Below are 57,671 nucleotides of genomic sequence, written 5' to 3'. Positions count from 1 at the left end.
CATACTACTATTTCTTTTACAGGTAATTTTCCTTTAATGTCTTTGGGCAAATTTTCTGAATAATAAAAACTATAGTCACTGAAGTCCTTAACATCTTTTGTTGTGAAGGTATAGAAATAGCCGCCTTTATTTGCCTTCCTTACGTACCAGTTAAGTACATTTGGCTCGTTATGGTTTGCATGCTTTATTATTGAGTTGTAAACGTCCATTTTAATGACATCTGGAAGGGGAATCTCTTTCTTACAAGAAATTAAAGATAAGCAAAATAGAATAACTGTGATTCTTCTCATAAGCCTTTAATAACGCCATGATACTGATATAGTTTTAATTTTGTGATAATTTATCTATTTTTGTAATATTAAAACTACAGATTAAGAAGTGTTTTTTTTAAAAAAAAATATTGGAATTATTCACCTGGCAGTTTAGGATTATCGAATTAATTTGACTATTGTCAATGTAAATAGCAGCTTCATACATTAGAAAAAAATGTGTACATTGAGATGTAATTCTTTTAAGATCCAGAATGTCTAAATAAATAAGATACTTTGATATAATGTTACATCTTGAAAATATCAAGGGAAAATTCAAAAAGGATAAGGCGTTAAGTGCAGAATTTCCAATAAGGCTCCTTATCATCAAGGAAGCTTCAGGTTTGTTGTGTATGAATTCTGGCGATTACGTACTTTCACCCGGTCGCGTATTTTTCATTCCCGAAGAAGGTATCATTCGTTTGGAGGCTGAAATTACGTCTGCCTACTGGCTTAGTTTTAGCAGCCTTTTGTATTCGGAATTTTTGTTGCAACACAGAGATGCTCAATCCAGGAATCTGTTTATGTCTCTATCTTTCAAAGATTTGACGAATGCTCAGGCCCAAAAGGCATTTACTTTATTAGAACAACTAAAAAGAGAAATTCTTGCAAAACGCGATGTTTCTTACCTTGCTCAATATCTTTCTTTAATTCTTGGCTTTTCAGCTGTTTTGAATGCAGAATTAATGGATTTAACAGTTGATGAATTACAGCAGGTTTTAAGATTTAAGGCTATTTTAGAACAATATTTTAAGACGGAAAGGTCTACCGAATTTTATGCTGCCGGCATGGGAATGAGTTCAAGAAAATTAAATGCTTTCCTTAAAAAGGCATTTAAAAAAAATCTGCCTGAACTGTTATATGCAAGACTCATGCGCGAAGCCGAAGAACTGCTGATTCACACAGATTACTCTATGGCCGTAATTGCAGAAATACTTGGTTTTGAACAGGCAAATTCATTTGCTAGTAATTTCAAAAAAACAAAAGGGATATCTGCAGTTGAATTCAGGCGAATAAATTAATGCTATTTTGGCTTTGAAATAAAACTTAGAAAAGATTGGAACTGTGCTTTATGCTTTTGCTTGTCCAGCCTGAAATAAAATGCACCTCTTCGCGAGCCTGACTTATCTTTTTCAGCTAGTTTAATTAATAAGCCGCTGGCTGTAATTTTTCTAATAAAATTTCTGTTGTCTATCGGTAAATCATAAACCTGTTCATACAGGTTTTGAAGCTGCGGAATTGTGAATTTCTTGGGTAACAATTCAAATAACACTGGATGAAGGGCAGCTTGATATCTTATCTTATCCATCGCTGCCTTTACCATCATGGTATGATCGAAAATTAATTCGGGTACTTCTTTTAGCTTAAACCATTCCGCATGGTACTGATCATTTATTTGTTTGCTGTACTTATTGATATCGATTAAAGCAAAATAGACCACTGAAATGGTCCTTTCAATAGGATCTCTATCGGGTTGCCCATAAGCATGTAATTGTTCGAGATATACATCATGAAGTCCTGTCAATTCAAGTAAGATTCGTTTAGCGGCACCATCCAAATCTTCATCTGGTCCGATAAAACCGCCCATCAAACTCCATTGATCTTTGACGGGCTCTATGGCTCTTTTTATAACTAAAAGTTTCAGGTGCTCGCCGTCGTAACCAAAAATAATACAGTCTACGGCAACTAGAACCGGATTTTGATTAAAATATTTTACCATTTTAGAAGAACGTTTTTTAAATTTGGTTCGTTGAAGTCTTCGATAAAGCCTAGGATATTTGAATATTCATTAAATTCTTCCTGATCATGGGTCGTTAAAAGTACAATACATTTCATTCCGGCATTAAAAGCACATTCAACACCTTTTGGTGCATCTTCAAAAACTATGCAATCTGCCGGCCTAATACCAAGCTTTTCCGCGGATTTCAGGAAAGTTTCTGCATCCGGCTTGCTCATCTGTACGTCGTCTGCACTAACAATAGCATCAAAATAACATCGAATTTTTAATCCGTCTACAACAAAATCTATATTGGAACTTATCGCTGCCGAACCTATAGCCATTAAAATGCCTTGTTTTTTAGCTGTTTCCAAAAAATTACCGAGTCCTTCTATTAGTGCGAGTTTTGGAAAGTAAGTTTCCCTGTAACGTTTTTCTTTATCGAATGACAGTTTTTTTATTTCATCCGCTGTAAAATAACCTTTACCGAATATGCGTTCTAAAACTTCATGATTTTTGCCATACATTTCTTTTTTAACATAATCATAAGATAAGTTTTTGTTTAAATCCTTATTGATGATTTGATGCCATGCATCAGTGTGGTATTCCATGTCATTTATCATGGTGCCATTTAAGTCAAAAATAAATGCTTTGGGCCTAAAATCTGAAATTTGCATATCGCTGGCTAAAATATGTGATTTTTTGGAATGTTGTAAGACTCTTTATCAAGTATAATTAAATAACCACAATATTCGTTTTAATAACGTTAATTATTTCTTAATTTAGCTTCAACCAAATTAAATCTTTTTATGAAAAAACAATGTCTTTCTGCAATATCCTTAACTACATTATGTATATCTGCTTTTTTATTTTCCTGTAATCCAGCCGCAGAAAAAAATTCGTCGGACGTAGTCAAAACAGATTCGTCAAGTTATACAGCTACAATAGAAGGTAAGTCAGTTTTACTTTATACTTTAAAAAACAAACAGGGGGCTTCAGTTTCTATAACAAATTATGGGGGAAGAGTGGTATCCCTTTTAGTGCCTGACAAAAATAATAAGTTAACTGATGTCGTTTTGGGTTATGACAGTGTTGGCGCTTACCGTAAAAAAGGAGAGCCTTTTTTTGGTGCGCTAATCGGCCGTTATGGAAACAGGATTGCAAAGGGTAAATTTGAACTTGAGGGCAAGGAATATCAACTCCAATTGAATGACGGGGTAAATACATTGCACGGAGGTAACGATGGCTTCTTTTCTAAAGTGTGGGATGCAAAGCAAACCGATGCACAGCATTTGGAATTAATGTATACTTCAAAAGATGGTGAGGCTGGCTATCCGGGAAAACTCGATGTTAAAGTGATTTATACATTAACGGATGATAATGCTTTGAAAATTGACTATATGGCAACAACAGATAAAGTAACGGTTGTTAACCTAACCAATCATGCTTATTTCAATTTAAATGGGGAAGGAAATTCAACAATCCTTGATCATGAACTGTATATTGATGCAAATGCTTACACTCCGGTTGATTCAACACTGATCCCCACTGGTAAATTGCAGCCAGTTGCTGGTACGGCTTTTGATTTTACCACAGCAAAAACAATTGGAAAAAACATTGAAGATAAAGATCAGCAGTTAACTTATGGAAAAGGTTACGACCACAATTTCGCTTTGAATGAACATGATGATAATAAGGTAATTGCGAAAGTTAAAAGTACGGTAACGGGAATTATCATGGAAATTTACACCAGCGAACCAGGACTTCAATTTTATAGTGGTAATTTTTTAACAGGTAAAGATAAAGATGGAAAAGGGGGTAAATCTTATCCACATCGTTCGGCAATTTGTTTAGAAACACAACATTTTCCAGATGCGCCTAACCACACGAATTTTGCTTCCACAGTGCTAAAGCCGGGTGATGTTTACAAAACGACAACAACTTATAAATTCTTAAAGTAAAATCTTGTTTTCTAATTTATAAAATGAAGAAGCAGTATTCAGGAAAATATTTTCTTTTTCCTGAATACTGAACTTTGATGCATATTTATTGACCAAATTAAACCAAACGGGATAAGGCCTGCTTAGTAAAACTACTGGCCAATCGCTACCATACATAATTCGATTCGTTCCGAAATGCTCAAATATTACATCGAAGCAATTAAAAATCTCTACTTCTTTCCAGTTTTTCCAATCTGCTTCCACTAAAAGCGCGGAAAGTTTGCAATATACATTTGGGTTTTGGGAGAGGATTTTAATGTTTTTACGCCATGTTTTTAAATCCTGACTTTTAACATCGGGCTTGCCACAATGATCTAAAACATAGAGTTGGTCGGCTACTTTATCTACAAGTTTAATGATGTCAGGAAGCTGATTGTGATAGCATAAAAGGTCGTAAGTGTAATTGTATTTTTTTAAAGCTTTTATGCCTTCGGATAAGTCTTTAGAGAGGATAAAATCTGACTTTTCTGCCTGAAGCACATGGCGCCAGCCTTTTATCTTTTTAAATGCCGACCAATATTTTAAACGTTCCTCTAAATTCTCGCTTTTCAAATCGACCCAGCCAACAATGCCTTTTATAATTTCATTTTGCTCGGACAGGCTTAACAAGAAGTCATTTTCCGATTCAGACTGATTAGCCTGAACAGCGACACAACCAGTAATCTGTAAATCATTATACGGTCTAATAAGATTTTTGGGGGTAAAATCCTTACGAATGGCATTCATGTGTTCCGTAATCCATGAATCTCTTACAGGGTCAAAATTCCAAAAATGTACGTGCGCATCAATCATAAGTACGTATTTAGAGTTTAAAAATATTTTCCATTAACATCCACTTCTCGTCTGGTTTTGCACCCGGTAATGCTTTTTGGTAGTTCCACATCAGTTTTTCCCACTCCTGAACCTTTTCGTTTTCCAAATCTGATTGTGCTTTTGCTTCAAAGGAAAAGAAATCATCCACGTCCATGATCATGAATAAACGCGTACCTAAAAGATAGATTTCTAATTCTTTTACGCCGGCAGATGTGATGCTTTCTTTAATTTCGGGCCAAACAGATTCATGGAACTTTTTGTAAGTTTTAATCAGTTTTTCATCATCAATTAAATCAAGCGTAAAGCAATGCCTTTTCATTTTAATTTCCGCTATAATCCTTAACCACCTGTTTGCTGCTCCCTAAGCCATCAATTCCTAATTCAACAACATCTCCTGCTTTTAAATACCAAGGTTCAGGCTTTTGACCTAAACCAACACCTGCCGGCGTTCCGGTAGTAATTACATCGCCAGGTAAAAGTGTCATAAACTGACTGATGTATGAAACCATGAAAGGCACGTTAAAAATCAGGTTTGAAGTATTGCCATCTTGCAATGTCTTGCCGTTAACCGTTAACCAAAGGCGCAAGTTATGCACATCGCTGATTTCATCAGGTGTTGCAATAAATGGCCCTATTGGCGCAAAAGTATCGCAGCTTTTTCCCTTAACCCATTGTCCGTTTCTTTCTATTTGAAATGCACGCTCGCTGTAATCATTGTGCAAAACATATCCGGCGACATGCTGCAAAGCTTTTTCTTCGCTTACATAACTCGCTTTTTTGCCGATAACAATTGCAAGTTCCACCTCCCAGTCGGTTTTCTTACTATTTTTAGGAATAATTAAATCATCATTCGGACCAACAATCGCCGAAGTAGCTTTGAAAAATAAAATGGGTTCCACAGGAATTGGTGCGTTGGTTTCAGCAGCATGATCCTTATAATTTAATCCTACACAAACTATTTTCGATGGACGGGCAAGCGCAGCACCTAAACGTACATTTTTATCCACTTCAGGAAGATTTGCAGTTTTAATATCAGAAGCTAACGTTTCAATTGCATTGCCTGCAAAAAATGCCTCGTTATAATCGGTAACCAGTGAAGAAACATCATAATATTTATCATTTATGATAACTCCTGGTTTTTCAAAACCTGCCTCGCCGAATCGTATTAATTTCATTTTAAATTTTTTATCGTTTTTATATTTAGTTGTTTAATGTTGTAAAACCACCGTCGATAGGGTAGTCGCAACCTGTTATAAATGAAGCTTCATCGCTGCATAAATATAAAGCAAGGGCACCAACTTCTTCTGGTTTTGCCATTCTGCCTATTGGTTGCGTTTTTGAAAGTTTCTCGAACATTTCAGGAATATTGTCAGGATAGTTTTTTTGCAAAAATCCATCAACAAAAGGTGTGTGAACCCTTGCAGGAGAAATTGAGTTGCACCTGATATTTTCACCAATATAATCTTTCGCAACGCTCATGGTCATTGCTTTTACTGCCCCTTTTGCAGCGCTATAGACAAAGCGGTCTGGCAATCCGATTAATGATGCAATTGAAGCCATGTTAATGATAACGCCGCCACCTGATAACCTTAACTTAGGGATGGCAGAATATAAACAATTATAAACCCCTTTCACGTTAACACGCATCACCCGGTCGAAATCTGATTCTTCTGTGGTGTCTGCCTTACCAATATGGGCAATGCCTGCGTTGTTAACTAAAATATCTATTTTTCCAATCATGTCAAATACCTTTTTAACGGCGTCATGATCAGATACATCACATGCGTAGCTATAACCTTTGCCACCCGATGTCTCAATTTCAGTTAAAGTATTATCGGCCTGTTCAGTCCCTAATTCAATTACATGAACTTCAGCGCCTTGTTTTGCAAGAATGGTTGCAATTGCTTTACCAATCCCGCTTCCGCCACCTGTAACTACTGCTCGTTTGTTTTGTAGTGAAAACATATTTTATATTTTGCCTTAAAGTAAATATTATTTATAAATGTGTACATATTTTATTGATGAAATATCTGGTTAGGCTGGTTTGCTAATCACTTATTGATGGATTCGTTTACAAATAAAATGTTTATTGTTGAATAAACATTTTAACTTTTTATCAAAATAGTAGCTGATATTGTCATTGGCTGTTTAGAGCCTGTATACGGCTTTACCTTGCAGAAATTTTACAAAATCAACCTGCGATATTACTTATATTTGAATAATATTTTTATATTTAAATAATACTTTAACCAAATGTAATTCACAACCTTTACTAAAAGGTTTGTTCTAGAGCCAATTAAATGAAAAGCTATCTGATTTTTATTTTCTGTACTTTAATTTTTCCATTTGTCTCAGTTGCGTCGATGAGCGGAATTAAAGATGAAAAAACTGTTATTGTTTCTGCTGTTACTAACCCGCGTGTAGGTTTTGGAACGGAGAAGGTTTTGAAAGCCTTAAAAAAGCTTGGCCTTCAGGCTTCATTAAAAAAAATGAATCCAAAGCTACCATTCACTGCTAAAAAGGGTTCGATAATAATTGGTCAGCTTCAGGATAATTCTATTGCGAAAAGCCTTCCGGAGTCTGTTAAAAAACAAGTTCAAAATTCAGGTAAAGAAGGATTTGTGATTTCTTACACAAATGATAAACTTTTTGTTATCGGCTTTGATGCCTCCGGCACTTTGTATGCTTGCTTGGAATTAATTGAACAAATAAAAGCAAAAGGAAAAATTCCTGATAAAATCGAATTAGCTGACCGTCCGGAAATGGTCATGAGGGGAACTTGCATAGGTTTACAAAAAACCGATTATTTGCCTGGTCATGATGTTTATGAATATCCCTATACACCAGAAAGTTTTCCATGGCTGTATGATAAACAACTTTGGATCAAATACCTGGATATGATGGTTGAGAACCGTTTCAATTCTCTTTACTTGTGGAATGGGCACCCATTCTCATCGCTGATTAAATTGAAAGATTATCCTTATGCGGTTGAGGTTGATGATGCCACTTTTAAAAAGAATGAAGAGATTTTTAGGTTTTTGACTGCTGAAGCAGATAAAAGGGGAATTTGGGTGATACAAATGTTTTACAATATCATCATTCCAAAACCTTTCGCAGATAAACACGGACTGAAAACCCAGGACAGAAACCGCCCAATTATCCCCATAATAGCTGATTATACACGAAAATCGATAGCTGCCTTTGTAGAAAAATATCCAAACGTTGGTTTGATGGTTGCACTTGGTGAAGCTATGGAAGGCGTTGGACAAGATGATATAGAATGGTTTACGAAAACAATTATCCCGGGTGTTAAAGATGGCTTAAAAGCTGCAGGCATAAAAAATGAACCGCCAATTGTTTTGCGGGCTCACGATACGGATGCGCCTGCAGTTATGAAAGCTGCGTTACCACTTTATAAAAATCTATACACTGAGAATAAATTTAATGGCGAGGCACTCACAACTTATGAACCGCGTGGCGCATGGGCCGAACTGAATAGAAAACTGGCTACAATAGGTACGGTTAACATTTCTAACGTGCATATCCTGGCAAACCTCGAACCTTTTCGGTATGGTTCGGCAGATTTTATTCAAAAATCGGTGCAGGCGATGAATAAAATTTACGGTGCAAAAGGCCTGCATTTATATCCGCAGGCGAGTTATTGGGACTGGCCTTATACGGCTGACAAAACTAGAAACCGTGAATTGCAAATCGACAGGGACTGGATTTGGTACAAAGAATGGGCGCGTTATTCCTGGAATAGCCAACGTGACAGGGCAGGTGAAATTAATTATTGGGGGAACGAATTGGCCAGCAAGTATGGAACTGACTTGTCAGCAGGAAAAGCAATTTTAAACGCTTACGAGGAATCAGGAGAAATTGCACCAAAGCTTTTGCGTAGGTATGGAATTACAGATGGTAACAGGCAAACGCTTACTTTAGGTATGCTAATGACACAACTGATTAATCCGTTTCGTTATGGCTTGTTTACCTTGATGTATGAATCCGAAGCTCCGGAAGGAGAAATGATAATCGATTACGCTGAAAAGGAGTGGAAAAAACAAGGCCACATCGGTGAAACGCCTCTGCAAATTGCAAAAGAGGTTATCGACCATGGAAAAAAAGCAATTGCATCAATTAATGAGGCTTCAGCATCGGTAAAGAAAGATACTGCAGAATTTAGAAGGTTAAAAAACGACATGTATTGCTACGATGCATTGGCGAATTCTTACGCAGAAAAGGTAAAAGCGGCACTTTGGATTTTAAGATTTAAATACTCCAACGATGTTTCTGATTTGGAAAAGGCCCTGCCTTTTTTGCAAAAAAGTCTGGATTACTACAGTAAGCTAACCAAATTAACAGAAAACGAATACCTGTACGCCAACAGTATGCAAACCAAGCAGCGTAAAATTCCGATGCGTGGTGTTGATAAAACATTTATCCACTGGAAAGAAATGATGCCAGTGTTTACGAATGAACTTAATCATTTTAAGCATAGCATAGACTCGTTGAAATCCATCAAAAAAACCACTATCGAAAAGGTTATTCCTTATAAAAATGCCGATGTAAAAATATTATCTACTGCTATAGAAAGCTACATTGTCGATAAAAACGTTCGGGTATTTGTTGATACCACCTCTCAGATTAAAGAAGTAGCTGAGCAATTAATCGGCTTGAAAGGACTAAAGTTATCAAGAGAGAAGCAAATTAAAAATGGAACGGAAATCAAGTTCAGTACGAAAATTCCTGTTAAACTTTTGGTTGGCTATTTTAATCAAAAAGATAATAAAACGTTACTGCCTCCGCAATTGGAGATAGATGCCAGCGCAAATAACTACGGTCAATCTGAAATAAAAATTTCGAATGCATTGGTTGTAAATGGTTTTGCTCCGGTAAATATCCATGCTTATTCATTCGCCGAAGGATCGCACACGCTAACATTGGGAAAGGGCGCCTGTTTGGTATTGGGATTTATTGATGATAAGCAGGAATTGAGAATTTTTAATGCGGGATTAGATGGTCGTGGGAAAGATATTGATTGGTTATTTGAATAATGGTGAGTAAGAAAAAATTTATAACTGCAATTTGTTTGTTGGTTACTGCGACAGGCTTTGCACAGCAAAAACCGGTTCCGCTTAAAGCGAAACTGAAAAATTACGTTGAATATTTTAATTCAATAGACACTGAAGCGGTCAAAAATTTTGTTCCGAATGTGCAATCGTACCATTGGTTATCTGAGAATGTTCCATTACTTGACTGTCCGGATGAGGTAATTGAAAAAAACTATTATTACCGTTGGTGGTCGTTTCGTAAGCATCTGGTTAAAACTCCGGAGGGTTTTATTTTTACAGAATTTATCGAGCCCGTAAAACATGCCGGGAAATACAATTCCATTAGTTGTGCTTTAGGTCATCATATTTACGAAGGACGTTGGTTGAAAAATAACGAATACCTCAAAGAATACATTAACTTTTGGTTATACAAGGCTGATGTAGGTCAAACTAAACAACGTTTTCATCAGTTTAGCAGCTGGGTTGATGATGCCGTTTTGGCAAATTATATGGTAAAACCCGACGCAGGTTTTTTGAAAGATATTTTGCCGGCGCTTGATGCCGATTATGACAAATGGGAGAAAGAACGACGGCTGAAAAGCGGTTTGTTCTGGCAGCACGATGTTAAAGATGGAATGGAAGAATCAATTAGTGGTTCGAGAAAGGACCAGAACAGTCGGCCGACCATAAATAGTTATATGTACGGTAATGCCAAAGCGTTAGTGAGCATTTCAGATTTATTAAAAGAACAAGCTTTAAAAGTAAAGTATCAGCAAAAAGCCGCAGAACTAAAAAAACTGGTTCAGGATAGTCTGTGGAATTCAAAATCCTCTTTTTTTGAAACTAAACTTGCAAAAAAAGGCCTGGCAAATGTTCGCGAAGCAATTGGCTTTACACCATGGGATTTCAATCTGCCTGATGATAAAAGTATCTACGCTAAAGCCTGGGACCAATTGTTAGATACAGCAGGATTTAAAGCGCCCTGGGGATTAACTACAGCGGAGCGTAGAAACCCAACGTTTAGAACGCGTGGAACAGGCCACAGCTGCGAATGGGATGGCGCTTTATGGCCTTTTGCAAGTTCGCAAACACTTAAAGGTCTTTCAAACTTATTGGTAAATTACAAAAATCATGGTAAAATGACCGCAGGGGTTTTCTATGATGAACTTCACCAATATGCTTTATCGCATCAAAAAAACGGAAAACCATATATTGGTGAATATCAGGATGAAAAAAATGGCGTATGGCTGAAAGGTGATAACCCCAGAAGCAGCTTCTACAACCATTCAACTTTTTGCGATTTGGTTATCAGCGATCTAATCGGATTAAAGCCTAGAATGGATAATGTTTTGGAGGTTTTTCCGCTTATCCCGCCAGGAAAATGGGATTGGTTTACACTGGATAATGTTTCTTATCATGGCAAAACAATAACACTTATTTGGGATAAAACCGGCGATAAGTATAAAAAGGGCAAAGGATTTTTTATTTATGCTGATGGAAAAGAGATTTACAAAGGCAAGGATTTGAAGCCCTTAAAAGTTAAATTGAGATAAACTAAGATAAATTAATAGTTAATGAAGTATTCCATCAAGATTATAAAGGCATTAATTTTAGTCCTGGCGATTAGTTTCGGTTTAAGAACCAACGCCCAATCTTTTTATAACGTTTTAAAGTACGGCGCAAAAAATGATAGTAGCAAATTAGCCACAACAGCAATAAAAAATGCAATTGACGCGGCTTCAAAAGCTGGTGGCGGTACGGTTTATTTCCCTGCCGGAAAATATTTAACAGGTTCTATTCACTTAAAAAGTAACATTACTATTTTTATAGATGCAGGTGCCGAGCTTCATTTCAGTGATAATTTTGATGATTATTTGCCTATGGTCAAAAGCCGGTATGAGGGCGTCGATGTAACTTCATTTTCACCTCTTTTTTATGCTTATAAAGTAGAAAATATTTCAATAATCGGCCGGGGTTTAATAGATGGACACGGTAAAAAATGGTGGGATTTTGTTGAAGGTTATAAAGAAGGGCAGACTCGTTCTAAGTGGCAACATACTTTTGATGAGCTTAATAAAGATATTATTTTACCTGACGATGCAAAGCAGATGAAACGAGGTTTCCTTCGTCCGCCGTTTATACAACCCATGTTTTGTAAAAACATAATTATAGATGGAATAACAATTCGAAATTCACCTTTTTGGACCATCAACCCTGAGTTTTGCGAAAACGTGAAAATTCATGCAGTTACAATTAACAATCCTTACTCTCCGAATACAGATGGTATCAATCCGGAATCTTGCAAAAATGTACACATTTCAGACAGTCACATTAGCGTTGGTGACGATTGCATAACCATAAAATCTGGTAAGGATGCGCCGGGTAGAAAGATGGCTGTTCCGGCAGAAAACTACACCATTACCAATTGTACGATGTTGTCAGGGCATGGTGGTGTAGTTATTGGTAGCGAAATGTCTGGCGATGTTCGGAAAATCGCAATTTCTAATTGTGTATTCGATGGAACAGACCGCGGCATAAGAATCAAAACCGCCAGAGGACGTGGGGGTGTTGTGGAAGAAATCAGAGTCAGCAACATCGTTATGAAAAATATTGGTCAGCAAGCAATTGTTTTAGATATGCAGTACGCTAAAACTAATCCTGAGCCGGTTTCGGAACGTACTCCAAAGTTTAAAAACATTCATTTCAGTAATATTACTGGCCAGGTAAATCAGGCTGCTTATCTAAATGGCCTTGAAGAAATGCCGATAGAAAATGTTACTTTCAGTGATATCAATATGGAAGCCAAAACAGGCTTCAGTATCACGAATTCCAATAAAATTGAGTTTCATAATGTTCAGGTTAATACAGAAATCGGATCAGCTGTTTATGCCTCAAACGTAAATTATCTTACAATCGATAATGTCAAAACCTACACGCCAATCGCAAAATCTGCGGTAATTGACTTAAAAAATGTAAATGAAGTTTTTGTATACAATTCATTCCCTGTTGTCGGTACAACAACTTTTCTAAGGCTAAGCGGCGACAAAACTAAAGGCATTTCTATAGGGAATAATAATTTCAAAAATGCTCAGAATGGTGTTATTAAAGAGAAAGAAGTAAGTGGCGACGTTAACGTAATTTCTGGCGATAAAGGTCAGTAATCATTCATCGATGATATTATGATTGTTAGAAGTTTAAAATCTGGTTTACAAAAAGTAACATTACTCTTGGTAATGATGCTGGCCTCATTCTACGGTTTTGCACAAAATAATACAACGCTTTGGTACAACAAACCTGCAGAAAAGTGGACTGATGCGCTGCCAATCGGTAATGGCCGATTGGGTGCAATGATTTTTGGCGGCGTAGAAAATGACCACATTCAGTTCAATGAAGAAACACTCTGGACCGGGAAACCAAGAAATTACAATAAAAAAAGTGCTTCAGCTTATTTACCGAAAATAAGAAAATTGCTTTTTGAAGGAAAACAAAAAGAAGCCGAAGACTTAGCGCAAGCCCAATTTATGGGGCTTCAAAGTGAAGCAGGCTATAGGGCAAAGTGGGTCAATGAAATGCGTTCCGGTAAAGGAATCCAGGGAAATCCTGCGCTCGAAAATTATGATGATAAGAGCTGGAAAACCATTCAGGTTCCATCTTATGAAGGGTGGGAACTTGTTGGTTTAGCTAACCTCGATGGTGCGGTTTGGTTTAGAACTACTTTTAATGTGCCCAACGATTGGATTGGAAAAGATTTAGTATTGGATTTAAACCGAATTCGCGATCAGGATTTTACCTACATAAATGGAGCATTGGTTGGAAATACCGATAACCTTGAACCAAGAAAATATACCATTCCGGCTAAACTGATTAAAGCGGGAGAAAATACCATCGCCGTCCAGGTTCTAAATTATTACGATAAAGGTGGGATAGCCGGTTTTAAAGATACTAAAAGACATATTGGAATTTATCCGCAAGGCTCAACAATTGAAAATGGCGTTTCGTTAGTTAAGAAATGGAGGTACAAAGTTCAGAATGAAGACCCACCGGCAGTGCCAAAATATCAGGCAAGCTATCAGCCTTTTGGCGATATAAATCTGGCTTTTAATCATGGTAAAACACCAATAACAAATTATAGGCGTTCGCTTGACTTGGAAACAGCGATTGCCAAAACCAGTTATACATCAAACGGAATAAACTATCAACGGGAATATTTCGCCAGTCAACCAAATCAGGCAATTTTTATACATTTAACTACCAGTAAATCAGGTGCATTGAGTTTGGAAGCAGATCTATCAAGCGTTCACCGAAAAACGGTAGTTAAAACGTTAAGCAAAAATTCGATTGCGCTTAATGTTCAGGTAAAAGATGGGGTGCTAAAGGGTGAAAGTTGGTTAACTGTAGAGGTTAAAAATGGGTCGGTTAAAATAATAGACAATAAAATTAGAATAAGCGATGCAGATGAAATAACATTTTGCCTTACTGCGGCGACTAACTTCAGCAATGCAAATGATGTTTCAGGAAATCCCGGACTTAAGAATTCAGCTCATCAGCTGGCTGTTCAAAAAGATAATTTTGGAAATATTAAAGCAAAACATTTAAAAGAATACCAATCTTATTTTAATAAGTTCAGCGTCGATTTTGGTTCATCAGCTAATGAAAACTTGCCTACTGATGAAAGACTTGAAAAATTTGCCAACTCAAATGATGCTTCATTTGCAGGTCTTTATATGCAGTACGGCAGGTATTTGCTAATCTCCAGTTCCAGGCCAGGAACGCAGCCTGCAAATCTGCAGGGAATCTGGAACGATTTATTAACACCTCCTTGGGATAGTAAATACACGACCAATATTAATTTGGAAATGAATTACTGGCCCACAGAAATATTAAATTTATCAGCTTTAAATGAGCCCTTGTTCAGAAAAATTGAAGGTCTATCGCTTGCTGGCAAAGCGACTGCAAAGGAATATTACGGCGCCAGAGGTTGGGTTTTGCATCACAATACAGATTTATGGAATGGCACTGCACCAATAAATGCCTCAAATCATGGTATTTGGGTTTCAGGAGGAGGTTGGTTAAGTCAGCATTTATGGGAACACTATTTATTTACCAGCGATAAAAAATTTCTGGAAACCCAAGCTTTCCCATTGATGAAAGCTGCCGCCTTATTTTTTGAAGATTTCTTAGTAAAAGACCCTCAAACCGGTTGGCTGATAAGCACGCCATCTAATTCGCCGGAAAATGGGGGATTGGTTGCAGGGCCAACCATGGATCACCAGATTATCAGAACATTATTCAGAAATTGCATTGAAGCATCAAAAGTTTTAGGTACCGATGATGCTTTAAGAAAATCATTGGAAGAAAAAGTTGGGCAAATTGCACCTAATCAGATCGGCAAATTTGGACAATTGCAAGAGTGGCTTCAAGATAAGGACGATACTACGAATAAACACAGACACGTTTCGCACTTATGGGGTGTTTTTCCCGGAGATGATATTACCTGGAGTCAGGATAGAAAAATGATGGAAGCGGCAAAGCAGTCATTATTGTACCGTGGTGATGATGCAACAGGTTGGAGCCTTGCATGGAAGATTAATTTCTGGGCTCGATTCAAAGATGGCGACCATGCCATGAAATTGATTAAAATGCTGATAAAACCTGCGGGCAACGGTTCCGGTTCTTATGTAAATCTTTTCGATGCCCATCCGCCATTTCAAATTGATGGAAATTTTGGTGGCGCCGCAGGGATTGCCGAAATGATAGCTCAAAGTCATGAAGGCTATCTCGATATTTTGCCTGCTTTACCAGCTGCATTACCTTTCGGGGACGTGAAAGGGTTATGTGCAAGAGGTGGTTTTGAACTTAACATTAGATGGGAGAATGGTAAATTGAATGGGCTTACCATAATATCAAATTCAGGAGGCCGGTGTAAAATGGTGTATAAAAATCAAACGATTAGCTTCGATACAAGAGTTGGCGGCATTTATAAACTTAATGGAGATTTAAAAATGTTATGATGAGGTGTTTTCTTTTAATTTTTTGTTTTTTAGCGATTCGCGTACACGCACAAGTTTCCGTCAGAAAAGATATCCCCTTAAACTCCGATTGGGAAACTGTTGCAGATGAGAAAAACATCAGAGCATATGATGGATTCCAGGCCTCCAGTTATGAAATCAATGGTTGGAAAAGCGTAAACGTTCCGCATAATTGGGACCAGTATGAAGGTTATCAAAGAAAGCTACATGGCAATAAACATGGCTACGCCTGGTACCGTAAAATTTTTAAAAGCAATGAAATTAAACAAGGTAAGCGATTCTTCCTTTATTTCGAAGGTGTTGGTTCGTATGCAACCATTTGGCTTAATGGCAAGAAAGTAGGCTACCACGCTGGTGGAAGAACTACTTTTACTTTAGATATAACGCCGTTTATCAAGCTTAATAACCAGCGTAATATTTTAGCTGTGAGGGCGGACCACCCTGCAAATATTCAGGATTTACCATGGGTGGATGGCGGTTGTTCTACAGAACGAGGTTTTTCTGAAGGTTCTCAGCCGATGGGTATTTTTCGTCCCGTTCACTTAATCGTAACTAACGAAAGTAGAATTCAGCCGTTCGGAATCCATATCTGGAATGATGATAAAATCTCTGAGAAATCTGCCATTATAAACATCGAAAACACTTTAAAGAATTATAGCAACAAGCAAAAATCACTGGTGATTTTAAATCAGCTTTTAGATAATGACGGGAAGGTTGTAAAAGAAGTTAAACATTCAGAAAACCTTGCTCCGGGTAAGGAAATTACATTTTCTATGAAGACCGATGCAATCCAAAATCCTAAACTCTGGTCGTTAGAAAATCCATATCTCTACACTTTGAAAACAACCATTTTAGAAGATAGAAAAGTAATTGACGAAGTAAAAACCCCTTATGGAATTCGTTGGGTAAGTTGGCCGATTGGAGATAAGGCAAATCAAAAAGTATTTCTTTTGAATGGAAAGCCGGTTTTTATCAATGGAATTGCCGAATACGAACATTTGATTGGGCAAAGTCATGCTTTTAGCCCTGAACAAATAAAATCGCGTGTGACGCAAATAAAATCGGCGGGCTTTAATGCCTTTCGCGATGCGCATCAACCTCATAATTTACTGTATTCCGATTATTGGGATAAACTTGGTGTTTTATGCTGGACCCAAATGGCTGCACACATCTGGTACGATACACCTGAATTCAGAAAAAATTTCAAAACGCTTTTAACCGACTGGGTAAGGGAACGAAGAAATAGTCCGGCAGTAGTTTTGTGGGGATTAGAAAATGAGAGCACACTTCCCGAAGATTTCGCCAAAGAATGTACCGAATTGATAAGAAAATTAGATCCAACGGCGTCATCTCAACGAAAGGTAACCACTTGTAATGGTGGTAAAGGAACGGATTGGGATGTACCGCAAAACTGGACAGGAACCTATGGAGGCAATCCTTTAACCTATGGGGACGATTTGCAAAGACAACTTTTAATAGGAGAGTATGGCGCCTGGCGGACAATTGATTTACACAGCTTAAACGCAAGCGAAAAGGGATATACCGAAAACGGCATGGCGAGCCTTATGGAAACAAAAGTCAGGCTGGCCGATTCTGTAAAAGATAAAACAGCAGGTCATTTTTTTTGGCTTTATAGCTCGCATGATAATCCGGGTCGGGTTCAGGGTGGAGAAGGTCTTCGGGATTTAGATAGAATAGGCCCGGTGAATTACAAAGGGATGTTTACACCCTGGGAAGAGCCAACCGACATTTATTACCTGTTTAGGTCGAATTATGCACCAAAGCAAACCGATCCGATGGCTTACATCGTTTCGCACACCTGGCCAAATCGATGGTCGAAGCCGGGTGTAAAAGACAGCATAGTTGTGTATTCAAATTGTGATGAAGTGGAGTTGTTTAATGATGTTGATAATAAATCTTTAGGAAAAATAAGCCGTGGAAAAGTCGGTACGCATTTTCAGTGGAATAAACCTGATGTTCAATATAATCTACTTTACGCAGTTGGTTATGTTGATGGAAAAGCGGTGGCAAAAGATTACATCGTTTTAAACAGCCTGCCCAAATCGCCCAATTTTAGTAAGCTGGTTACGGATACTAAAATCTTAAAACCTGTCGAAAACTATAATTACCTGTATCGTTTAAATTGTGGCGGTTCAGAATATAAAGATGTGCACGGAAATCTCTGGTTAAAAGACCAGCAAGTTACTAAAAATACAAACTACGGCTCATCATCCTGGACGGCAGCCTTTCCAGGTATTCCAGATTTTTTTGCAAGTCAAAGAAGAACGTTTTCACCAATAAAAGGAACTCAAGATTGGAAACTTTTTCAAACTTTTAGATATGGGAGAGATCAGTTGACTTTCAGTTTCAATATTCCAGAAGATGGAGAATACCTTATTGAAATGTATTTCATAGAACCTTGGTTAGGTGTTGGTGGAGGAATTAATTCAGAGAAAATGCGTCTTTTTGATGTAGCCATTAATAATAAAACGGTATTAAAAGATTTAGACATCTGGAGAGAAGCCGGAACAAATTCACTGCTAAAAAAAACGGTTAAAGTTTTCGTTAAAGGAGGGAAGTTAACGGTGTCTTTTCCACAAGTCAAGGCGGGGCAAGCGCTTATCTCGGCTATTGCCGTAGCAAGTCTGAATAAAACAATTAAAGTTGCTCCAAAAGTTACTTCGCTTGTTGAACTTCTTTCTAACAATGATCATATTTTATCAAGTTGGCTGGATATCGGCGATAAACAGTACCTGAAAAATGAAGCTGAGTTTATGTATCTGCCAGCAAATTTATTTGGTGTAGAATGGATAAAAATGTCAGAGAAGCATTCTGATTTTCGTTTTAAAATGAATCAGCAAGCCGATGTTTTCGTCGGTTTAAAAAATGCCGATTCAATCGTATACTCAGGCTTTGAAGATACTAAGACCATCATCGAAAATAGTAACAGAGAGGTATTCAAAATATTCAGAAAACGTTTTTCGAAAGGTTCTGGCATTGAAATAAAAGGTGATGCTTCAGTTGTTGCCTTTGTTCCCCCAAGTAATTTAGAGCCAGCTTACGATCTAAAAACTCTGACCAGCTATAAGGCAGTCGACGCTGTTTTAAAAGGAAAGGAAATCGTAAAAGAAGATTTTATTGGCAAACAAAGGGTTGTTTTTAAATCTCCAGAGGGAGGAATTTTAGAGTTTTCAATGGGAGTTGGTGTGGCTGATACTTACTCGCTCACCATTAAATATCACAATCCTTTTAATGAATCTTTGAAAGCAAAGCTGGAATTTTTATCTGCAGATGGAACGGTTATGAAAATCGAAAAAGCCGAATTCGCACCTACAAAACAAGGCAAATGGAATTATTATAATACCAGCACCGGGAGCATGATAAATGCAGGAAGTTACAAGTTGCGCATTATAGCTACTGAAAGTAAAGGCCTTTATATCGACGCTTTGGATGTTCAATAGGATAATATGATACAATATATGGTCAAAATCTTATATTAATAGCTGTACTTAGTAAAGGATATTTGTTTTACCAAATTAATAAACGAGCCAACTGATAATGAGGGGTCTACCTATTTTCGATCTTGCTATAATCTTCATCTATCTTGTTGGAATGATATTGGTTGGGGTTTATTTTTCGCGAAAAAATAAAAATTCCGAGCAGTTTACAAAGGCTTCGGGCCTCATTCCCGGATGGGCAATAGGTTTATCAATTTATGCGACATTTCTAAGCAGCAATACCTTTTTAGGTGTGCCGGGTAAAGCTTTTGGTGGCAACTGGAATGCCTTTGTATTTAGTATTTCTATGCCGCTTGCAGCTTGGATTGCTTCGAAATATTTCGTTCCTTTCTATCGTAACACCGGAGAGATATCTGCATACACACATTTAGAAAACCGTTTTGGTGCCTGGGCAAGGCTTTATGCTGTAGTTTGTTTTTTACTTACTCAGCTCGCCAGAATGGGTTCAATATTCTTCGGAATTGCTTTAAGCCTGCAAGCCCTAACAGGTTATTCCATGCAAATGATTATGATAGTTATGGGCATTTGTATCATTTTTTACACTGTTTTAGGTGGGATAGAGGCGGTAATCTGGACAGAAGTTGTGCAGGCTGTTGTAAAGACTTTTGGCGCACTGCTCATTTTGTATCTCATTATCACAAACATGCCGGGCGGCGTTTCTAAAATCGTAGAAATTGGCAATTCAGCAAGTAAATTTAGCTTGGGCAGTTTCAGTCCCGATTTTGTTAATTCTTCGTTCTGGGTAGTTTTACTTTATGGCTTTTTTATCAATCTGAATAATTTCGGAATGGACCAAAATTATATTCAGCGTTACCATACGGCCTCATCGAGTAAGGAAGCATCAAAATCTATCTGGTTATGTGTATGGCTGTACATTCCGGCGTCCCTATTATTTTTTGTTATAGGATCTTGCTTGTATGCTTATTATGAAGTTAACCCGGATTTAGTTCAATCAATTAAACATCAGGTTGCTTTGGAAAGGTTGCCAATTCATTCATCGGCAGACGAGATTTTGAGAATGGAAAGTTCTTTGCAGCCGGCAGATTATGGCGATAAAATTATGCCTCATTTTATGGTTACCAAAATCCCAATTGGCTTGGTTGGTTTAATTGTTTCGGCAATTTTATCTGCGGCGATGAGTACCATAAGTTCTGGAATGAATGCCTCGGCAACCGTTTTTTCGGTTGATATTTACAAGCGCTACATCAAGCCTGGTGTCACCGAAAAGCAAAATCTTTCGCTTTTGCACTTTGCAACTGTTGGTTTTGGTTTACTAGGGATGATTGCAGGAATTGCAATGATTGGAGTTAAAAGCATTCTTGATGTATGGTGGGAGCTATCAGGGATTTTTGCTGCGGGTATGTTAGGCTTGTTTTTATTGGGCATTGTAAGCCGGAAAACCAAAAACCATGAGGCGATAATCGCTACGATGATTGGAATTGTAGTCATAATCTGGATGACATTGTCTTCATTGTTGCCAGCGCAATATGAATTGCTGAGGAATCCATTGCATAAAAATATGATAATCGTGGTTGGCACACTGACCATTTTTTTAATGGGTATCATCCTGACGAAAATTAAAAATAGAAAATTAAAATCTGTCGGCTAGCGCCACTTAACTAACAGCATTCAAAATATTAAAATAAAAAATTTCAATTTAGAATAATGGAAAACTCACAGAAAGGGTTCATCCCGGTAATGCTCACACCTTTTTTAGGCAACGGAAATATCGATTATACTGCACTCACTCAACTTACTGAAATCTATTTGCAGGCTGGATCCTCAGGGTTATTTGCGAATTGCCTCTCCAGCGAAATGTTTGAATTGACTGATAGAGAAAGGATTCAGGCCATAAAACATGTTATAAAAGTTGTTGATGGAGCTGTTCCGGTTGTGGCAACGGGAACTTTCGGCGGTCCAATTGTAAAGCAGGCAGATTTTGTTAAAGAAGTTAGTGATTTGGGTGTTGAAGCTGTAATTGCAATTACTGGATTACTGGCAGATGAAAATGAACCAGACGAAATTTTTGATGAGCGTGTTTTCGACTTGCTCAATCAAACAAATAAGATTCCAATAGGATTTTATGAATGCCCTGTTCCTTACAAACGCGTACTTAAACCTCAGCAATTGAGTAGTTTCGTCAATACAGGCAGGATAATTTATCACAAAGATACTTGTCTAGATTTATCACAAATTGAGGAAAAGTTGAAACTTACAAAAGGCCACAAGTTTGGCTTATATGATGCCTACATCGTTCATGCAGTAGCATCTCTAAAAGCAGGTTCTGCCGGATTATCCTGCATACAGGGGAATTATTTTCCTGAATTAATTGTTTGGCTTTGCGATCATTATGATGATTCCTCATTAACTGAAGAAGTTCAAATTGTTCAACAGTTTCTTATCGATAATATGGATGTGATGCACAACGTTTATCCGGTTGTGTCAAAATATTTTCTTCAAAAAAGAGGCTTGGATATTTCTACCTTTACCAGAAGGGATGTGGGTAGTTTTACGCCCGACGTGATAAAAGGTGTTGAAAAATTATTTGATGATTATACGGCATTAAGGAACGAATTAAATATAGAGGTTTATATTTAAAGTAATGGAAGTAAACCTCATACCAGAAAACATATGAGGTTTACAACAATTATTTAATTTAAATACTTCCTTTTATAATCTAAAGGAGTCATTCCGGTAACTTTCTTGAAGTGTCGGTAAAAGTTTGATACATTGTTAAATCCACAATCAAAACATATCATTTCGGTAGGCAATTTGTTTTCAATCAAAAACCGGCAAGCATGGCTAACCCTGATTTCAATAAGAAAATCATAGTAAGTTTTCTTTGTCATAAGTTTAAAATACCTGCAAAACGAAGTGACGCTCAAATTACTGAGTGAAGCAACCTCTTCGAGCGTAATATCTTTCTTGTAATTGCTTAGCGTGTAGGTGCAGATTTTATTGATTCGTAGTGTTTCCGATTCGTTAGATTGATAGAAAGTGTTTTTGCTGGTTACAATCGTTTCATATTCGTCTGTTTCAGCCAGGGTTTTTAAAATGGAAAGCAAAATTATAATCCTGTCGAGATTCGTCGCATCTACTGCAGATTTCATCAAATTAATTAGTTTTTCTTTAGCGACGCCTTTTATTACCATACCACTTTTAGCTTTTTCGAACAGTTTAGGAATAAGGTAGGCCTCAGGTAAATTAACCAGGTATTTTCCGAGGCAATCTGGTAAAAAATGGACAACCATCGCTTCAGTCTTTAAATCAGGATTTCCCTGGAAATACTCATCTTTACAACGCCAGGTATGCGGTAAATTTTCACCCAAAAGTACCATTTCATCGGGAACGAAATTGCTGATGTTATCTCCGATAAAACGAACACCTTCACCCTTTATGACATAGTGTAATTCCAACTCCGGATGGTAATGCCAGATGTTGCCGAAGTCTGGTTTTATATCATGACGAATACTGAAAGAGCTTTGAAGTGTAACAGGGACTTTATGAAAATGAGGTTTCATTAATTATCGGAATATTGGTTAGTGTTAAAAATACAATGTTTAGCACATCATAAGCATAAAGTACTAAAGTTAGCTTGTATTATGATAATATCCTATATTAATTTGATAAAAAGTTTCATTAAATACCAATATTGATTGCAGAGTTTTGTATATAGCCACTTAGGCGACGACCAAAATATAGACCAACAAATTTTTTTATACAAATAGTTTGTTTATTAATGAATTATAATGCCAGCTAAACAAAGCGAAATTCTATTAGTTTCCAGTGGCGATTTAAGGCTTTCGGCAAATCAAAATTGCTGGGCAGCCCAGGTGGAAATGGAAAGTAAATTGACAGATGCGATTGAACAATCCGGTTGGACTGTGAAACGTGCTCATCAATATAACTCAACAAAGAAACATGGTTTTATAGATTCGCAAAGAATGGGTATGGACATCTTTCGAAGTATTGATCCCAACAAGCCAATAATAGTAGCCGAAAGTGTTTGGCAGTACTCTCACCATGTTTTTGCAGGTTTAACAACTCATAAGGGTCCGATACTTACTGTTGCAAACTGGAGTGGGCAATGGCCAGGCTTAGTTGGTATGCTGAATTTGAACGGTTGCTTAACTAAAGCAGATATCAACTACAGCACACTTTGGAGCCTGGATTTTACAGATGATTTTTTTGCCAAAGGCTTGCGCGAATGGTTGGCAACCGGGAAGGTTAGCCATAATCAAGAACATGTTAAGCGCTATAGCAATTCTAACATTCCATCGGCTGATGAAAAAAAAGGTAAGGCGTTCGCATCTGCTTTAAAAGAACGCAAAGTGATAATGGGCGTTTTTGATGAAGGTTGCATGGGTATGTATAATGCCATTGTGCCCGATGAACTGTTGCATAAAACCGGATTTTTTAAAGAAAGACTAAGTCAGTCGGCACTTTATGCCGCGATGCTAGAGGTTACCAATGAAGAAGCCAATAGCGTTTTAGATTGGTTGCTTGCTAAAGGAATGACTTTTAACTGGGGTACTGATGAAGAAACCGAATTAACCCGGTCGCAAACTTTATTGCAATGCAAAATGTACATTGCAGCCTTGCGTATAGCCGATGAATTTAGCTGCGATACAATTGGAATTCAATACCAGCAAGGGTTAAAAGATTTGACCGTGGCCAGCGATTTGGTAGAAGGCTTATTAAATAATGGAGACCGTCCGCCGGCATTTTCGAAAAGTGGTAAAGAACTTTATCCAAAACGGGCACTTCCCCATTTTAATGAAGTGGATGAATGCGCCGGACTTGACTCTTTATTGACTTATGAGTTATGGAAAGAACTGGGAATGACCGGCGAAAATACATTACACGATATCCGCTGGGGCGAACATTATACAGGAGAAGGTATTGACGATTTTGTATGGCTTTTCTTAATTTCAGGTGCCGTGCCTGCAGCACATTTTATCGGTGGTTATGAGGGTGCGAGCAGCGACAGGCAGCCCCCTATGTATTTCAGGCTGGGCGGGGGTACCTTGAAAGGAATTAGTAAGCCCGGTTTTATCGTTTGGAGTCGTGTTTACGTTTCAAATAACGAGTTGCATTGCGACTTAGGAGTTGGTGAGGTGGTTGCTTTGCCCGCAGAAGAAACTCAAAGACGCTGGAATAATACAACTCCCGAATGGCCGATTATGCATGCTGTTTTGAAAGGGGTTAGCAGAGATCAACTTATGGCCAGGCACAAAGCAAATCACATACAGGTTGTTTATACAAATGACGAAGCAAGTGCCCACCAAGCCTGCAGAATTAAAGCGGCGGCCTTAGATGAACTTGGCTTAAAAGTTCATTTTTGTGGTGATGTACATCTTATTGATTAATAATTGAAATATATAAAGTGATGAAATTATCGATTCTGATTTTGTTTATAATGCTCTCAAATTTTGCCGGCACTTTTGGGCAAAACACTGTTTCTGAGGATGATAAAGCAAAGTATATTAAAACAATAACGGAGCGTGCAGATAAAATTGTTGCGACTTTATCTATAACAGACACTTCTAAATTGCAGAAAGTCAGGAATGTGATAAGAGATCAGTATAGTAATCTGAATGATATTTATGCTGGCCGTGACTCTAAGTTGAAAGACATCAAACAGAAAAATAAGGATGATAAAGCTGTCAGAGACACCGCTATTGCTAAAGAGAATCGAAGTACCGAAGCTGCTTTAACGAAGTTACACAAAAAATACCTGAGCAAACTTTCTAAATATTTAACGCCAGAGCAAATTGAGGGTGTAAAAAACGGTATGACTTACAACGTACTTCCAATAACATATAAGGCTTATCAGGAAGAAATTTTGACCCTAACTGAAGATCAAAAGAAACAAATTCTAATTTGGTTAACTGAGGCCAGGGAACACGCTATTGATGCAGAATCGTCAGATAAAAAACATGCATGGTTTGGTAAGTATAAGGGTCGTATTAACAACTACCTGTCGGCGGCCGGCTATGATTTGAAAAAAGAGGGCGTGGAATGGGAGAAAAGACGCAAAGAAAAAGCAAATTCGGAGAAGCCTGTAAACCATTAAATTAAAGGAATTATGTGTGCGGAAAAAAAATATAATTTTTTATTTAAGAATATTTCATTTATATATGAATTTTGTTTTATCTTGGATTAAAATTAATTGTCGAAAATCTGGCGCTGAGTTACACCCTGAAAGACTGATACTTATTGCTGATTAAATTTTGAAAATTATTACCCATAATTAATTTTAAAAGTATTTTACTTTTCTAACCAACATATAAACGTAACCAATAAATGAGCTGTTCGCATAACAATTGCTGCATACATTGCTGATATACATTTAGCTTATCTTATGCCCGCGAAAAACGATCCTCAATAACATTCAGAAATAGCAAAAACCATAAATCATTGATAACCGGATAAATGCTTTGGGTAAAAAGACAGCATTTAAAACTAACCAAATAATAAATATGAACTTAAAATTTTTACGCAAACTTTCGTTGTCCTTGCTGTTCACGCTGCTGGCAAGCACAATATTATTTGCCCAGGACCGAAGGGTTACGGGGAAAGTTGTCGATGCTGCAGATGGCTCGCCAATACCTGGGGTAAACGTGAGTCTGAAAGGCATTCCTAGTAATGTTAGTACAAATGCCGACGGAGTTTACACAATTCAGGTGAAATCCAATGCTGATGTATTGGTTTTTTCTTATATTGGTTACGTAAGGCAACAGTTAACCGTTGGGACGCAAACGAACATCACCGTACGGTTGACATCAGATAATAAAAGTCTAGATGATGTCGTGGTGGTAGGTTACGGAACTCAAAAAAGGACAACTTTAACGGGTTCAGTGGTCGATATTAAAGCTGCTGAAATTGAGGATTTACCAGGAACAAACGTTGCTGCTGCATTGAGTGGCAGGCTATTAGGCGTAGGTGTAAGTGGTGGTATTGCACGTCCGGGTACGCCAGCAAAAATAACCATTAGAAATCCAAATACAATTTTTTCGAAAGATGGAGGAAGTACTGATCCATTATACGTAATCGATGGGGTTATTCAAATTGATGGTCAGGGAAAACCAGATCCGACAAACTTTGGAAACCTTGATGCATCAGAAATTGAAAGCATGTCGTTTCTTAAAGATGCATCGGCAGCAATTTACGGAACAAGAGGTGGTAATGGTGTTGTTTTAGTGACTACAAAACGTGGTAAAATTGGTAAGCCGCGTATCAGCTATAGTGGCTCATACGCTGTTAACGATGAGGCCTATCGCACGAAAATGATGAGCGCCTACGAGTTTGCACAATATATGAACATTATGAATGGTCCAAATGGTGGTAATAAGCAACCCGGAGTCGATAACTTTTTTACCCAAGACGAACTGAATCATTTTAGAAACATCGATTACGATCGTCTTGAAGATGCATGGAAATCAGCATATGACATGAGGCATACGTTGAGTGTTAGCGGAGGTGCAGACAGGGCAACTTATTTTGCCAATGTTTCTTACAATAAACAAACCGGAAACCTGGCGACATTGAACTATGACAGATGGAATTTTCGTGCGGGGACTGATGTTAGTGTTGCCACAAATTTTAAAGTCGGGTTACAGGTTTCAGGAAACAGCGGCGATTTGGTAAAAACATTTAATAAGGTTTCTGGGGAAGGCGGGGAAGATGATTACAAAAACTTGCTTCTGGCGCCAAGATACGTGCCGGATTATATCAATGGTTTACCGGTAAGACTGCCGGGAGCAAACGATTTATCGAGGTATCATTTCGGGGAAATTCAACGTTTAAATAATCTAGCTACAACTAAGAGCAATTTGTTCACGATAAATGGTTATGCAGAGTATGAATTGCCATTTGTTAAAGGGTTGAAAGCCAGGTTGGCCTATGCCAGAAACACAGGAAACTCAGTTGGCGATCAAATCGGTACTTTTTATACGCTTTATGAGTTTAACAGGTTGGGGGAGAATAAACATATCTACGAAGGTTCCACAGTTTTGAGTTCGCTTCGCGTTACAAACGGCGATCGTTTATATTATTCAAATACAAACCAAGAAAGTGAACAAACTAACTTTGTACTTAATTATGCCCGCGATTTTGGTAAGCATTCAGTAAGTGGATTATTCACCGTTGAGAAATCTGAATCCGAGAATAGTCAGCAAGTGGTTTTTAAAGCAAGCCCTATTGCGGCAACAAATGGTCAGTTTAATTCGGCAACAGGTGCAATTGATGGTTCTACTTCAGCAAACGAAGCGGGTACATTATCTTACGTGGGTAGAGCAAACTATGCTTACGCAAATAAATACCTGGCAGAATTTTTATTTAGAACTGACGCGTCTACTAAATTTGCTCCTGAGAATTATTGGGGCAAATTTTATTCAGGTTCTGTTGGTTGGGTTATATCGGAAGAAAGCTTCTTTAAAGTACCCGCTATAAATTATTTGAAACTGAGATATGCTGTAGGTGTATTGGGAAATGACCAGACTAAAGCATGGTTATGGCGTCAGCGTTATACCTTTCAGGATGGAAAAGGTGGTGTTTTTGGTGGAAATAGCGCCGCAACAACCGGGTTCAAAATGGAAGCTGCTCCAAACAGAGACGCAACATGGAGTACAGAATACAAGAATAATGTTGGTATTGATGCAAAATTGCTTAAAAATCGCCTTGGCGTAAATATAGAGGGCTATTATAATATGGCTAGAAATATCTTAATTGAACCAACTGCAAGTTTGCCTTTTACTATTGGTGGTACAGTTGCTTCGGTTAACTTCGGTTCCGCAAATTATTTTGGTTATGAACTTGGAATATCCTGGGACGACAAAATTGGTTCGGACTTTAACTATGGTGTGAGTGCACGCTTTGGCTGGAGTGATGATAAGGTGAAAATTGGTAATTTTAATGCAAATGATAACTTAAAACCATGGCTTGCTAAACCAGGCGAATCATCTGATAATGGTAAATGGGGTTATGATTATCTAGGCATGTTTAAAAGCCAGGATGAGGTAACCAATTACGTAAATCAGTATAAAATTACCCAGGTTTTTGGTACGCCTTCTGCGCAGCTCAGACCAGGAACTTTATATTACAGAGATGTAAGAGGTCAACTTCAGTCAGATGGTTCTTTTGCAGGTCCTGATGGAATAATTGACGAGAATGATCAAATTCAGTTATCACGTAAAGCCAGCAATCATTACGGATTCGGTATTACTTTAAAAGCTGGCTACAAAGGTTTCAGCGTAGACGCGGTGATAGCGGGTTCGTTTGGTGGATGGGCTGAAATTGACGAAAGGAAAGCTTTAAACACGTCAATCGCCAGAAATTTTACGAGTTTGCCAAATATCTGGGGTAATATTTATGATCCCCAAATCAATCCGCAAGGGACAATGCCAAATCCGAATTTTGCAGATATAAACTTAACGCCTACTTCTAATTTTTATAAAGTGAGCGCCTTCAGGGTACGTATTCCTAGTTTTAACGTAAATTATACATTACCAAAAACCATTGTAGAAAAACTTAAAATTAACAATGCAAGGGTATTCGTATCCGCTTTAAACCCTGCAAATCTTTACAATCCATACACTTATAAAGGACCGGATGGCGCCTGGGATGCTTATCCAAACTTAAGAACTTTCTCATTTGGTCTTAACTTGACTTTGTAAGCACATTAAAATTTTAAAATTCAATAATCTATTAAGATGAAAAGAAATAAGATATTAGGTTTAATTACAGTTGTAATTATTCTTGCCAGCAGCTGTAAAGATGCTTTTCTTGAAGAGAAAAGAGACTTAGCTGGTTATAATGAAGAAGTTTTTAAAGATGCAGCACTTGCCCAGGGCTATGTTGATTATGTGTACGGGTTATTTCTTCCGGCGAATAATGCGCAATCCCTATCCTGGAACATTGCAACCAATAACGACAATTTTGCTAGGACTACGGATGAATTTGCTGGAGAGACAGATTTTAACAAAGTTTGGGCGTCTATAAGCTACACTAATGCACATGCATTGAATTACCTTGGTGCCAGGTTAACCACAAGTATTGTTAATAATCCTTACACCAGGCTTAAGCAAATCAATATTTTTATTGCCGAAATAGACAAATACGGCTTGCCGGAGGATGTAAGAAATAAACTGAAAGGTCAGATGTATTTCTGGAGAGCATGGCAGTATTTTGATTTAGTTCGTCTATATGGTGGTGTGCCGCTGGCATTGACCCCTCAGGATCCAATTAGTGGTGATGGCACAGAATTACAGATTCCCCGCAGTTCTACTTCGGCATGTATTAAACAAATCGTTGCCGACCTTGATTTGGCACAATCATTACTTCCTGGAAAATGGTCTAACTCGGATTGGGGTCGCATTACCAGTGGCGCTTGTGCTGCATTAAAAGGGCGGGTGTTATTAACCTGGGCCAGCCCGCTTTTTAACCGCACAGATGATGTTACCCGTTGGGAAGCCGCATACCAGGCTAACTTAGCTGCCAAAACATTATTAGAAGCAAATGGAGGTGGTCTTTTTAAAACTGGCGGTACAGCCAATGGTGTTGCATGGGGTAATATGTGGTTTTCTGAAGTTAATAATCCGGAGGCAGTTATTGTTTATGGTTTCAATAACCTCGCTATCGGTGGTAATACAACAAAAAACAACGGATGGGAGCAGGCAGCCCGTTCCAGGGAAATCAACGGTAATGGATCACTATCACCTACTAGGGAGATTGTAGATGCTTTCCCAATGAGGGATGGAAAAATGCCGGGAGTTTCCACTGCATACGCTTATGATACAAAGAAATTTTACAAAAACAGAGACCCACGATTTTACAAAACATTTGTATACAATGGTGCAATTTGGCCATATGCGGGAAATACGAATTTTAAACAATGGACTTATAAATGGTATAGAACTGCTGCAGAAACTATACCTAGTTTAACAACCGAAACCAAGGGTGCAAATGCCAGCGCTGTTTACATTAGTAAAGCAACTGACCCGGGGGCATCAAACACCAATGGTAATTTTCAACAAAGCGGCACTGATTTTATGGAAATGCGTTTCGCAGAAGTGATATTGAATCTTGCCGAATCGGCCATTGGCGCAAACAAACTGGCTGAAGGTTTAGATGGTATTAAAGCCATAAGAGAGCGTGCTGGCGTGGAAAATTTAGATGGCGCTTATGGTTTGTCAGGTTTAACCGGCAGAGATCAATTGTTTGGTGCTGTTCTAAAAGAGCGGAATATTGAATTTGCCTATGAAGGCAAAAGATTCTTTGATTTAAGACGTTGGATGTTATTTGAAGAGAATTCGCCTACAGCGGCCAGATTAGGAATAAAACCTTTAAACGGAACCCGTAGAACCGGATATTTCATTACAGTTAAATCTGTTGCCGGCGTTAAGTATGTTGGTACTACCGATCCGCTTATCAAGCCGGCAACCGGTAATGCTCCAGTAATTGATCGGGATCCGGCTACTTACCCAACCGCAAATGGTAGCGCGAACTACGCCGCGTATCTAGACTATCTTTACGATAATGTTTTTGTGATTACAGTAAAAGATGATTTGGATAGAACAAATCCGGCCGACTGGAAATTTACCTGGTATCCACAATATTACTTTTTTGGTATCAACGAAAATATGTTGAGCGCTTCGCCATACTTGGAGCAAACAATAGGTTGGAATAGCTTAAAAGGTGCAGGTACTTTCGACCCGCTAAAATAGGCAGGCACGTTTTATTAGCATCGAACGTTTTTTATATTTGGTTTAAGGAAGCAATTTTTTAATTGCTTCCTTTTTTATTTAAGAATGTTACATTTATATATGAATTTAATCGCTATCTTGTAGCGTGGCTTTCGGGGCAAATTGAAGCTATTTTGAAATGTGCTTACTGATCTGAGAAACATCAATTTTTAATTAGCTTAGTGCACTGAAAACCTTTGTTTGATTGCAAATTTTAAATTATCTATCTAACCAATATTTATAACCGAAGGTGCTAACGAATATAGAGCCAAGCATTTTGAAATCTTTAGCAGCTTTCGAAATCTACAAACGGCGTAATTTCCCGGTGCCTCAACGAGCAAAACACAAATGAAAAAGAACTTTTTAAATCTGTTGGTTTCAACAGCATTAATGCTCTCCGCAAATTCTTCTTTTGCGCAATACCCCAACATTCCTGCTGATGTTAAAAAAGCATCAGATTCGATGATGAAAGCTGCTTATCATCAATCAGATGTTGCTTGGGAGAAAGCTAAGCCCATTATCGAGCAGGAAGCTAAGCAAGGCAAACCCTATGTTCCCTGGGCTGGTCGTCCAACTGACTTGCCTCAATCAGAAATTATCGCCTTCCCAGGTGCTGAAGGTGGCGGCGCTTACAGTTTTGGTGGTCGCGGTGGAAAAGTTATTGTAGTTAAAAACCTGAACGACAGTGGTCCGGGTTCGTTACGCGATGCTTGTGAACAAGGTGGAGCCCGTATCGTTGTTTTCAACGTTGCTGGTATCATTCGGTTAAAAACGCCATTAATTATTCGTGCACCTTATATCACTATTGCGGGGCAAACCGCTCCTGGTGATGGGGTTTGTGTGGCTGGAGAATCGGTGTGGTTAAACACACACGATGTAATTGTTCGGTTCATGCGTTTCAGAAGGGGCGAGACTTTTGTCGGTCGCCGCGATGATGCGATTGGTGGAAATCCGGTAGGTAACATCATGATCGACCATGTTTCTGCAAGTTGGGGTTTAGACGAGAATATGTCGATGTACCGCCACATGTATAACGATAGCACTGGTAAAATCGAAGACAAATTAGCAACGGTAAACATCACCATTCAAAACTCCATCTTCTCTGAAGCTTTAGATACCTGGAATCACGCTTTCGGTAGCACGTTAGGTGGTGAAAATTGTACTTTTATGCGTAACCTTTGGGCCGATAATGGTGCCAGAAACCCTTCAATTGGTTGGAATGGAATATTCAATTTTGCCAACAATGTGGTTTTCAACTGGAATAACCGCTCTACAGATGGGGGAGATTATACTGCCTTATTCAATATCGTAAACAACTATTACAAACCCGGACCGGTTACCAACTTAAAAGAACCAATCAGTTACCGGATTTTAAAACCAGAAAGCGGTCGTAGTAAATTGCCTTATGTGGTTTTCGGCCGTGCTTACGTAGAAGGAAATATTATCGAAGGAAATGATAAAGTAACTAAAAATAACTGGGATGGTGGTGTGCAGCTTGAAGACAAAAAAGGGGAGTTAATGACATTTGAGCAGGCTTCTCCATACTTCGCAGCAATGAGGGTTAAAAAACCCTTCCCAATGGCAAAAATTACCATTTTACCAACTTTACAGGCCAAAGATTATGTACTTACCCATGTTGGGGCTAATTTACCAAAAAGAGATCCGGTGGATACACGGGTAATCAAACAGGTTACAACTGGTAAAATTGATTTTATTGAGGGTGTGAAGTTGCCAGAGAAAGATTTCGAGCACCGTCGCTTACCAAAAGACTCTTACAAAATGGGTATTATTACCGACGTGAGTCAAGTGGGTGGTTATCCGGAATATAAAGGTACACCTTACAAAGATGCTGATAATGATGGCATGCCAGATGCATACGAATTGAAAAACGGATTAAATCCTAAAGATGCATCTGATGCTGCAAAAATTTCGAAAAGTGGCTATTCAAACATCGAAGTTTATTTAAACAGCGTTGTAAACGTTTCAACTGTAAAACCTAACTAATATGCGTAAGTGGAATTCTATTTTTAGCATTGCTGTGTTATGTGGTATCGGAAATGTTGCTTTTGCGCAATATCCGGTTATACCCGATGCAATGGAAAAAAGAGCCGATTCACTTTTGAAAAGTATTGAAGAGCAATCGGAACGACAGTTTCTAAAAGTAAAACCTATCGTAGATGCCCAGGCTAAGCAAGGAAAACCTTACATTCCCTGGGCTGCAAAACCAAGTGATTTACCTCAGGCAAAAATGGTTGCTTTTCCAGGTGCTGAAGGTGGTGGAGCCTATGCATTTGGCGGCCGCGGGGGAAAGGTTTATGTAGTAACTAGTCTGGAAGATTCAGGTAAAGGAACTTTACGTGAAGCTTGCGAGCAAGGTGGTGCCCGCATCATTGTGTTTAACGTAGCTGGAATTATCAAATTAAAAACACCCCTGATTATTCGGGCCCCATACATCACCATTGCTGGTCAAAGTGCACCTGGAGATGGAGTTTGTATAGCGGGCGAATCGGTTTGGATAAATACGCACGATGTGGTCATTCGTTACATGCGTTTCCGCCGCGGTGCGACTGATGTTACTCGTAGAGATGATGCTATCGGCGGCAATCCTGTTGGAAACATCATGATCGACCACGTTTCAGCAAGTTGGGGATTAGATGAAAACATGTCGATTTACCGCCATGTTTATGATGCCAAAGACGGTTCTAAGCCAGAAAAATTACCAACAGTGAATGTGACCATTCAAAATTCTATCTTTTCTGAAGCTTTAGATACTTATAACCATGCCTTCGGAAGTACTATTGGCGGTTTGAATTCTACCTTCATGCGTAACCTTTGGGCTTCGAACATTGCAAGAAACCCTTCTGTTGGGATGTACGGCGATTTTGGTTTCGCGAATAACGTAATTTTTAACTGGTGGAATAGAAGTGCCGATGGTGGCGATAACGCTTCATTTTATAGTTTCGTAAACAACTATTATAAACCAGGTCCGATTACGCCTGCCGGTCAGCCAATTTCTTATCGCATTTTAAAGCCAGAATCGGGAAGAGATATCAGGTTTAAAAATGAGTTTGGCAAGGCTTACGTAACAGGAAATATTGTGGAAGGCAATGAAAAAGTAACCAAAAACAATTGGGATGGTGGCGTTCAGCCTGAAAGCAAGCGTGAAACGCAAAAGTTGTTAGATTCTATTCGAAGCGACAAACCACTTCCAATGGCTAAAATTTCGATCATCGATACCAAAAAAGCATATGATTATGTTTTGGCAAATGCTGGTGCATCTTTACCCGTACGTGATGCGGTAGACAAGCGTATCGTTAAACAGGTATCAACAGGTAAAATTGAGCATGTAGAAGATGGAAAGCTTCCGGCTACACAGAATTATGTTAAACGCCGCTTGCCAGCTGATTCATACAAAAAAGGAATTATTTCTGATATTGCACAAGTTGGCGGTTATCCCGAATACAAAGGTAAAGCTTACCTTGATTTGGATAAAGATGGGATTCCGGATGCCTGGGAAACTAAAAATGGTTTGAACCCTAATGATGCCAGTGACGCAGCAAAAATCTCGAAATCAGGCTATGCCAATATCGAGGTGTATTTAAATAGTTTGGTTGATATCAATAAAGTGAGACCATAGGGAAATCGTCATTGCGAGGCACGAAGCAATCTTAAAGCTATGGGTTCAATAGCGAAAGTAGTAGGATTACTTCGTTTCTCGCAATGATGGAAACATTAAAAGAAATGCATCCTTGCGTCTTCGTGCCTTAGCGGTCAAAAATTAAATTATGGCAAAAACTAACCACATATATCATTCTAAAGTACTGTCTATACTGGCTTTACTTTTTCTGTTGACTAGTTTTTCTTTTGCTCAAAAAACAAAACCAGTAGAACCACCCAAACCGCTTTACAGAAGCAAGGATGGCAAATTGGCTTATACGCCTGATGCCGAGGGAAATCGCATTCCTGATTTTTCTTACGCAGGTTACATGGCTGGTGAAAAAGCGATTCCAGATGCCACAATAAGAGTGGTGGTTCCCGTTTCGAAAGGAGATGCCACAATAAGAATTCAATCTGCCATTAATTATGTTTCAAAGTTACCTATCGGAAAAGATGGTTTGCGTGGTGCTATTTTACTCGAGAAAGGAACTTATGAAGTGGCAGGAACACTAAAAATTTCTGCTTCAGGTGTGGTTCTTCGTGGTAGTGGCTTTGGCACTGGTGGCACGAAAATTTTTGCAACTGGCTTAGATCGGATCGGAGTAATTAGAATATTAGGCAAGAATGATCAGTCAGAACAAAACCCAGTTGCCATCACCAATAACTATGTTCCTGTAAATGCAAATCAGCTCACTTTATCCAGTATTAATGGTTTTAAAGTTGGTGATCAAATCCTGATTAATCGTCCATCCACAAAAGAATGGATTGAAACCTTAAAAACGACTGAGTTTGGCGGTGGTGAGAGTGCTTTGGGTTGGAAACCGGGGACAAGAGATATCCGCTGGGAGAGAAAGATCACGGCAATAAATGGTTCTACAATTACGCTTGATGCGCCGCTTACCACTGCATTAGATGCGAAATTTGGTGGTGCAACCGTTTCAAAGTATGAATGGAATGGAAGAATCAACAATGCAGGAGTTGAAAATTTAAAAATAGAATCCGATTATCACAAAGAAAATATTAAAGATGAATACCATCGCTGGACGGCCATTTCTTTGGAGAATGCGCAAGATGCCTGGGTGCGAAAAGTTGTTTTTGAACACTTCGCGGGCTCAGCGGTAAACGTTTTAGAAACTTCAAAACGGATTACTGTCGAAGATTGCAAATCTTTTGCACCGATTTCAGAGATCGGTGGAGAGAGAAGAAATACCTTTTTTACTACAGGACAGCAAACGCTTTTTCAAAGATTGTATGCGGAGTTTGGTTACCATGATTTTGCCGTAGGCTTCTGTGCACCTGGACCAAATGTTTTTGTACAATGCCAATCGTATCTGCCTTTTAGTTTCAGCGGTACGATTGATAGCTGGGCATCCGGTGTTTTGTTTGATATCGTAAACATCGATGGGCAAGCATTAAGTTATTTAAACAGAGGTCAGGATGGGCAGGGTGCTGGTTGGAGCGCTGCCAATAGTGTTTTTTGGCAGTGCAGCGCAGCAAGGGTTGATAATCCTCAGCCACCAACGGCTCAAAACTGGGCGTTTGGAACATGGGCACAATTTTCTGGAAATGGTTATTGGGACATGTCGAACGAACAAATCCAGCCAAGGAGTTTGTATTATGCACAACTCAAAGATAGAATAGGGAATGAAGTTGAGGGAAGGACATTTTTACTTCCGGTAGAAACAGAGGCTTCGAGCAGCCCACCTGTTGACGTAGCGCAAAAATTAACCAAGTTAGCCTATAAACCTGCACTAACTATTTCCGAATATATTGATTCGGCAACAGAAAGAAATAAAATCTCTACAGACATAAATCAGGCAAAAAGCATCGATAGAATTGGCGTGGAGAAAGTGATTCAACCTTCCCTTGCAGCGGCGATGACTATTAAAAATGGTTGGCTGGTTCGTGGTAGCGAAGTGATAGTGGGCAATCGCCAGGATGTACCCTGGTGGAATGGAAGTGCCCGTCCGTATGGTTTGAAGAAAACTAAATTCCACGCTACCCGTTTCGTTCCCGGTCGTGAAGGAAATGGCCTTACAGATGATTTGAATGAAATTACCGACTCTATGCAAAATGGTTCTGTTAAAGTATTAGATCATAATTATGGACTATGGTACGATAGAAGGAGAGATGATCACGAACGCATTCGCAGGATGGACGGTGAAGTTTGGGCGCCATTTTATGAGTTGCCTTTCGCCCGTAGCGGACAGGAAAAGGCTTGGGACGGTTTGAGTAAGTATGACATTACGAAGTATAATCTTTGGTATTGGGATAGGCTAAAAACTTTTGCAAATCTTGCCGATCAAAAAAGTCTGGTCTTGATTCATCAAAACTATTTTCAGCATAATATTATAGAAGCAGGTGCCCATTATGCCGATTTTCCATGGCGTACAGCCAACAACATTAACAATACCGGTTTTCCAGAACCTGTACCTTATGCCGGAGATAAACGGATTTTTATGGCTGAACAGTTTTATGATATCAGCAATGAAAATCGCAAAGCGATCCACAAAGCATACATCAGAAAATGTCTGGAAAACTTTGATGGAAATTCTGGCGTGATTCAACTTATTGGTGCAGAATTTACCGGTCCTCTACATTTTGTACAATTCTGGATTGATACCATTAAAGAGTGGGAAAAGGAAACCGGCAAGCATCCGATTATTGGTTTAAGTGTAACTAAGGATGTTCAAGATGCCATCCTGGCCGATAAGGCAAGGGCAGATGTGGTCGATTTAATCGATATCAGATATTGGCATTACCAGGCAGATGGAACTGCTTATGCCCCTAAAGGCGGCCTCAATTTGGCGCCAAGGCAACATGCCCGCTTGTTGAAACCAAAGAAAACTTCGTTTGAAGAAGTTTACCATGCGGTTTCAGAATATAAGGAAAAATTCCCAGCCAAAGCCGTCATCTATTCAGGTGATAATTACGATTCTTTTGCTTGGGCCACTTTCATGGCCGGCGGTTCACTTTCCAATATTCAAGGGTTTGACAAAAATTTTTTAAGTACTGCTTCTTCCATGAAAGCATTCCTTCCTAACGGCAAATCTGCCGGGCAGTATGGCTTGGAAGATACAGGTAAAGCCTATATTTTGTACAATGCATCAGACGAATCAATCAATCTCGATCTCAGCAAAGTAGCTGGAAGATTCAGTTTGAAAGTTTTAAATACCCGGAATGGAAAGATCCTGAAAGTAGAAAAAATCAACGCAGGAGCAATAGTAAAACTAAATAAGGTCGGAACGGGCGATGAGGTAATCATCATCAATAAAATTTAATACATGAATTTAAAATTTAAACTATTTCTGGTTTTCTTAGTATCAATCATAACATTTGGATGCAAGGATAAGCCACATTTTGGTGATAAAAGTTTATTAATTTCTGAAAATGGTAGATATTTTTCTACAGGAGATGGAAAACCCTTTTTCTGGCTAGGCGATACGGGTTGGTTGTTATTTAGCCGCTTAAATCGCGAAGAAACCAATACTTACCTGGAAGATAGAAAACAAAAGGGTTTCAATGTAATTCAGGTAATGGTTTTGCATGATGTGGCCGCTAAAAATATTTATGGTGATTCTGCTCTGGTGAACAAAGATGTTTCCAAACCGGTGTTAACCGACCAAAACGATTACAGGGATTCTTCTGCTTACGATTATTGGGATCACATTGATTATGTGGTTGACAAAGCTGCTGAAAAAGGACTTTACATGGCGCTTGTTCCGGTTTGGGGAACAAATGTGAAAGAGAAAAAAGTAAATGAGGATCAGGCGAAAAAGTATGCTGAATTCCTCGCAAAAAGATACCGCGAAAAGTGGAATATTATCTGGTTAAATGGTGGTGACATAAAGGGAACTGACGGATTGAAAGTTTGGAATGCGATTGGCGAAACGTTAAGAGCAAATGATCCAAATCATTTGATCACTTTCCATCCAAGGGGAAGAACCGCTTCTTCTGCATGGTTTCACGATGCAAAATGGAACGATTTTGATATGATTCAATCTGGTCACCGCCGTTATGAGCAAGATACCTCAGCAAAGGAAAAATTACATTACGGGGAAGATAACTGGAAATACATTGAAAGCGATTATAAACTGAAGCCAGCAAAGCCTACCATTGATGGTGAACCCTCGTACGAGGATATTCCGCAAGGATTGCACGATGTTACCCAGCCACGCTGGAACGATGCTGATGTAAGAAGATATGGCTATTGGTCGGTTTTTGCCGGAGCTTTCGGCTACACCTATGGCCATAATTCGGTGATGCAGATGTACAAAAAAACCGATTTGAAACCTGCGTACGGTCCGAAAGATCAATGGATTACGGCGATAAACGCTCCGGGAGCGCAGCAAATGAAATTTCTGAAAAACTTAATGTTATCTCGTTCTTATTTTGATCGGATACCCGATCAAACGATGATTGCAGGAAGCAATGGTGAAAAATACGACAAAGTTTTAGCCACAAGGGGCGAGGAGTACGCAATGTTTTACATCTACACGGGTAAAACTTTTAGCGTACAGCTTGGCAAAATAGATGGAGATGAGGTGAAGGCTTCATGGTACGATCCACGAACCGGAAAATTTACCACAATTGGTGAGTTTGAGAATAAGGGAGTAAAAGAATTCAATCCACCAGGAGAACCTGCAAATGGTAATGATTGGGTTTTAGTTTTGGATAAGGTGTAGGAGTTAGGTTTGTCGCTAGTGCGAGGTTCAAGGCAAAGCCTTAAATGGTTTGTTAGAGCGTTCGTCATTCCCAATTTAGTTGGGAATCTTAAAACGATTGCAACCATTACTTGGCTATTGCATTAAGATTCCCGCCTACGCGGGAAAGACGGAGTTAAAATAAAAAATAATAAATGTTTAAAGCAAAGTTCATATCAACATTACGTTTAGCCATCATCGGACTCTCGTTGTGCGTAGTAACGTCTTGTTCGAAACAAGGGTATTTATTTACCTCGTTCCATGAGCCCGCAACCGATGGTTTACGTTTTTTATATAGTTACGATGCTTACCATTGGACAGATTTAAATAAAACTTTCTTAAAACCGGAAGTTGGTACACAGAAAGTTTTACGAGACCCATCCATTGCACAAGGACCAGATGGAACTTTTCATTTGGTATGGACATGCAGCTGGAAAGGCGACAAAGGTTTTGGTTATGCCAGCTCAAAAGATTTGATTAACTGGAGCGAACAAAAATTCCTCCCGGTAATGGAAAGTGAGCCTAAAACGGTAAATGTTTGGGCACCAGAAATTTTTTATGATGACGAAAAAGCCGAATTTGTAATCATCTGGGCATCAACCATTCCATTCCGTTTTGCTAAAGGTATTGAGGACGAAGAGAATAACCACCGGATGTATAGCATTACTACCAAAGACTTTATCAATTTCTCAAAACCTAAATTGTTTTTAGATCCTGGTTTTAGTGTAATTGATGCCGTAATTGTGAAACGGGCTGTAAAGGATTATGTTTTGGTGTTGAAGGATAATACTCGACCCAACAGGAATTTAAAAGTAGCTTTTGGGCAGGATGCTTTAGGTCCGTATAGAGATGTTTCAGAAACTTTTAGTCCGAAGTTAACAGAAGGGCCAACAGTAGTTAAAGCGAAAAATGATTGGTTGATTTATTTTGACGCTTACGGCCAAAAAATTTATTCGGCTTACAAAACATCAGATTTTAAAAACTTTAAAGACGTGACTTCGGAGGTATCGGTACCAGAAGGACATAAACACGGCACCATTATTAAAGTAAAAAGGAAAGTGATTGAAGGATTGAAGAAATAGTAAACGCAAAGACATAATAGCACCAAGAAAAAGATTCGTCATTTGGTTTGAGGTCGTGATTTAGACCAGAGCGTAGTCCCGAAATTTCGGAGAGAAATCTTTGGACCTTGTTTAGAAGATCTCTCGACTACGGTCGAGATGACGACATAATTGAAGTAGAAATGAAAATATTTAAAATACTTTGTTTAACACTGCCATTTGCACTTGCATCATCAACATTGCAGGCGCAGGATACAGTACGTTACACAGGAAAGACTTTAGTGAATGCCGATTATCACCATGGGCAACTTTCGCCGGTTATGGGCATTCACAATATCCAAACTTTCAGGGCAAATAGAGAGCATCCGGAATTGGCCGAAAATTTTGGCTGGACGTACAACCATGCGCCAATGTTGGCCTATTGGAACAATAAATTTTATGTAGAATATCTAAGCGATAAGGTTGGCGAAAGTATTCCGCCAGGGCAAACTTTTTTGCAATCTTCTTCTGATGGTTATACCTGGACCAAACCCGATGTAATTTTTCCTATTTACAGAATTGCCGATGGGACGACCAAAGAAGGCAGAACCGATGTGGCTAAAGATTTAGATGCGGTAATGCATCAGCGCATGGGTTTTTACGTTTCTAGCAAAAATGTATTTCTGGTTCTTGGTTTTTATGCAATCAGTTTTGATGCTAAAGATGATCCCAACGATGGCCATGGAATTGGTAGAGCTGTTCGCGAAATTCAGGCCGATGGGAAATATGGCCCCATTTATTTTATTCACTACAATCCTGGTTACACGGAGAAAAACACCAAATATCCATACTTCACAAAGAGTAAAAATAAAGCTTTTGTTGCCGCTTGTAATGAGTTGTTAGCCAATAAGCTAATGACGCAGCAATGGAATGAAGAAGCTGATAGGAAAGATCCCCTTATCACTTTGCAAAAACAGTATAAGGCGTTTAGTTATTATCATTTACCTGACGGAAGAGTGGTTGGTTTATGGAAAAACGCGTTGACCGCGATTAGCACTGACAACGGAAAAAGCTGGCCTGAAAGTGCCTTTCGAGCGCCAGGTTTTGTAAACAGTAACGCCAAAATCTGGGGTCAGAAAACTGCTGATGGTAACTACGCAACTGTTTATAATCCTTCGGAATACCGGTGGCCCTTAGCCATATCAACCAGCAAAAATGGTTTGGAATATACCAATCTGCTTTTGATTAATGGGGAAATTACTCCAATGCGATACGGTGGGAATTACAAATCTTATGGTCCACAGTATGTTCGTGGGATTATCGAAGGCAATGGTAAACCTGCCGATGGCAAATTATGGGTAACTTATAGTATGAACAAAGAAGATATTTGGGTCTCTTCGGTGCCACTCCCTGTAAAAGATAGGGCTATGGAAAACGCAGATGATGATTTCGCTAAAGTTGGCAGCGCAAAATTGCTCGAAAACTGGAATATTTATAGTCCGCTTTGGGCACCAGTTAAAGTGCAAGATGGTGCTTTGATATTAAAAGATAAAGATCCCTTTGATTATGCAAAAGCCGAACGGTTATTTCCTGCATCGAAAAAAATAATCACTTCATTTTCAGTTACACCGAAGCAAAACGACTTCGGTTTATTAGAGATTGAATTACAGGATGCAAAAGGAACGGCAAGTGTTCGCTTGACATTTGATACCGCCGGAAATTTAAGTGGAAAAGCTGGTGCTCGCTACAAAAACTTCATGAAATATGAAGCTGGAAAAAGCTACGATATCAAGTTGAAACTAGATGCACATACGAGGTTCTATTCGCTCACTGTTAATGGAAAGGAATTGTCGCTAAGTTTAGCTTTTCAACCCGTTCCTGATGTTTCGCGTATTGTTTTCCGTACTGGAGACGTTCGTCGCTTCCCAAACGTAGATACACCGGCAGATCAAACTTACGATTTGAAAAATGCTGGCGAATCTGAGAAGAAAGAAGCTGTTTATTTGATCAAATATTTAAGAACGGAAGGGTTTTAGGATGGGAGTAAAGTTTAGCGTTTGGAGTTTAGGGTTTGGGGCTTCCCCCTCACGGAGAAGAAAAAGCTTAGTTCCATTATCCGTCATTTCGTCCACAAACACCGTAATTGCGAGGAGAAACGACAAAGCAATCTCACTAGATCAATCAGATTGCTTCAGCTCGCACCAGCCCAGCTTCGCAATGACGACCGCCTTACAAATATTGGGATTTATCACATCGTCCTTGCGAGGTATGAAGCAATCTCTCATGGTGTTAGGTCTCCTCGTGCTTTCCTTTTCCGCCAACGCCAAAATTCTTTTGCCGCAAATTTTATCAAGCAATATGGTTCTGCAGCGAGAGAAGCCCATCAACGTTTGGGGATTTGCTTCGCCTGACGAAAAAGTGGAGGTTAATTTTGCAGGACAAACAAAACAAACCTTGACTGATAAAAATGGAAATTGGTCTCTGTTATTATCGCCATTAAAAACCTCAGCGCAACCACAAACGATGACGATTTCAGGCACTAACAAAATTGAATTGACGAATATTTTAGTCGGTGAGGTTTGGCTATGTTCTGGTCAGTCGAACATGGAATATCAAATGCGTAAACTGGCAAAAATTACTAAACCAAAAAACGAAAAACTTGGCTTTCCCGCAGATGCGGTAGAAAGGGCTAAAAATCAACAGATCAGGATCTTCCTGGTTAACCGCAAGCAGTTAGCAAAACCCGATTCAATTCATAAAAGTTGGGCAGTTGCAGAAGATTCTGCTTTACGGGCATTTTCAGCGGTAGGTTATTTTTTCGCCAAAGAGATCCAGGAGAAATTGGGTATTCCGGTTGGCATGATTTCTTCTGCTGTTTCTGGCAGTGCCATTGAGCCCTGGATTTCTCCAGAAGCTTTTGCGCAGGAAGCCTATTTCAAAAATCAAAAGGTAAGGAACGACCCCGGTAAGTTTTATACACCAATGATTGAGCCATTAACCAAGTTTAAAGTCCGCGGATTTTTGTGGTACCAGGGAGAAACCAACTGCTTTTTAAATGAAACGATTAGTTATTCCTACAAACTTAAAACACTAATTAATTTGTGGAGAAAGGCCTGGGGCGAACAACTGCCGTTTTACTACGTCCAAATTGCACCTTATGATTATAGCAAGCAAAAGAGCGATAAAGTTGTGCTCACACCAGATACGGAACCTAATTTTTGGGAGGCTCAACAGCAGGTTTTACGTTTGCACAATACAGGGATGATTGCAACATCTGATTTAAATGACAACGGAGCAGATTTGCATCCTACCTACAAATGGGAGGTAGGAAGACGCCTGGCAATTTTAGCTTTAGGCAGAACATACAACCAGAAAATCGAATATTCCGGTCCGGTTTTAAAGAAAAAAAGAATTTACATGCCATACGTTGTTTTAAGTTTTGATCACTTGAAATATTTTGTGTCCCGTAATTCTGATCAATTCACAGGATTTGAAATTGCAGGTAAAGATGGAAAATTTGTAAAGGCACTAGCATTCCAGAAAGGAACCGACATCATCGTTTCTTCGAAAGAAATTCCTAATCCAAAAACAGTGCGCTACAATTGGACAGAAAACCCTACTGGTAATTTATACAGTAATGGTTTACCTGCATTGCCATTCAGAACTGATAACCCTTTAACTAGTCAATTTAAAACCAATTAATGAAACTTAGATCTATACTTTTCTTTTTTTCGATTATGTTGTTTGGTGCTACAAATGCGCAGCAAACGCAAAAGCTATATCTTTCTGGAACCGGAAATGATAATACGGTAAATTGGGATTTCTTCTGCACGGCCGGTGCAAATTCGGGGAAGTGGACAAGCATTCCGGTGCCTTCCAACTGGGAATTACAGGGTTTTGGTAAATACAACTACGGTTTTAACAAGGAGGAAAATAAAGGAAAGGAAGAAGGCCTTTATAAGTATAAATTTAAAGTTCCAGGCAACTGGAAAAACCAGCAAATCAATATTGTTTTTGAGGGTTCGATGACGGATACTGAAGTCAAAATAAATGGAAAATTAGCCGGAACTGTGCACCAGGGATCTTTTTATGTGTTTAAATATAATATTTCGAACCTGTTGAAACTTGATGCTGAGAATTTACTGGAAGTGAAGGTTTCAAAACATTCGGCAAATAAATCAGTAAATGAAGCAGAGCGTAAAGCCGATTTCTGGATTTTCGGCGGGATTTTCAGGCCTGTTTATCTCGAAGCTTTGCCGCAAACACATCTCGAAAGAATACAAATCGATGCCAAAGCTGATGGAAATTTAAACGCTCAAGTGGCCTTCACTGGTGATGCTGACAAAGTCGAAGTAGAGCTTGTTTCCACAGGTGGAAAACGTTTTGGAGAAAAATTTACTTCTTCGATTAGAAAAGGAACCCAAAAATTGACGTTAAACCAGCAGTTTCCTCAGCCCCAACTTTGGTCTTCAGAATTTCCAAACCTTTATACAGCCACCTTTTCGCTCATTAAAAAAGGTAAAGTCATCCATCAGCTTTCTAAAAAAATTGGTTTTAGAACAGTCGAAGTAAAAGAGCGTGACGGGGTTTATGTAAACGGAGTTAAAATAAAATTCAAAGGAGTAAACAGGCATTCATTTTATCCTACATCTGGCAGAACAACAAGTAAAAAAATCAGCATTGCTGATGTTGAGCTTATGAAAGAAATGAACATGAACGCAGTGCGGATGTCGCATTACCCGCCAGATGCACACTTTTTAGAGGTTTGCGATTCTCTCGGTTTATTTGTGATGGATGAATTGGCTGGCTGGCACGGTACTTACGATACGCCAACCGGCACGAAATTGATGAAAGAGATGATGCTGAACGACGAAAATCATCCATCAATTATATTTTGGGCAAATGGAAACGAGGGTGGACACAACCGTGAACTCGATCATCTTTTTGGTGAAGAAGACATCCAAAAGCGTCCGTTAATCCATCCATGGGAAGTATTTAATGGATTTGAAACCACACACTATCGGGAATTTAATTACGGAATAGGAAATTACGATCATGGACATAATATTTTAATGCCAACAGAATTTTTGCATGGTATGTGGGATGGCGGTCACGGTGCTGGGATAGAAGATTACTGGAATGCGATGTGGAACAACCCGCTTTCAGCGGGAGGGTTTCTTTGGGATTTTGCCGACCAGGCCGTTGTTCGTACAGATAAAAATGGGGAACTGGATACAGATGGAAACCACGGTCCCGATGGTATTGTTGGTCCTTACCATGAAAAGGAGGGCAGTTTCTTTACCATTAAGGAAGTTTGGAGCCCAGTTTTTGTAGAAAAAAGACAAATGACCGCAGGTTTTGATGGCTCCTTTTTATTGGAGAACCGTTATGCTTTCACGAACTTGAATCAATGTACTTACGAATGGAAATTGAAGAAGCTAAAGTTTGGTGATGATGCGGAATTTAAGGCTGGTAAAGTAGATGCGCCAAACATTAAGCCTTTTGAAAAAGGAAAATTACAAATCAATCTTCCTGCAGATTGGAGAGGTTTTGATGCGCTTTACCTCACTATAAAGGATTTTTATGGTAAAGAGTTATTTACCTGGAGTTTTCCAATTGCCTTACCAAAAGCCGACGCAGACAAAATAGTGGTCACCACTGGGCCATCCAAGGTAAGTTTAATAGAAGATGCAAAATCGTATCAGGTGTCGGCAAATGGTATCGACTTCACTTTCAATAAAACTACAGGATTATTGCAACAGGCTAAAAACGCAAATGGTACCGTTCCGTTTTCAAACGGGCCTGTATTGCAGGAAGCTGAAAATAACTTCAAAAATTTTACCACTAAAATGGATGGTCAAAATCTGATAATTTCATCTAAATTCGATAAGAAAGAAAGCTGGAATACTTTACAATGGACGATCTACCCATCTGGATGGTTAAAGATGGAAGTTAAATATTTTCCTTCAGCCTATTTCACCACCTTTGTCGGACTAAACTTTTCTTATCCTGAAACAGAGATGAAAAGTGTCGAATTTAAAGGCAATGGGCCTTACCGGGTTTGGAAGAACAGGATGAAAGGACAGCAGTTTGGCATTTGGAAAAAGGATTATAATAATTCCGCAACCGGCGAGCCAGGTTGGCAATATCCCGAATTTAAAGGTTATTATTCCAACATGTATTGGTGTGAATTTGTTGGAAAACAACAATCTTTTAAAGTGGTAACAGATAGAGAAGACGTATTTTTAAGGTTGTTTACACCAAAAAAATCGAAAGATACTGAGTGGGATAATATGAGCCCGACTTTTCCAAACGGCGACATTTCTTTTATGAATGGAATCTCGGCGATTGGAACAAAGACGCAGAAACCAGAAACCACCGGACCAATGGGAATGAAACATGTATTTTACGATTTCGATAAGGATCAGAGCAGAGCATTGGACATGATTTTGTATTTTGATTTTTCATTAAAGAAGGATTTAGGAAACTGACAATAGAGAATAGGCAAGATAACGAATGGTTTGTGGTGAGTTTGCAAATAAGTATTATTTATATCAATTTCCTATTTCCTACGCTCTATTCTCCCAATTAAACATAAATGAACATTAAAATCTACATAGCGATAATCAGCATTTCGTTACTACCATTAACAAAAGTGGCGGCTCAAGTTTCTTTGCAAAATACCACCTGCGAGATGCTCGAAAACCCACTTGGAATCGATGTTCAAAAGCCGCGTTTTGCATGGCATATCATTTCGAAAGAGCGAAACGTGATGCAAACCGCTTATCAAATATTGGTTTCATCAACCGCAGAAAAACTAAATGCAAATGAAGGTGATCTATGGGATTCGCAAAAAGTAAATACGGCCGAATCAATTCACATAAGGTATAATGGAGTGCCATTGAAAAGTAGATTGAAGGCGTTTTGGAAGGTAAAAGTCTGGACAAGCGCAGGTCAAAGCGAATGGTCAGCACCAAATTATTTTTCCATGGGCTTACTGTACTACAAAGACTGGCCAAAAGGTTGGATTGGCTTCGACAGGGCATTTCCGTGGGATAATATCAAAACTGACTCACGCTTATCGGCAAGATATTTTAGGAAGGAATTTCAAAGTACAAAGCAAGTTAGAACAGCCACCGCCTCTATCATTGGTTTGGGTTTGTACGAGCTTTTTATCAACGGAAAAAAAGTGGGAAACGATGTATTATCCCCATCCCCAACTGATTACACCAAAAATGTAAAGTACAATACCTACGATGTTACCAGTTACATCAAAAATGGAAAAAATGCCGTTGGTGCCATCTTAGGTAACGGTCGTTTTTTCGCCATGCGCCAGAATGAAAAGCCTTATAAAATAAAGACGTTTGGTTTTCCGAAGATGCTGATGAATATCAACATTGTTTATACAGACGGTAGCACGGCAAATATTGATACTGATAATAGCTGGAAAGGTACTGCAGATGGACCGATTAGAACGAATAACGAATACGATGGTGAGGAATATGATGCAACAAAAGAAGAGTCCGGCTGGAATGCGGTAGGCTTTGATGATAGCAAGTGGCTGAAAGCGGAATTTGTGCAGGAACCTAGCGGAGTGATTAAGGCTCAAATGAATGAGAATATGAAAGTGATGAATACCTTGAAGCCGGTTTCAATTTCGAAACTTTCAGGTGGAAGATACATTCTCGATATGGGGCAAAACATGGTTGGTTGGTTGCAAATAAAGGTTGAGGGAGCAAGAGGGAAGCAAATTAAAATGCGTTTCGCTGAATCGCTGCAAGATAACGGAGAACTCTTTACGGCTAATCTTCGCAATGCGAAATGTACAGATTTGTATACTTTAAAGGGTGGAGAAACTGAAATCTGGGAGCCCACGTTCACTTACAGGGGTTTTAGGTTTGTAGAACTTTCGGGCTATAGTTACCAGCCATCAGTAAATGATTTCGTTGGGAAAATGGTTTACGATAACATGAAAACGGTTGGAACTTTTGAAACTTCGAACGCCTTAACCAATCAGATTTTTAAAAATGCCTGGTGGGGAATTGCAGGAAGTTATAAGGGCATTCCGGTTGATTGCCCGCAACGTAACGAGCGTATGCCATGGTTGGGCGATAGAGGCGCAGTAGCTTATGGTGAGAATTTCTTATTTGATAATGGCAGGTTTTATGCTAAATGGCTTCAGGATATTAGAAATTCGCAAAAAGAAGATGGCGCAATTCCTGATGTTGCGCCTGCTTTCTGGCGTTATTACAGCGATAACATGACCTGGCCAGGAGCAATGCTTTTGGTAACAGAGATGCTTTACAAGCAAACGGGCGATGTATCGTCGGTTCGCGATAATTATCCGGCAATGAAAAAATGGCTTTCTTATATGCAAGATCGCTACATGAAGGATTATATTTTAACAAAAGATAGTTATGGCGATTGGTGTATGCCGCCCATTACAATTGAATTTGGACGAGGCAAAAGTGCTGATAAAAAATATCCTTCTGAATTAATTTCAACGGCTTATTATTATCATTTTACAAACCTGATGATACAATTTGGAAAAGCCATTGGCAATGAGTCAGATGTAAAAGCTTACGGAGTTTTGGGAGAGAAAATCAAAAATGCATTCAATGAAAAGTATTATAATCAGCAAGGATATTATGCTACAAACGCTTTAACAGATAATATTATTCCGCTTTACTTTGGCATGGTTCCGAAAGATAAGGTAGAGACTGTTTTTAAAAATATTACCCACACCGTCGAAGTGACCAATAAAGGGCATTTAAGTAATGGCTTGGTTGGGATTCAATGGTTAATGCGTTGTTTAAATGATTATGGCAGACCAGATCTTGCCTATACGGTTGCGACTCAAAAAAGCTATCCAAGTTGGGGTTACATGGTAGAAAATGGCGCCACTACCATTTGGGAATTATGGAATGGTAATACGGCAGATCCCAAAATGAATTCCCAAAACCATGTGATGATGCTTGGCGATTTACTGATTTGGTATTATGAAAATCTTGCTGGAATTAAATCTGAAAACGCTGCTTTTAAACAAATCACGATGAAGCCTGAAATGATTGAAGGACTTAATACTGTAAATGCCAGTTATAATTCGATTCATGGCATGATCAAAAGCAATTATAGCAAAACTGGCAACACCTTTAACTGGAATTTAAGCGTCCCGCCAAACACTACGGCAACAGTTTATATTCCTGCAAAAAGCAAAAGTGAGGTGTCTGAAAAGATCAAATCAATTAAAGATTTGATATTTATAAAAATGGAAAATAACCGGGCGATTTATGAACTTGGTTCGGGTGATTATGAATTTGTTGTGGAAGGAAGGTAGGGAAAAGTTAATGGGAACTAGAGAGTGGAGAATAGGGGAAAAGGCAATGGGAAATAGAGAGTGGAAAATAGGGGAAAAGGCAATGGGAAATAGAGAGTGGAAAATAGGAAGAAAGAGAATAAAAAAGGAACCAGGACTTCATTACCAAAATTGATAGTACAACTTAAAAATAGAACCTATAGTTAAATAAAATTATGAGAAAGATTTTAAAACCAATAATGATGGCGTTGATGCTGTTAACCACAGCAATTTCCTTCAGTCAAGCTCAGGATGCTAGTGCAAATGCAGAAATTCTAACTAAAGCGAAGGAGTGGGTTTCAGCATTAAATTTGACAGATGTTGCTAAAAAAACAGCCGTAGAGAATGTGATTGCCGTTCATTTAACGGCCGTGAGAGATTGGCATAACAGCCATCCTTCATCCACCGTTCCGGACGGAATTAATCCGGTTACGGGAAGCAAATTGACTGATCTTGATAAGCAAATTATCGCCGATTCTGCTATGCCCTCAACCATTCATCAATCTTTAATGGATGGCTTAAATAAAAATCTATCTGCAGACCAAGTAGAGGTAATCCTGGACAAATACACCATTGGTAAAGTCGATTTTACCATGAAAGGTTACAAATCCATCGTTCCGGATTTGACTGCTGATGAAGAAGCTAAAATTTTGGCTTTTATGAAACAGGCAAGAGAGCAGGCAGTCGATTATAAAAATATGAAACAGATTTCTGCCATTTTCGAGATTTACAAAACCAAGTCAGAGCAAATGTTAAACAATAATGGTCGCAGTTGGAGAGCACTATACAGCGCCTATACCAAAAGGATAAAAGAAGAGAAAGCGAATAAGAGAAAAGCAGGGAATAAGGAATAGAAAGGATTCGAATCTATTACAATTTTCTATTCTCTATTTACCTCATATAAAAAACCTATGTTAAAAAGAAAAATATACATCACACTTGTAATTGCATTAGCATTAGGATTGAGTGCCAATGCGCAAGTTGAAAAATGGCAAAAAGGCGTAGTAAAGCAAGAATTTCTTTACGATCAGGCACCATTTCCGTCTTGTCATTCAGCAACTATTGTAGAAACACCAACAGGTTTGGTGGCATCCTATTTCGGCGGAACAAAAGAGCGCAACCCAGATGTTGAAATTTACATCAGTCGTTTTGTGGATGGAAAATGGCTTGCTCCGGTATTAGTAGCCAATGGCGTTCAGCCTGACGGGAAAAGGTTACCAACATGGAACCCGGTTCTATATCAAATTCCAGAAGGAGATTTAATTCTATTTTATAAAATCGGTCCGAAACCATCTGAATGGTGGGGATTAATGAAAACTTCGAAAGACGGTGGAATTACCTGGTCGGATGCTGCAAAGCTTCCAGATGGTTATATCGGCCCTGTAAAAAACAAGCCGGTTTTATTAAGTAATGGAAATCTGTTTGCGCCTTCCAGTAGAGAAGGTGACGGCTGGAAGATCCATTTTGAGGTAACTAAAGATAATGGCAAAACATGGAGAACGGTTGGACCGCTACCGGAAAATGGCATCAAAGCCATTCAGCCCAGTATTTTACAGCATGGAAACGGCAAGTTGCAAATTTTGGCCAGAACAGCCAACAGGGCTATTGTCGAATCATGGTCGGAAGACAATGGCGAAAGCTGGTCTCCTTTAACAAAAACCTCATTGCCGAATAACAATTCTGGCACAGATGCAGTAACGATGAAAGATGGGCGTCATGTTTTGGTTTACAATCATGTTTTGCCTCCCGGCGATTTAGCAAAAGGACCAAGAACTCCCTTAAATGTTTCGGTTTCTAAAGATGGAGAAAACTGGTCTGCAGCTTTGATTTTGGAAGATTCACCAATTAGTCAATATTCATATCCTGCCGTAATTCAAACATCGGATGGAATGCTTCATTTCATTTATACCTGGAGAAGGCAGAAAATAAAACATGTGGTTGTGGATCCGTCCAAGTTGAAACTAAAAAAAATCAAGAATGGCGTTTGGCCTGAGCTTAAAGGCTATGCAGCACCGGTGATTACAGAAACGAAAAACGAAGAACCATGAGAGAAGGCAGTTTTGCATTTATTCCAACCGTCATTTCGACCGTAGTAGAGAAATCTTTTAAATTAGTTTCACAGTCTTTTCTACTATTGCCGAGAATAATGGGAATTGTTGTTTTTTTATCGTTGTTTACAAGGTTATCCGCCCAAACCCAGAATACCGACAATCTTTACAAAAAACCATTAGTCGACGTTTTAAAAGAAATCCAGACGCGGTTCAATGTTCAGATTAAATATTCAGAACCGCAGGTGAAAGACAAATGGCTCAACTACGCTGAATGGCGTTTTCGTGCCGATGTAGATGAAACACTAAAAAATGTTCTTGCTCCTTTAGATATGAAGGTAAACAAGGAAAAACCCGGCGTTTACAAGTTAAAAGAATACGAATACTACCGATGGGAGCCGAAAGATGGCTGGGCCTATCTGGATACCCTGGCTACAAAATATACCGATAAAAGCAGCTGGGAAAAACGGAAGGCGGAGATAAAGCCCGAGCTTTACAAAGCTTTGTTACTGTCACCTTTGCCGGCAAAACTGAATTCAAAACCAATCACTACGACGAAACGGGTTTTTAACGGTTATTCGGTAGAAAATATTGCTTTGGAAATCTTGCCGGGTGTTTGGATCAATGGATCGCTTTATAAACCGCTAAATGTTAAAGGCAAAATTCCTGTAATTCTCAGTCCTGATGGGCATTGGGAAAAACAGCGCTACAGAGCCGATTGTCAGCTCCGTTGCGCCACGATTGCCAGGATGGGAGCAATGGCTTTCAGCTATGATTTATTTGCGTGGGGCGAATCCATGCTGCAGTTTAAGTACGAAGATCACCGCCGGAGTTTAGCCCAAACAGTACAAACTTTGGGGGGGATAAGAATTTTAGATTATTTCTCTTCGCTTAAAGAAACCGACACCGACAGAATTGGAATTAGTGGTGGTTCAGGAGCTGGAAGTCATTCCATCTTAATGACTGCAATGGACGATCGAATTAAACTGAGTGCACCGGTGGTGGCGATGTCATCCTATTTTTACGGTGGTTGTCCTTGCGAAAGTGGAATGCCTATTCATCAATGCGGTGGTGGTACGGACAATGTAGAATTGGCCGCAATGGCAGCACCACGACCACAACTTTTAGTTTCGGACGGTAGTGATTGGACGGCCCACACACCAGAACATGATTTCCCTTACCTTCAAAAAATGTATGGATATTATGGCGTGAGCAGTAATGTGGAGAATGTTCATCTTCCTACAGAGAAACACGATTTTGGGATAAATAAACGTATTGCGCTCTACGATTTTCTGATTAAAAACTTCAAACTAAATGGCAGTTTAGTAAAAGATAAAGCAGGAAAATATGACGAAAGTGAAGTAACCATCGAAAAAGAAAATGCCCTTTATGTTTTTGGAGATAAAGGGGAAAAGTTACCCAAAAATGCGGTGATAGGATTTGAGAATCTGGAAAGATTATTTCCATTTAGCAATTAAATAATGCTTTACCCTTACCGTCATTCCCACGCAGGTGGGAATCTTAAGGCATGGGCAAACCTTGCCAAGAAGATGCTCAGTCAAACTGAGTATGACGACCGGTCATAGTTGATGCTTAAACTGAAATACAAAGAATCATTAAACAATAAATTAAATATGCAACATCAAAACAGGCGAACTTTTATTAATAACACTGCTTTGCTAGCCGGCGCTTTGATGATCCCAAATCAACTGCTGTTTGCCTTTGAAAAAAAGGATCGATACAAGGTTGCCGTAATTGATTTAATGATTTTGAAACGTCAGAAAATTAGTGCCTTGCCGCTTGCCAAAGAGCTGGGTGCAGATGGACTTGAAATCGATATGGGCGGTTTGGGAAATAGAGAGACCTTTGATAACAAATTGGCCGACCCGAAAGTGCGTCAGGAGTACCTTGATCAAGCGAAAGAATTGAATCTGGAAATTTGTTCTTTAGCAATGACGGGTTTTTATGCACAATCCTTCGCTACACGTCCAACTTATCACAAAATGATTCAAGATTGTTTGGACACAGCAAAGGCGATGAACGTAAAAGTGGTTTTCTTACCACTGGGAGTCCAGGGCGACCTTGTTAAAAACCCTGAACTGCGTGAACCTATCGTAAAAAGACTAAAAGTTGCCGGAAAGATGGCTGCAAAAGCGGGTATTGTGATCGGCATTGAAACAGCTCTTGATGCCAAAGGAGAACTCAAGTTACTCAAAGATATTGGGTGCAAACACATCAAAAGTTACTTCAACTTTTCTAATCCGATTAAAAATGGAAGAGATTTACAGCAGGAATTGAGAACATTGGGCAGAAAAAATATCATACAAATTCACGCTACAAATGATGATGGAGTTTGGTTACAAAACGATTCGAAGATTAATTTACCTGAGGTAAGGGCAACGCTGGATGATATGGGTTGGAGCGGATGGCTGGTTGTTGAAAGAAGTAGAGATGCAAGCCAACCCACAAATGTGAAGTATAATTTTAGTGCCAATACAACTTATCTTAAGTCCGTTTTTCAAGCGAAATAATTTATGAAACAAATTAGGATATGCTTTTTATTGATATTTATTTTTCTGCACTTTCAAGTTGCTGCAGTGGAAATTTATGTTGCAAAAAATGGTGCTGATACTAACAATGGAAATAAGGAACAACCTCTTGCAACACTTCATGCAGCCATAAGGAAAGCCCGTGAATTAAGGCGTTTAAAAGATCCGTCAACGAAAGATGGAATAAGAATTTTGGTTGGTGCAGGCATTTATCAATTACATGAGCCCCTCGTTCTTCGCCCCGAGGACGCTGGAACTAAAGATAGCCCAACAGAGATTTTATCCACTGAAAAAGTTGTTTTAAGTGGTGGGGTTAAAATCGAGGGTTGGAAAAAGGTCAATGGAGCGGTTCCAGGATTACCAAAAAAGTCTCTGGAGAAAATATGGGCTGCTGATCTTCCTAACCATGGTGTCAGCGATTTGCTATTTCGCCAGCTTTGGGTAAATGGAACTAAGGCGATCCGGGCAAAAAACTATAATGGAGAGGCCATGGGTAGAATTTTATCCTGGGATAAAAAAAACCAAACCTGTAGAATACCGCTTCAGCCAAACACAGATTTAAGCAAACTTGCCGGGATGGAAATGTTAATACATCAATGGTGGGCAATCGCTAATCTTCGGGTAAAATCGGTTAAAGTAATCGGTAATGCTGCAGAGCTTTCTTTCATGCAGCCTGAAAGTAGAATTCAATCCGAACACCCCTGGCCAGCACCCTGGATTTCTGAAAAAACAGGAAACTCTGCATTCTATTTATCCAATGCCATCCAGTTTTTAGATGAGCCAGGCGAATGGTTCGAAGACCTGAAAAACCATAAAATTTATTATTGGCCAAAGGCATCAGAAAATATGCAAAGGGCAGAGGTGATTGCTCCTGCAATAGAAAACCTGCTGAAAATCGAAGGAACAATCGATCATCCGGTTTCATTTGTACGTTTTGAAGGCATTTCTTTTGAACACACTACCTGGTTAAGGCCATCTATGGAAGGCCACGTTCCGCACCAGGCAGGGATGTATATGCTCGATGCTTATAAGCTTGCAACACCCGGAACTCCAGATAAGCCAAGTTTGGAAAATCAGGCTTGGGTTGGTAGGCCGGCAGCCGCTGTTGAGGTAAATTTTGCCAATCAGATCAGCTTCGAAAAATGCCGTTTCCAACATCTTGCCTCTACCGGTTTAGACTTCAAGAAAGGAACCTCAGATAATTTAATTCGAGGCAATCTGTTTAAAGATATTGGCGGCTCAGCGATCTTAGTGGGCACGTTTTCTGATGAAGCAACAGAAGTTCATTTGCCTTATAATCCTAAAGATAAACGGGAGATTTCAACAAATGAAAGGATAGAAAATAATTTGATTACGGATGTTACCAATGAGGATTGGGGTGCTGTTGGCATTGGTGCAGGTTATGTGAAAGGCATTAAAATTCTCCATAATGAGATTAGTGATGTCTCCTATTCAGGGATCAGCATGGGCTGGGGCTGGACTAAAATGCAAAATGCGATGAAGAATAACACCATCAGCGCAAACAAAATTCATCACTATGGCAAACACATGTATGATGTTGCAGGGATTTACACACTCTCTGCTCAACCCGAATCTTTCATTACCGAAAATGTAGTCGATAGTATTTACAAGGCACCTTTTGCTCATCTTCCTGATCACTGGTTTTATTTGTATACGGATGAGGGTTCTTCTGATTTTACCATTAAAAACAACTGGACGCCGACCGAAAAATATCTTCAAAATGCGAACGGTCCGGGTAATGTATGGGAAAACAATGGGCCTAAGGTTGCCGAGAACATCAAACAAAATGCAGGTTTAGAGTTGCCCTTCAGGTATCTGCTTAAAGAGAAAGGCACTTATTCAAATCGCGGTATCAATCAGGCGGAAGATAAAACAGTTGTTTTTGAATTGATATTTAAAAGTGATCAGTTACCGGGAAACCAAACTTTGGATAATTTTGCACAAGAAAATAACCTGTTAACTAGCGCTATCTATAAATGGAATAACAGATTGGTAATTCATACGTCAAGCTTAAAAGTAGAAAGTTTGCAGCAAACTTTGAAACGCTTAAATGCAGCGGAAATTAAGCTCTACAACGATATTTTTTACGATTTTAACAGAGAGAAAAGCTGTGGGGACAAACCGGTTGCCGAATGGGATAACGTGATGCTGTCGGCCAGTTTGGTTGAGGATGAAAAGATGCAAAAAGAATATTTGGATTACCATAAAACGCAATTTGAAAAATGGCCGGAGATATCCAAAGGATTTTGCAATGCCGAGTTTCAGCGCCTGGCAATTTTTAAAAATGGTAGGCAACTGATGTTAATTATCAGTATTCCCAAAGGCAAAAAACTAGAAGATTTAAATCCGAAAACGACATTAAATAATCCGAAGGTTGAGGAATGGAATACCATTATGAAAAAATACCAGGAAGGTATAGCAGGAACAAAACCCGGGGAGGTTTGGGTATTTTTTAAACCGATTGAATAGATAAGTAACCGTCATTTTTTGCTTGCGGCTGGCATGTAGGAGCAATGGCGACTGAAGAAATAAAAAAATAACAAGATGTTAAGATTAGGGATTTTAGGTTTAGGAGAGGGCAGAAGTACAATTTCTGCATCATTAGCGAGCAAAAAATTTAAGCTCATTCAAATTTGCGATGCGAATAAAAAGCTTTGCGAGGAACGCTCATTGGAGTTTGATTTTCAAAATTGGACTACCAATTACGAGGATATGTTAACAAGCGATAAAATCGATATGATCGCAATTTACACACCAGATCATTTGCATTTTGAACACATCAAGCTGGCTTTGCAACATGGAAAACATGTGGTGTGCACAAAGCCTTTTATTGATGATCTTTCTCAGGCTAATGAGCTGTTAGAATTAGCTAAAAAATCAAGAAGAAAAATTTTTGTCGGACAAAGTTCTCGTTTTTTCGAACCTGCAATGCGTCAGAAAAAGGATTTTGATAAAGGATTAATCGGAGAACTAATCACCATCGAAAGTCATTACCATGCCGATCACCGTTGGTTTTTGGAAAAAGGTTGGTCGTTAAAACAATCGTTTAAATGGTTATACGGCGGCTTAAGTCATCCGGTTGATTTTATTCGCTGGTATATGCCCGATATTGAAGAAG

At 38.9% G+C, this 57,671-nt stretch carries 36 protein-coding genes (2 of these 36 cut by a window edge); 28 read left to right on the top strand and 8 right to left on the bottom strand.

All coding sequences use genetic code 11. From position 1 onward, the window contains the following. Positions 1 to 290: the 5' portion of a hypothetical protein gene (locus tag ASF92_RS06175; protein ID WP_157263748.1), read on the bottom strand. Its footprint begins 73 nt before the window's first position; only the first 290 of its 363 coding nucleotides appear in the window; it begins with the start codon at positions 288 to 290; its stop codon lies beyond the left edge, outside the window. 263 nt (positions 291 to 553) lie between these two features. On the opposite strand from ASF92_RS06175, the gene ASF92_RS06170 reads away from it, so the two are divergent. Continuing rightward, positions 554 to 1,330, top strand: coding sequence for a helix-turn-helix domain-containing protein (locus ASF92_RS06170; protein WP_056089498.1), 777 nt, complete (start codon positions 554 to 556; stop codon positions 1,328 to 1,330). A gap of 2 nt (positions 1,331 to 1,332) precedes the next feature. On the opposite strand, the gene ASF92_RS06165 is transcribed toward ASF92_RS06170, so the two are convergent. After that, positions 1,333 to 2,028 carry an NUDIX domain-containing protein gene (locus ASF92_RS06165; RefSeq protein WP_056089495.1) on the bottom strand — a complete coding sequence of 232 codons (696 nt, stop codon included), beginning with the start codon at positions 2,026 to 2,028 and terminating at the stop codon, positions 1,333 to 1,335. Next, the gene (locus ASF92_RS06160; RefSeq protein ID WP_056089491.1) at positions 2,022 to 2,702 is read right to left on the bottom strand and encodes an HAD family phosphatase; all 681 of its coding nucleotides are present in this window, start codon (positions 2,700 to 2,702) and stop codon (positions 2,022 to 2,024) included. Before ASF92_RS06160 ends, ASF92_RS06165 begins: the two co-directional genes overlap by 7 nt. 132 nt (positions 2,703 to 2,834) lie before the next feature. Between ASF92_RS06160 and ASF92_RS06155 the strand changes: the two genes are divergently transcribed. Continuing rightward, positions 2,835 to 3,986, top strand: a complete 1,152-nt coding sequence (locus ASF92_RS06155) for an aldose epimerase family protein (RefSeq protein WP_056089487.1) — start codon at positions 2,835 to 2,837, stop codon at positions 3,984 to 3,986. Here the strand turns inward: ASF92_RS06155 and ASF92_RS06150 are convergent. The 4 genes from ASF92_RS06150 to ASF92_RS06135 are packed head-to-tail and all read right to left on the bottom strand — an operon-like array spanning position 3,978 to position 6,803. After that, on the bottom strand, positions 3,978 to 4,817 hold the full coding sequence (locus ASF92_RS06150) for an amidohydrolase (protein WP_056089484.1): 840 nt from the start codon (positions 4,815 to 4,817) through the stop codon (positions 3,978 to 3,980). The two genes, ASF92_RS06155 and ASF92_RS06150, sit on opposite strands and share 9 nt — an antisense overlap. A 10-nt stretch (positions 4,818 to 4,827) precedes the next feature. After that, entirely contained in the window at positions 4,828 to 5,157 is a 330-nt protein-coding gene (locus tag ASF92_RS06145) for an L-rhamnose mutarotase (RefSeq protein ID WP_056089481.1), read from the bottom strand. Between the two features lies 1 nt (position 5,158). After that, complete coding sequence (locus ASF92_RS06140; RefSeq protein ID WP_056089479.1) at positions 5,159 to 6,013, bottom strand: fumarylacetoacetate hydrolase family protein; 855 nt, start codon at positions 6,011 to 6,013, stop codon at positions 5,159 to 5,161. 25 nt (positions 6,014 to 6,038) lie between these two features. Then, a complete protein-coding gene (locus tag ASF92_RS06135) occupies positions 6,039 to 6,803 on the bottom strand; it encodes an SDR family NAD(P)-dependent oxidoreductase (RefSeq protein WP_056089476.1) in 765 nt (254 codons plus the stop codon). A gap of 335 nt (positions 6,804 to 7,138) precedes the next feature. On the opposite strand from ASF92_RS06135, the gene ASF92_RS06130 reads away from it, so the two are divergent. The 7 genes from ASF92_RS06130 (at position 7,139) to ASF92_RS06100 (ending at position 22,034) form a co-directional block, all read left to right on the top strand. Next, positions 7,139 to 9,892 (top strand): hypothetical protein, encoded by a 2,754-nt coding sequence (locus ASF92_RS06130; protein WP_056089474.1) that lies wholly within the window; start codon positions 7,139 to 7,141, stop codon positions 9,890 to 9,892. Continuing rightward, complete coding sequence (locus ASF92_RS06125; RefSeq protein ID WP_056089471.1) at positions 9,892 to 11,442, top strand: glycosyl hydrolase family 65 protein; 1,551 nt, start codon at positions 9,892 to 9,894, stop codon at positions 11,440 to 11,442. The genes ASF92_RS06130 and ASF92_RS06125 overlap by 1 nt, the downstream gene beginning before the upstream one ends. A gap of 21 nt (positions 11,443 to 11,463) precedes the next feature. Next, the gene (locus ASF92_RS06120; RefSeq protein ID WP_056089469.1) at positions 11,464 to 13,050 is read left to right on the top strand and encodes a glycoside hydrolase family 28 protein; all 1,587 of its coding nucleotides are present in this window, start codon (positions 11,464 to 11,466) and stop codon (positions 13,048 to 13,050) included. Positions 13,051 to 13,068: 18 nt separating this feature from the next. After that, positions 13,069 to 15,900 (top strand): glycoside hydrolase N-terminal domain-containing protein, encoded by a 2,832-nt coding sequence (locus ASF92_RS06115; protein ID WP_082489475.1) that lies wholly within the window; start codon positions 13,069 to 13,071, stop codon positions 15,898 to 15,900. Beyond that, complete coding sequence (locus ASF92_RS06110) at positions 15,897 to 19,379, top strand: malectin domain-containing carbohydrate-binding protein (protein WP_056089466.1); 3,483 nt, start codon at positions 15,897 to 15,899, stop codon at positions 19,377 to 19,379. Before ASF92_RS06115 ends, ASF92_RS06110 begins: the two co-directional genes overlap by 4 nt. A gap of 97 nt (positions 19,380 to 19,476) precedes the next feature. Continuing rightward, on the top strand, positions 19,477 to 21,045 hold the full coding sequence (locus tag ASF92_RS06105; protein WP_056089463.1) for a sodium:solute symporter: 1,569 nt from the start codon (positions 19,477 to 19,479) through the stop codon (positions 21,043 to 21,045). A 56-nt stretch (positions 21,046 to 21,101) separates the two neighbouring features. Then, positions 21,102 to 22,034 (top strand): dihydrodipicolinate synthase family protein, encoded by a 933-nt coding sequence (locus ASF92_RS06100; RefSeq protein ID WP_056089461.1) that lies wholly within the window; start codon positions 21,102 to 21,104, stop codon positions 22,032 to 22,034. 53 nt (positions 22,035 to 22,087) lie between these two features. On the opposite strand, the gene ASF92_RS06095 is transcribed toward ASF92_RS06100, so the two are convergent. Continuing rightward, a complete protein-coding gene (locus ASF92_RS06095) occupies positions 22,088 to 22,957 on the bottom strand; it encodes an AraC family transcriptional regulator (protein WP_056089459.1) in 870 nt (289 codons plus the stop codon). Between the two features lie 228 nt (positions 22,958 to 23,185). On the opposite strand from ASF92_RS06095, the gene ASF92_RS06090 reads away from it, so the two are divergent. From ASF92_RS06090 to ASF92_RS05995, 19 genes are all read left to right on the top strand, one after another. Then, positions 23,186 to 24,805 (top strand): hypothetical protein, encoded by a 1,620-nt coding sequence (locus ASF92_RS06090; RefSeq protein WP_056089456.1) that lies wholly within the window; start codon positions 23,186 to 23,188, stop codon positions 24,803 to 24,805. A gap of 20 nt (positions 24,806 to 24,825) precedes the next feature. Next, positions 24,826 to 25,512 carry a DUF3826 domain-containing protein gene (locus ASF92_RS06085; RefSeq protein ID WP_056089454.1) on the top strand — a complete coding sequence of 229 codons (687 nt, stop codon included), beginning with the start codon at positions 24,826 to 24,828 and terminating at the stop codon, positions 25,510 to 25,512. Positions 25,513 to 25,918: 406 nt separating this feature from the next. Further along, a complete protein-coding gene (locus ASF92_RS06080) occupies positions 25,919 to 29,113 on the top strand; it encodes a SusC/RagA family TonB-linked outer membrane protein (RefSeq protein WP_056089452.1) in 3,195 nt (1,064 codons plus the stop codon). 36 nt (positions 29,114 to 29,149) lie between these two features. Then, the gene (locus ASF92_RS06075) at positions 29,150 to 31,162 is read left to right on the top strand and encodes a RagB/SusD family nutrient uptake outer membrane protein (RefSeq protein ID WP_056089450.1); all 2,013 of its coding nucleotides are present in this window, start codon (positions 29,150 to 29,152) and stop codon (positions 31,160 to 31,162) included. Positions 31,163 to 32,394: 1,232 nt separating this feature from the next. Continuing rightward, positions 32,395 to 32,445 carry a hypothetical protein gene (locus ASF92_RS21590; protein ID WP_369817086.1) on the top strand — a complete coding sequence of 17 codons (51 nt, stop codon included), beginning with the start codon at positions 32,395 to 32,397 and terminating at the stop codon, positions 32,443 to 32,445. Between the two features lie 740 nt (positions 32,446 to 33,185). Further along, complete coding sequence (locus ASF92_RS06065) at positions 33,186 to 34,817, top strand: polysaccharide lyase family 1 protein (RefSeq protein WP_056089445.1); 1,632 nt, start codon at positions 33,186 to 33,188, stop codon at positions 34,815 to 34,817. 148 nt (positions 34,818 to 34,965) lie between these two features. After that, positions 34,966 to 38,118, top strand: a complete 3,153-nt coding sequence (locus ASF92_RS06060; protein WP_056089442.1) for a DUF6298 domain-containing protein — start codon at positions 34,966 to 34,968, stop codon at positions 38,116 to 38,118. A gap of 3 nt (positions 38,119 to 38,121) precedes the next feature. Continuing rightward, entirely contained in the window at positions 38,122 to 39,522 is a 1,401-nt protein-coding gene (locus ASF92_RS06055) for a glycoside hydrolase family 140 protein (RefSeq protein ID WP_056089438.1), read from the top strand. Positions 39,523 to 39,695: 173 nt separating this feature from the next. Then, positions 39,696 to 40,622, top strand: coding sequence for a glycoside hydrolase family 43 protein (locus tag ASF92_RS06050; RefSeq protein WP_056089436.1), 927 nt, complete (start codon positions 39,696 to 39,698; stop codon positions 40,620 to 40,622). A gap of 161 nt (positions 40,623 to 40,783) precedes the next feature. Beyond that, complete coding sequence (locus tag ASF92_RS06045) at positions 40,784 to 42,616, top strand: six-hairpin glycosidase (RefSeq protein ID WP_056089433.1); 1,833 nt, start codon at positions 40,784 to 40,786, stop codon at positions 42,614 to 42,616. Positions 42,617 to 42,914: 298 nt separating this feature from the next. Continuing rightward, a complete protein-coding gene (locus tag ASF92_RS06040) occupies positions 42,915 to 44,282 on the top strand; it encodes a sialate O-acetylesterase (RefSeq protein ID WP_231729753.1) in 1,368 nt (455 codons plus the stop codon). Beyond that, positions 44,282 to 47,071, top strand: a complete 2,790-nt coding sequence (locus tag ASF92_RS06035) for a glycoside hydrolase family 2 (RefSeq protein WP_056089428.1) — start codon at positions 44,282 to 44,284, stop codon at positions 47,069 to 47,071. Before ASF92_RS06040 ends, ASF92_RS06035 begins: the two co-directional genes overlap by 1 nt. A gap of 107 nt (positions 47,072 to 47,178) precedes the next feature. Beyond that, the gene (locus ASF92_RS06030) at positions 47,179 to 49,917 is read left to right on the top strand and encodes an alpha-L-rhamnosidase (RefSeq protein WP_056089424.1); all 2,739 of its coding nucleotides are present in this window, start codon (positions 47,179 to 47,181) and stop codon (positions 49,915 to 49,917) included. Between the two features lie 194 nt (positions 49,918 to 50,111). Further along, positions 50,112 to 50,789, top strand: a complete 678-nt coding sequence (locus tag ASF92_RS06020) for a DUF3826 domain-containing protein (protein ID WP_056089419.1) — start codon at positions 50,112 to 50,114, stop codon at positions 50,787 to 50,789. A 57-nt stretch (positions 50,790 to 50,846) separates the two neighbouring features. Then, complete coding sequence (locus ASF92_RS06015; RefSeq protein ID WP_056089415.1) at positions 50,847 to 51,983, top strand: exo-alpha-sialidase; 1,137 nt, start codon at positions 50,847 to 50,849, stop codon at positions 51,981 to 51,983. Then, complete coding sequence (locus ASF92_RS06010) at positions 51,980 to 53,461, top strand: acetylxylan esterase (RefSeq protein WP_082489474.1); 1,482 nt, start codon at positions 51,980 to 51,982, stop codon at positions 53,459 to 53,461. The genes ASF92_RS06015 and ASF92_RS06010 overlap by 4 nt, the downstream gene beginning before the upstream one ends. Before the next feature lie 111 nt (positions 53,462 to 53,572). Then, positions 53,573 to 54,514, top strand: coding sequence for a sugar phosphate isomerase/epimerase (locus tag ASF92_RS06005; RefSeq protein WP_231729752.1), 942 nt, complete (start codon positions 53,573 to 53,575; stop codon positions 54,512 to 54,514). Between the two features lie 3 nt (positions 54,515 to 54,517). Continuing rightward, positions 54,518 to 57,022, top strand: a complete 2,505-nt coding sequence (locus ASF92_RS06000; protein ID WP_056089412.1) for an L-rhamnose mutarotase — start codon at positions 54,518 to 54,520, stop codon at positions 57,020 to 57,022. Positions 57,023 to 57,097: 75 nt separating this feature from the next. Further along, on the top strand, positions 57,098 to 57,671 hold the 5' portion of the coding sequence (locus ASF92_RS05995; protein WP_056089409.1) for a Gfo/Idh/MocA family protein. 512 nt of this gene lie beyond the right edge of the window; the window shows 574 of its 1,086 coding nt (coding positions 1–574); its start codon is at positions 57,098 to 57,100; its stop codon lies beyond the right edge, outside the window.

Origin of the sequence: Pedobacter sp. Leaf176 (assembly GCF_001424305.1) — a bacterium.
GTDB lineage: Bacteria > Bacteroidota > Bacteroidia > Sphingobacteriales > Sphingobacteriaceae > Pedobacter.
This window is presented reverse-complemented; position numbering and strand designations above follow the sequence as displayed.

Excerpts from the sequence above, each read along its gene's own strand:
- ASF92_RS06170 (WP_056089498.1), top strand. The coding sequence starts at position 554 with ATGTTACATCTTGAAAATATCAAGGGAAAATTCAAAAAGGATAAGGCG.
- ASF92_RS06165 (WP_056089495.1), bottom strand. The coding sequence starts at position 2,028 with ATGGTAAAATATTTTAATCAAAATCCGGTTCTAGTTGCCGTAGACTGT.
- ASF92_RS06160 (WP_056089491.1), bottom strand. The coding sequence starts at position 2,702 with ATGCAAATTTCAGATTTTAGGCCCAAAGCATTTATTTTTGACTTAAAT.
- ASF92_RS06155 (WP_056089487.1), top strand. The coding sequence starts at position 2,835 with ATGAAAAAACAATGTCTTTCTGCAATATCCTTAACTACATTATGTATA.
- ASF92_RS06150 (WP_056089484.1), bottom strand. The coding sequence starts at position 4,817 with ATGATTGATGCGCACGTACATTTTTGGAATTTTGACCCTGTAAGAGAT.
- ASF92_RS06145 (WP_056089481.1), bottom strand. The coding sequence starts at position 5,157 with ATGAAAAGGCATTGCTTTACGCTTGATTTAATTGATGATGAAAAACTG.
- ASF92_RS06140 (WP_056089479.1), bottom strand. The coding sequence starts at position 6,013 with ATGAAATTAATACGATTCGGCGAGGCAGGTTTTGAAAAACCAGGAGTT.
- ASF92_RS06135 (WP_056089476.1), bottom strand. The coding sequence starts at position 6,803 with ATGTTTTCACTACAAAACAAACGAGCAGTAGTTACAGGTGGCGGAAGC.
- ASF92_RS06130 (WP_056089474.1), top strand. The coding sequence starts at position 7,139 with ATGAAAAGCTATCTGATTTTTATTTTCTGTACTTTAATTTTTCCATTT.
- ASF92_RS06125 (WP_056089471.1), top strand. The coding sequence starts at position 9,892 with ATGGTGAGTAAGAAAAAATTTATAACTGCAATTTGTTTGTTGGTTACT.
- ASF92_RS06120 (WP_056089469.1), top strand. The coding sequence starts at position 11,464 with ATGAAGTATTCCATCAAGATTATAAAGGCATTAATTTTAGTCCTGGCG.
- ASF92_RS06115 (WP_082489475.1), top strand. The coding sequence starts at position 13,069 with ATGATTGTTAGAAGTTTAAAATCTGGTTTACAAAAAGTAACATTACTC.
- ASF92_RS06110 (WP_056089466.1), top strand. The coding sequence starts at position 15,897 with ATGATGAGGTGTTTTCTTTTAATTTTTTGTTTTTTAGCGATTCGCGTA.
- ASF92_RS06105 (WP_056089463.1), top strand. The coding sequence starts at position 19,477 with ATGAGGGGTCTACCTATTTTCGATCTTGCTATAATCTTCATCTATCTT.
- ASF92_RS06100 (WP_056089461.1), top strand. The coding sequence starts at position 21,102 with ATGGAAAACTCACAGAAAGGGTTCATCCCGGTAATGCTCACACCTTTT.
- ASF92_RS06095 (WP_056089459.1), bottom strand. The coding sequence starts at position 22,957 with ATGAAACCTCATTTTCATAAAGTCCCTGTTACACTTCAAAGCTCTTTC.
- ASF92_RS06090 (WP_056089456.1), top strand. The coding sequence starts at position 23,186 with ATGCCAGCTAAACAAAGCGAAATTCTATTAGTTTCCAGTGGCGATTTA.
- ASF92_RS06085 (WP_056089454.1), top strand. The coding sequence starts at position 24,826 with ATGAAATTATCGATTCTGATTTTGTTTATAATGCTCTCAAATTTTGCC.
- ASF92_RS06080 (WP_056089452.1), top strand. The coding sequence starts at position 25,919 with ATGAACTTAAAATTTTTACGCAAACTTTCGTTGTCCTTGCTGTTCACG.
- ASF92_RS06075 (WP_056089450.1), top strand. The coding sequence starts at position 29,150 with ATGAAAAGAAATAAGATATTAGGTTTAATTACAGTTGTAATTATTCTT.
- ASF92_RS06065 (WP_056089445.1), top strand. The coding sequence starts at position 33,186 with ATGCGTAAGTGGAATTCTATTTTTAGCATTGCTGTGTTATGTGGTATC.
- ASF92_RS06060 (WP_056089442.1), top strand. The coding sequence starts at position 34,966 with ATGGCAAAAACTAACCACATATATCATTCTAAAGTACTGTCTATACTG.
- ASF92_RS06055 (WP_056089438.1), top strand. The coding sequence starts at position 38,122 with ATGAATTTAAAATTTAAACTATTTCTGGTTTTCTTAGTATCAATCATA.
- ASF92_RS06050 (WP_056089436.1), top strand. The coding sequence starts at position 39,696 with ATGTTTAAAGCAAAGTTCATATCAACATTACGTTTAGCCATCATCGGA.
- ASF92_RS06045 (WP_056089433.1), top strand. The coding sequence starts at position 40,784 with ATGAAAATATTTAAAATACTTTGTTTAACACTGCCATTTGCACTTGCA.
- ASF92_RS06035 (WP_056089428.1), top strand. The coding sequence starts at position 44,282 with ATGAAACTTAGATCTATACTTTTCTTTTTTTCGATTATGTTGTTTGGT.
- ASF92_RS06030 (WP_056089424.1), top strand. The coding sequence starts at position 47,179 with ATGAACATTAAAATCTACATAGCGATAATCAGCATTTCGTTACTACCA.
- ASF92_RS06020 (WP_056089419.1), top strand. The coding sequence starts at position 50,112 with ATGAGAAAGATTTTAAAACCAATAATGATGGCGTTGATGCTGTTAACC.
- ASF92_RS06015 (WP_056089415.1), top strand. The coding sequence starts at position 50,847 with ATGTTAAAAAGAAAAATATACATCACACTTGTAATTGCATTAGCATTA.
- ASF92_RS06010 (WP_082489474.1), top strand. The coding sequence starts at position 51,980 with ATGAGAGAAGGCAGTTTTGCATTTATTCCAACCGTCATTTCGACCGTA.
- ASF92_RS06005 (WP_231729752.1), top strand. The coding sequence starts at position 53,573 with ATGCTTAAACTGAAATACAAAGAATCATTAAACAATAAATTAAATATG.
- ASF92_RS06000 (WP_056089412.1), top strand. The coding sequence starts at position 54,518 with ATGAAACAAATTAGGATATGCTTTTTATTGATATTTATTTTTCTGCAC.